Genomic DNA, 57211 nt, shown 5'->3' with positions numbered 1-57211 from the left:
AGCGGCTCCGGACCAGCGCTCGTACCGGGTGGACTTCAGCTTGTTCCGGCAGCTGGCCCCCCGGCATCAGCCCCTGCGCACCCTGCCCGACACCATTGACGAGCTGCGCCACGGGCTGCTGGCCATGAACTTCCGCGACCCGGAGTTCCGCTCCTCCCAGCTCATGCGCCTACGGGTGCTGACGATGCTGCGGGAAAGCGGACAGCTGGACGAAACCCTGGCCTGGCGCGCCGAGGTGCCGGCCGAGCTGATTCCGACCCTGACCTGGGCCGAAACGGCCCTCTGACCTCCCTTTTCTTTCGTCCTGCTACCTGCTTTCTTACCACCAAACGCCTGATGATCATGATTTTCACCGAAACGGAGCTGCCGGGAGCTTTTATCATTGATGTAGACCGCATGGCCGACGAACGAGGCTTTTTTGCCCGGTCGTGGTGCGAGGATGAGTTTGCCGCCCACGGCATCCTGATGCCGCCGCTGCAGGCCAACGTGTCGTCGAACCCCCGCCGCGGGACGCTGCGGGGCATGCACTACCAGCTGCCGCCCCACGAAGAGACCAAGCTGGTGCGCTGCACCCGCGGGGCCATCCACGACGTGATTGTGGACCTGCGCGAAGAGTCGCCGACCTACGGGCAGTGGCTGGGCGTGGAGCTGACGGCCGACAGCTTCCGCATGCTGTTTGTACCCGCCCGCTTTGCCCACGGCTTTCTGACCCTGACCGATAATGCCGACGTGTGCTACCAGGTATCGGCCAAGTACGCGCCCGGCGCCGAGCGGGGCCTGCGTTGGAACGACCCGGCCATCGGGATCCGCTGGCCTTTTGAGCCGACGCTGATTTCCGACAAGGACCGCCGCCACCCCGATTTTCAGCTGCTGGTATCGCAGGAGAACGAGCCCGTCTGATTCAGGCCCGGCCCGGCGCTTTGGCCTGGTTATCCGCCGCCGGAAAAATGGTTTTTGCCCTTACCGCTTAATGAATCCGCCTTATGATACTTGTTGACAAAGCGCTGGCCGAGCGGCAGCGCCTGGGAAAACCAATCCGGGTAGCCATGATTGGCGCCGGCTTCATGGGCCGGGGAGTGGCCCGGCAGATCTGCTGCTACGTGCCCGGCATGGAGCTGGTCGCCATTGCCAACCGTACGCTCGGCAAAGCCCGGCAGGCCTACGCCGAGGCCGGGGTGCCCGATAGCCAGGTGGTGGAAACCGTGGCTCAGCTCGAAGCCTGCATCACGCGGGGGCGGCCAGCCATCTGCGAAGATGCCCTGCTCGTGAGCCAGGCTGCCGGCATCGATGCCATCATCGAGGTGACCGGCGCCGTGGAGCACGGCGCCCGGGTAGTGGTAGAAGCCATCCGCCACGGCAAGCACATTGTGCTGCTCAATGCCGAGCTCGACGGCACGGTGGGGGCCATCCTGAAGGTGTATGCCGACCGCGCCGGCGTGGTGTATACCGTGGCCGACGGCGACCAGCCGGGCGTGACGCTGAACCTGGTGCGCTTCGTGCAGGGAATCGGGGTGCGGCCGGTGCTGTGCGGCAACATCAAAGGCCTGCACGACCCCTACCGCAACCCCACCACCCAGGAAGCTTTTGCCCGGCAGTGGGGGCAGAACCCGAGCATGGTAACCAGCTTTGCCGACGGCAGCAAAATCAGCTTCGAGCAGGCCGTCATTGCCAATGCCCTGGGCCTGGGCGTCAGCCAGCGCGGCATGCTGGGCCCTACCGTGGCGCCCGGGACGCCCGTGAGCAAAGCCGCCGAGTGGTACGACACCGAGCGGCTGCTGGCCGGCGGCCCCGGCGTGGTAGACTACGTGGTGGGGGCTGAGCCCGGCCCCGGCGTGTTCGTGCTCGGCACCATCGACGACGCCGTGCAGCAGCACTACCTGAAGCTGTACAAGCTGGGGCCGGGCCCGTTGTACTGCTTTTACACGCCCTACCATCTGTGCCACTTCGAAACGCCCAGCTCCGTGGCCCGGGCCGTGCTCTTCCACGATGCCACCCTGGCTCCGCAGGGCGCCCCGACGGTAGAGGTAGTGACGGCGGCCAAAACGCCCCTGTTTGCCGGGCAGGTGCTCGATGGCGTCGGCCACTACCTGACCTACGGCCTGGCCGAAAACGCCGACGTGGCCCACCAGCAAAACCTGCTCCCGCTGGGCGTGGCCGAGGGCTGCACCCTGCGCCGCGACGTGGAGCGCGACCAGGTGCTGAGCTACGATGACGTGGTGCTGCCTGCGGGCCGGCTCATCGACCAGCTCCGCCGCGAGCAGGCCGCTTTCTTTCAGCCCCAACCGCCCGTAGTCGGGGCGCCAGCGGCCGTGCTGGCCTCCGGCACGCCGCACTGACCGCCGGCTTACTATTCTGCCCATCCTCTTTTCCGACCGCTCATGGCTCAGCCCGTTGCCCTGGCATCAGCTGCCCCCGCACCACACTTAGCGCCCCTTTTTTTTCAACCAAATACTGCCGTAGCGGAACGGGTGCTGACCCCGACGGAGCCGCCGGGCAGCCCCTGCCGGTTTTGCGGCGTTCCGCTCAACGTCACCTTCGTGAACCTGGGCACGTCGCCGCTGTGCCAGGAGCACGTGCGCCCCCCCCGATTCAACCACGCCGAGGCTTTTTATCCGCTGCACGCCCGCGTGTGCCGCAACTGCTTTCTGGTGCAGCTGGATGAGTTTGCCACGTCAAAGGAGATTTTTCAGAACGACTACGCTTATTTCTCCTCGTACTCGGCCTCGTGGCTGCAGCATGCCCGGCGCTACACCGCCATGGCCGCCGACCGGTTCGGGCTCACCCCGCAGAGCCTGGTGGTGGAAGTAGCTTCCAACGACGGGTATCTGCTGCAGTACTTTGTGGAAAAAGGCATTCCGGTGCTCGGCGTGGAGCCCGCCGCCAACGTTGCCGAATGTGCCGCCGCCAAGAACATTCCCACGCTGGTCCGCTTTTTCGGGCGCGACACGGCCCGGCTGGTAGCCGCCACCTCGGGGCAGGCCGATCTGCTGGTGGGCAACAATGTGCTGGCCCACGTGCCGGACATCAACGACTTTGTGGCGGGCCTGCAGCTGCTGCTCAAGCCCGAGGGAGTCATCACCATGGAGTTTCCGCACCTGCTGCAGCTGGTGGCCGGCAACCAGTTCGATACCATCTACCACGAGCATTTCTCCTACCTGTCCTTCTACACCGTGGAGCGCATCTTCGCTTACCACGGCCTCTCGCTGTTCGACGTGGAGGAGCTGCCCACCCACGGGGGCTCCCTGCGCATCTACGCCTGCCACTCGGCCCGGCCGCTGCCCGTGTCGGCGCGCGTGACGGAGCTGCGGAACCGGGAAATAGCGCTGGGCGTGTGCGACCTGGCGTATTACAGCGGATTTGCCGAAAAAGCCAAGGAGGCCAAGCGCAAGCTGCTCGACTTTCTGATCGGGGCCAAGCGGGCGGGCAAAACGGTGGTCGGCTACGGGGCCCCCGGCAAGGGCAACACGCTGCTGAACTACTGCGGCATCCGCACCGATTTTCTGGATTATACCGTGGATCTGAGCCCGCACAAGCAGGGCAACTTCCTGCCGGGCAGCCGCATTCCCATCTGTCACCCCGACCTGATCTGGCAGACCCGCCCCGACTACCTGCTGGTTCTGCCCTGGAACCTGCGCGAGGAAATAATGGAGCAGATGGGCGACATCCGCGCCTGGGGCGGGCAGTTCGTCGTGCCCATTCCCGAAGTCCGGATCTATGCCTAAGCTCTTCTTTGCCGCCGCCTCTAAATACCCGCCCCCACCGCCCTCCTTCACTTCTAAACCCCGCAGAGCCATGAAAGTCGTTCTGTTTTGTGGTGGCCTGGGTATGCGCCTGCGCGAATACTCCGACAACACCCCCAAGCCCATGGTGCCCCTGGGCTACCGGCCCATACTCTGGCACCTGATGCGCTACTACGCCCATTTTGGCCACAAGGACTTTATCCTGTGCCTGGGCTACCGGGCCGACATGATCAAGCAGTACTTTATGGGCTACAACGAGTGCCTGTCCAACGACTTTGTGTACTCGAAAGGGGGCAAGCAGGTGCAGCTGCTCAACTCCGACATCGACGACTGGAACATCACCTTCGTCGATACCGGGGTCAACGCCAACATTGGGCAGCGGCTGCTGGCGGTAAAGCCGTTTCTGGCGGGCGAAGAAGCCTTTCTGGCCAACTACGCCGATGCCCTCACCGACCTGCCCCTGGACCGGATGCTGGACGACTTCTGGACCCACGGCAAAATTGCTGGCTTTCTGGCCTACCAGCCGCCCCACAGCTTCCACGTGGTGGCCCTGGATGAGGACGAGATGGTGCAGAGCATCAGCCCCATTGCCAACTCCGGCCTGTACATCAACGCGGGCTTCTTCGCCTTCCGGCAGGAAATATTCGACTACCTGCTGCCCGGCGAAGAGCTGGTCACCGAACCTTTTGAGCGCCTGATTCAGCTGCAGCAGCTCAAAGCTTACCGCCACGAAGGATTCTGGGCCGCCATGGATACCTTCAAGGACAAGCAGCTGCTGGATGAGCTTTACGCGGCCGGCAACCCGCCCTGGGAGCTGTGGCGCGACCATACGGCCCCCCCGGTAGCCAAAGCGGCGGTATGCTGAAGCTCGCCTTCGATGCCCGCCCCGCCGCCCTGCGGCTGCTGTGCCTGGGGGCCCACTGCGACGATATCGAGCTCGGGGCGGGCGGCACCATCCTGCGCTGGCTTGCGGAAGGCCGGCTTGGGGCGGTGCAGTGGGTGGTGTTTGCCGCCACGGCCGAGCGGGCCCGGGAAGCCGAGGCCAGCGCCGCCCGGTTTCTGCAGCAGGCCCCGTCCGGCGCTGCGGCCGTCACCGTGCACCGCTTTCGGGATGGGCTGCTCACCCAGCAGACGGAAGCCGTAAAAACGGAGTTTGAGCAGCTGAAAGCCTTTGCCCCGGACCTGATTCTGACCCACTGTCAGCATGATCTGCACCAGGACCACCGTCTCGTGTCGCAGCTCACCTGGAATACGTTTCGCAGCCACCTGATTCTGGAGTACGAGATTCCCAAGTACGACGGCGACCTGGGCAACCCCGCCTGCTTCGTGGAGCTGTCGGCGGCGCAGCTGGAGGCCAAGCTGGCGCTGCTGCGCCAGGCGTTTCCCAGCCAGGCCGGCAAGCACTGGTACGACGACGACGCCTTCCGGGCGCTGCCCCGCCTGCGCGGCATTCAGTGCGCCGCCCGCTACGCCGAAGCCTTTTACATCCGCAAGCTGCTGCTTTAACTACGTTGGTATGACTGCGCAAATCCTGGAACCAGCCCCGCTGCCGCCCATCCTTGCTGCCCCCGCCGCCGCGGCGGCCGGTGCCGCCATGCACGCGCTACTGACCCGCCTGTTTCCGCTGTGCCGCAGCATTACGGGGGAAGGCGTACGGCAGACGCTGCAGATTGTGCGCGAGTACCTGCCCGCCCTGCAGGTGCACGAGGTGCCCACCGGCACCCCGGCCTACGACTGGCAGGTGCCCCGGGAGTGGAACATCCGCGACGCCTACGTGAAAAACCGGCGCGGCGAGCGGGTCATCGACTTTCAGCGCCACAACCTGCACGTGGTCAGCTACAGCGTCCCGGTGCAGGGCTGGCTCACCCGCGCCGAGCTGCTGCCCCACCTGCACTCATTGCCCGCCCAGCCCCACCTGATTCCGTACCGCACCAGCTACTACACCGAAAGCTGGGGCTTCTGCCTGCCCCACCAGGATTTGCTGCGCCTGAACGAGCCGGCCTACGAAGTCTGCATCGACAGCACCCTGGCGGCAGGCAGCCTGACGTATGGGGAGCTGCTGCTGCCGGGTTCCAGCGCCGAAGAAGTGCTGATTTCCTGCCATATCTGCCATCCTTCGCTGGCCAACGACAACCTCTCGGGGCTGACGGTGGCGGTGTTTCTGGCGCAGCACCTGGCCCGGCAGCCGCGCCGCTACACCTACCGCTTCGTGTTCGTGCCCGGCACGATAGGCTCGCTGGTCTGGCTGAGCCGCAATGCCGGGGCCGTGGGCCGCATCCGGCACGGGCTGGTGGTCACGCTGCTGGGCTCAGCGGGCAGTTTCACGTATAAAAAGTCGCGCCGGGGCACCGCGGAAATTGACCGCCTGGTGGCCCTGGTCCTGCGCGAAACCAACCTGCCCCACCACCTGCAGGACTTTGTGCCCTCCGGCTACGACGAGCGGCAGTACTGCTCGCCGGGGTTCGACCTGCCGGTGGGCTGCCTCTCGCGCACTCCGTATGGCGAATTTCCGGAATACCACACCTCCGCGGATAACCCCGATTTTGTGCGGCCCGCCGCGCTTGCCGGCGCCCTGGAGCTGTGTCAGACCATCGTAGACCGGCTGGAAGCCAACCGCCGCTACCGCAACCTGAGTCCTTACGGCGAGCCGCAGCTGGGTCGGCGCGGCCTGTACAAAGCCACCGGTGGCGGCCTGGAGGGCGCCCCCTGGCAGCTGGCTCTGCTCTGGGTGCTCAATCTGGCCGATGGCCAGGCGACGCTGCTCGACATGGCCGAGCGCAGTGGGCTGGGCTTCGCGGTGCTGGGGCAGGCCGCCCGGGCACTACTGGACTGCGGGCTGCTGGCGGAAGAGCCCGAATCATTCTCTAACCCTGCTACTACCTCCGCATATGGGAACTGCTGAACTGGCCGGTGCCGCTAAAACCAGCCTCGACCTGGCCGGCCGCACGGCCCTGATTACCGGGGCCAGCGGCGGAATAGGGCAGGCCCTGGCGCTGGCGCTGGCTCAGGCTGGCGTTGCCGTGTGTCTGTTGGGGCGGGATGCTGCCCGGTTGGCCGCCACGGCGGCCCAGGCCCGGCGCTACGGCGGGCTGGTGGTGGCCGTGCCGCTGGAGCTGACCGATGATGCGGGCCTGCGGGCCCTGCCCGGAATGTTGCCGCCGGCCTTTGCCCGACTGGATTTCCTGGTGCACGCGGCCGGCATCGTACGGCACGGCCTGCTGGGTACTCAGGGGGTTGCCGAGCTGGACGAGCAGTATCAGCTCAACGTGCGGGCCCCTTACCTGCTCACCCAGCTGTTGCTGCCCCGGCTGGCGGCAGAGGGCTCTGTGGTGTTTATTAATTCCATGGCGGCCATCATCAGCCGGGCGCAAAACGGGCAGTATGCGGCTACTAAAGCCGCTTTGAAAGCCCTGGCCGACAGCCTCCGGGAAGAGCTGCGGCCGGCCGGGGTGCGGGTGCTCAGCGTGTACCCCGGTCGGGTGGCCACCCCGCTGACGGCCCAGCTCTGCATCGAAGACAACCAGCCCTACGCCCCGGCCGCCTACATTCAGCCAGCTGACCTGGCCGAGTTGGTTGTGAGCGTGCTGCGCCTGCCCGCCACCGCTATCCTGCACGACCTGCCGGTGCGGTCGGCACCGCGGCCAGCCACTACTCCAGCCCAGCCCCCGGCCACCAGATATTTGACCGAGCCGGCGCCCGCCGTTGCCGCTTTCTTTCACCCTCAACCGGTCTTTACGCCATGAACACCGTCTACTTTGATGCCCCCGCAACTGACGAGCAGCGCCGGCCGCAGCTTTTTGAAGGCCAGATCTTTGTGTATTCGCCGCGGGCCAGCGTGCAGGCGCTGGTCGATTTTGCCCGCGAGTTTATCGAGCCGGCCTTCGGCAACCTCGACCCCGTGACGGCCCAGCACGCCCTCGATCCGGCCGAGTACGAGCGGGTGCTGGCCAGCTTTAAGCCGGCCTTTATCAACCACCCGCACTCCAAGGAGCTGGTCCAGAGTATTCTGCGGGACTTCGGCTGCGACCCCGCCCAGACGTACTTCGACGTACCGCGGATGCGCACGGCCACCAGCCACGCCTACCTGAACCGGGGGCTGGCCTATTCCTTCGAAGCCCACCGCGACACCTGGTTTTCGGGGCCCATGAATCAAATCAACTGGTGGCTGCCGATTTACGGATTTGAGCCAGGCAATGGCATGGCGTTTCACCCGCAGTACTGGGCCGAGCCCGTGCCCAACGGGTCGGAAGGCTTCAACTGCCGGGCCTGGGATGCCGAAGGCGCGCGCCTTGCGGCCAGCCCGGGTACGCCCGACCGGCGGGTGCGGCCGCAGCCTTTCGAAGCGCTGGCCATGGAACCCCAGCTGCGTTTGGTAATGCCCGTGGGCGGGCTGATGGTGTTTTCGGCCGCTCACCTGCACTCCACCGTGCCCAACCACACCGGCCGCTCCCGCTTCAGCATCGACTTTCGGATGGTAAATCTTGCCGATGTGAAAGCCCGCCGCGCCGCGCCCAACCACGACACGCGCTGCACCGGCACCACGCTCGATATGTACTATCGCCTCGCCGATCTGGGCCGGATTCCGGCGGAATGGGTGCAGCAGTATGAGCAAGGCACTCCGCTGCTGACTACCCGGCAGCCAGCGCTGACGCCGGCTGGCTGAGTTGTCCCGGGGCCCGGATGCCAATCTGACGCAGTGGCGCCGCAAGCCGCCCGCCTGTGGTGGCCCGTGTGCTTGGCATTGCTCCGGGTGCAGGGCCCTAAGTTGGTCTGCCGGTGGCTACGGGCAGTCCCAGCCAGGTGAGCAGCTCAAACGCCATGCGCACCGGCAGCCACCGCAGCGGTACCGGCAGGGCACGCAGGGCGGGCACCGCGAACAGACTAAGCACCCGCCGGGCAGCGGGCACGTCGCGGCGGCGCAGGGAACGGTAGGCTCCGGCCAGGATGAACTGGTGGAAAAACAGCGCCTGGGCCCGCCGCAACCGGCTTTGTGACAGCAGGTGCGTCTTGTCGGCCTTCTGGAAAACGCGCAGCAGCAGCCCGATGATCCGCTCATTAAACACGCCCGTGGTCTGCGCCCCGGGGTGCACTGTGTACGCCGCCACGCACTCGGGCACGCGGTAAACGCCATAGCGGGCAAACAGGCGCGCCCACAGCTCGGTGTCATCCGTGTTGAGCTGGGTCGGGTCGGGCAGACCATCTGCCTGGTACGCTGCCCGGCTGACCACAATGGCCGGAATGCGCACGAAGGAGGAGTCGGTAAGAACCTGCTCCAGGGCGACGGCGGGCGGCAGGTAGCCTGCGGCGCGGGCTTGCTTCCGGCTGATGAGGTTGCCTTGAATGTCGACCACGCTCACGCCGAACAGCACGGCCTCGTGCTGGCCGCGCACGACGCGCAGGGTCCGTAGCATGGTGGCCAGCGCCCCGGGCAGCAGGTAGTCGTCGTCGTGGAGCATGTGCACAAAGTGGCCGCGGGCCCGGCGCAGGCAGTGGGTCCAGTTGCTGGTTACAGTGCCGCCGGGCTCATTACGGAAGTAGCGCCACTGACCGGCGGGCTGGCCGTCCAGCACGTGCCTGGTCATGTGCTCCGAAAAGTTGTTATCCGTCGAATTGTCGGATACTATCAGCTCTACGTCGTCGGGCAGGGGCCCCAGGGAGCGAAGCGTGCGAGCCAGCATTTCGGGTCGGTGGTAGGTAGGCACGCAAATGCTGAGCAGGGGCTCCCAGTCGGAGCCGGCAGCAGCAGCAGGCAGGGGCGGGGCCACCCACGGCTGCCGGGCGCGGTGCTGCACCAGCTGCCGGCTGTGCCACACGGCCCGGCGCTGCCGCCACACGCTGGCGTAGCCCTGCAGCGAGTCGCGCTCCAGCAGCACGCTGTAGGCCAGAATGGCCAGCTGCCGGGGCAGGGCCCGCGCCAGCACCGGCACCATCCGGCCCGGCTCCAGATTTTTGAGCAGCAGCAGCAGCTGATTTTTAACCGCTTCCTGCTTCATCGACGCCGACAGGCGCCGCCGTAGCTTCAGGTCGGCGGGGCGGAAGCAGCGGGGATGCACGGCCCGGCAGGCTGGCTCAAACAGGGTCCGCCAGCCGTAGAGCCGCCCCCGCCAGGCCACGTCCCAGTCTTCCTTGTGGGCAAAGAACCGCTCGTCAAAGAACTGCCCTTCCACCCGCAGGTCATCGATAAAGCGGCGCCGGTACAGGGGCAGCGCGCCATCGGCGCCATCCACCTCGTGGGCCGTGAGCGGGCCGGCCTGACTCAGGCGCTGACCGTGCTGCCGCAGCTGGAAGCGCCCGTCGGGCAAAGCATCCATGCCGGCGCTGTCGATGCAGGGGTCGGCCTCGGCCGACTGCACCAGCAGCCCGCACACGGTGCCAATCCGCGCATCAGTCTGCATGGCGGCCACGGCGCGGGCCAGATAGTCGGGCGCCATCTCAATATCGGGGTTCACCAGCAGCACGTAGTCGGATCGGGTCCGGTCGAGGCTGTAGTTGTGGCCGCCGCAGAAGCCGGTGTTGGTGGCCAGCGGGTGCAGCCGAACTCGCGGGTCGGCGGCGGCAAAGGCGGCGACCCGGGCGCAGGTGTCGTCCACTGAGGCATTGTCGACTATCCAGAACTCAAAGTCGCGGTACGTCTGGGCCAGGGCGGAGCGCAGGCAGGCTTCGACCGTAGCGCCGCTGTTCCAGGTGACGAGAGAAAGCACAACCGATGCCATAGCGGAGCAGAAATAGAAGTGAAAAGAAAATCAGGCCGGGGTGGGCTGCCGGTCCAGCGCCTTTTCCACCTGCCGGCGCAGCTCCGCCAGGTCCACCGTCACGTGGTCGAACTGCGCTTTCCCGCGGGAGCTGCTCAGGTGGGGGTCGGAGCAGACCAGGTAGCGGTGGCGCACGCCCAGGCGGGCGGCCAGCTCCAGGTAGTCGGGCACCATGAAGCGCTCCGGCAGCAGCTCAATCAGCTGGGCACCGGCGGGGCAGAACACGATGTTGGCCAGGCCCGCGCCCACCGCCGAAATGACAACCCGGGCGTGGGCAAACAGCGCAACTTTCTCGGCCTGGGAGTAGGGCGTCAGGATGTGGGTTTCGAAGCCGTAGTCTTGCAGCAGCGCTTCCAGGGCAGCCTCGTTGCGTACGTGCCGGCCGGGGGCGTCGCGGCGGCTGATGTATACGTAGGGGCCAAACTGCCGGGCCGGCAGCGGGCTGGGGAGCAGCGCGTCGCGCAGAAAGTCGCAGGCCCAGCCGGGCGTGTGGGTCTGGGTGCCGCGCACGGCCGAGGGCACCACCAGCCGCCGGGCGCGCAGGTGCGCGTGGGTCCGTACGTCCAGCAGCTGCTCGGGGCGGATGCCGAGCGGCGCCAGCGTATCCAGCACGAAGCGCTTGGTCTTGTCGTACACCAGAAAGTAGTCAATCTGGCTTAGCAGGCCGGCCTCACGCACCAGATGCAGCCGCGGCAGGGAGTCGATCAGCCAGTGGTAGTAGTTGCCGGTGGCCGCGCCTCCGCCCGAAAGCAGGCTACACACCGTGCCGGGCACTTCTACCGGCGTCAGAAAGTAGCGCTGGCGGAAAATACTGTTGTCGGCGGCCCGGCACAAATTCCATTGGGCGCTGGTAAACTGAAACGAAACATCGCCCACCAGCTGGTTGTCGGCCGTGATAATGGCTACGCTGTCGAGGTTGTCGGCGTACAGGCGGCCGTCTTCGAGCGTGAGCACGAAGCTGGGCGGCACCTGCTCCTGGCGCTGGGGCTTGCCGTAGAGCCCGCCATAGTCGGAAGCCCGCGCGTAGAAGTCATCCGGCACGGCCAAGTGCGAGGTATAGGCGGGCACTATCGGGTGAAACTGTGCCCGGCTGGCCGGGTGGGCACGCAGACTCTCGCTGTGCTCAGCTACTCCAACGGGTTTGTAGTGCTGCTGGAAAGGGACGATTTCGCGCAGCAGCCGACCGGCCCGGCGGCGGGCCCGGGTAATGACGTTGTACATGGCAACAGGCGCTTGAAGGTGAAGGAAAGACCCACGAATCAGTGCAGGGCCGCGACTGGCTGGGTGGCGTGCAGCCAGTCGGCCGACGTAAGGACCTGCTGCAGCCCCTCGCGCAGCCCGATGCGGTGGTGCCAGCCCAGGCCATGCAGCCGGCTCACGTCCAGTAGCTTGCGGGGCGTGCCATCGGGGCGGGCAAAATCAAAAACCACCTCGCCGGGGTAGCCGGTCAGCTCGGCCACCAGATCAGCCAGCTCCTGAATGGTGATGTCTTTGCCGGTGCCCACGTTCACGGGCTGCGCCCCGTCGTAGTGGCGCAGCAGGTGCAGGCAGGCATCGGCCAGGTCGTCGACATGCAGAAACTCCCGGCGCGGGGTGCCGGTACCCCAGACCGTGACGGCGGGGGCCGCCTGCGCGGCGGCCTCGCTGAACTTGCGCAGCAGCGCGGGCAGCACGTGCGAGGTTTCCAGGTTGTAGTTGTCGCCGGGGCCGTAGAGGTTGGTGGGCATCACCGTAATGAAGTTGCTGCCGTGCTGCGAGCGGTAGGCTTCGCACAGCTTCAGACCGGCAATTTTGGCAATGGCGTAGGGCTCGTTGGTGGGTTCGAGCGGGCCCGTAAGCAGGTGCTCTTCCCGGATGGGCTGGGGCGCCAGCCTGGGGTAAATGCAGGAGGACCCCAGAAACAGCAGCTTCCGCACCCCGTGCACGTGGCTTTGCTGAACGACGTTGCTCTGAATCATCAGGTTGTCATACAGGAAGTCGGCGCGGAAGGTGTTGTTGGCGTGGATGCCGCCGACGCGGGCGGCGGCCAGCAGCACGTACTCGGGCTGCTCGTCGGCGAAGAAATCCGCCACGGCCGCCTGGTTGCGCAGGTCCAGCTCCGCGGAGGTGCGCACCACCAGATTGTTGAAGCCCGCCCGGCGCAGGCGGCGCACCAGGGCCGCCCCCACCATGCCGCGGTGGCCGGCCACGTATATTTTAGCGTTGTAGTCCATACTGGGTAGCAGTGAAATCAGGGGCTGACAGGCTCAGGCGAAGCGACGGTTGAGGGCGAGCAGAACCCGCACAAGCGGTCGGCTCGTTCATAAACCGGTGTTGCTGCCTACTCATCGTGGAACATCACCTGGTGGCCGGCTTCCAGCAGCACGGTGTCGCGGCGGAACAGCAGCACGTCGGCCTGCACCATGTCGCTGACCAGGGCCGGCAGGTCGTGGCGGGGAGCCCAGCCCAGTTCGGCTTTGGCCCGGCTGGGGTCGCCGATGAGCAGCTCTACCTCGGTAGGGCGGAAATAGGCCGGATCCACGGCCACGATAACCTGCCCGACGGGCAGCATATAGTCGGGGTTGAAGCAGGCTGCCACGTAGCCTACCTCGTTCACGCCTTCGCCCACGAAGCGGACTTCGATGCCCAGCTCGGCAAAGGCCAGGAGCACAAACTGCCGCACGGTGGTCGTCACGCCGGTGGCAATAACGTAGTCGCGGGGCTGGTCCTGCTGCAGCATCAGCCACATGGCTTCCACGTAGTCTTTGGCGTGGCCCCAGTCGCGGCGGGCGTCCAGGTTGCCCAAAAAGATCTTCTGCTGCAGCCCCAGCGCAATGCGGGCCACGCCCCGGGTAATCTTGCGCGTGACGAAGGTCTCGCCCCGCAGCGGCGACTCGTGGTTGAACAGAATGCCGTTGCAGGCATACATATTATAAGCCTCGCGGTAGTTGACCGTAATCCAGTAGCCGTAGAGCTTGGCCACGGCGTACGGGGAGCGGGGATAAAAGGGCGTGGTTTCGGACTGGGGCACCTGCTGCACCAGCCCGTAAAGCTCGGACGTGGAAGCCTGGTAGATGCGGGTCTTGTGCGTGAGGCCCAGAATCCGGATGGCTTCCAGCAGCCGCAGCGTACCGAGCCCGTCTACGTCAGCAGTATACTCGGGCGTGTCGAACGATACTTTCACGTGCGACATGGCGCCCAGATTATAAATCTCGTCGGGCTGCACTTCCTGCACGATGCGGATGAGGTTGGTGGCATCGGCCAGGTCACCGTAGTGCAGCTTGAAGCGTACGTTCGACTCGTGCGGATCCTGGTAGAGGTGGTCGATGCGGTCGGTGTTGAAGAGGGAGGAGCGGCGCTTGATGCCGTGGACCTCGTAGCCTTTGCTCAGCAGCAGTTCGGCCAGGTAGGACCCGTCCTGCCCCGTAATACCGGTAATGAGTGCGCGCTTCATGGAACGGAGAGTAAGTAGAAGACAAGTCAACAGCTCCACCTTGGGCTATTAGTAGAACTTTATGAACAAATTATTGTATTTAAAATCAAAAAAGCAACTTAGAGTGCTTAAATATTTACTGATTCCAATAACGTATAGTATTAAGGCCGTACATGGCTTCGGCAATCCGGAGAGTTAGGCTGCTGGCGGAAAAACCAAAAGCCTGTTTCCAGCAAGGAAACAGGCTTTTGCCCAAAGAAGCGACGAGGCGCCGGCGTTGTTAGCCGCGTGGCATGGCCGGTCGGGAAGCCAGCCTCAAATCAAAGCCAGTGCTGATCGGCTGCTGAGTCAGCGTCAGGCTCCGGCGCCAGGCATCCTTTTCAGCGGCGAGCGAAGAGCTGAGCACTGAGGCGCCGGGGCGGCCGGACAAAGCGACCTGTATGACTTCGGCCCGCAACCCGGCGGTGGCCAGAGCTTGCTGCTGAGCTACCGGATAAGAGGACGGCGCCAGGCTGGCCGTCGACTTGAGCGTAGTGGGAGTAGCTGGCGCGGCGGGGCTGAACGTGGTGCTGGTGCTCCGGCGCCATATTTCCACCCCGGAAAAGTTGATGGTACCGCCCGTGCTGGTGATGCTGATGGCACCCCCGGTCACGTTGGCCGCGTACGGCCCCAGCTTTTTCCAGCTGCCGGCCGTGCCGGTGTTCAGGTTGGTCTGCACGGCCTGGCCGTTTACTGCCAGGCTGATGATTTCCGGGTTGTTGTCTTCCCAGATGTACACGTACACATCATACGTCCCGTTCGGCACTGCCGTCATGCGGAAGTTCAGCGCGTTGGTATACACCGAAGAGCGAATCATCTGGGCGCGGGCCGTGGTGGTGGCCGGCGTCAGGTTGATGCCCTGATTGGCAAAGCCGGTACCGTTGACGGTGTAGCCTTGCGCATTGCGGCCCTGCCAGCTGTTGCCGTCGAGCTGCACCGGTGAGCCATCAATGTCAATGGCCCGGTAGAACGTGGCAGTGGTGGCCGGCGGTGTTGCCGGGGTGACGGTTACGCTGGTGGCCGCGGAGCTGGTGGCTGCCCCGGTATTGTCGGTGGCGCGGGCCGTGAGCGAGAGGGTGCCCGTGGCGGCAGCCGTGTAGCTGAGCTGGTAAGGGGCGGAGAGGTCTTCGCCGAGCTTGGTGGTGCCGTTGAAGAATTCCACTTTAGCCACCGTGCCGTCGGCATCTGCCGCCGTGGCCGTCAAGGTCAGCACCGTGCTTACCGGGACGCTGGCGTTGGCCGTCGGAGCCGTCAGGCTCACCGTGGGGGCCGTGTTCGGGTTGGCAACCGTGTTCTGCTTCCAGATCTCCACACCCGACAGGTTGGCGTCGCCGCCGGCAGTGCTCACGTTAATGGTCCCGTCCGACACGTTGGCGGTGAACGGACCCAACCGGTCCCAGCGGCCCGCCGCGCCGCTGTTGTGGCCCGTCTGCACGGTTTGGCCTTCGAGCGTCACGGTGAAGTCCTGGGCATTGTTATCCTCCCACACATACAGGTACACGATATAGGTACCGGCCGAAACCCCGCCGATAGCGGCGCTGGTGGTAGGGCCGTACACCGAAGAGCGGATCATGCTGGCGCGGCTGGCATCGGTAGTCGGGTTGAGCGTGGCGTTCTGATCAGCGAAAGGCGTTCCGGCAATCTGCACGTTGGCCGCGCCGGAAGCTGCTTCCCAGGCTTTGCCGTCAACCGTCACCGCGCCCCCGTTTACGTTCAGGGCCCGGAAGAACGTGGCGTTAGCCGGCGTTGCAGGCGGCGTGCCGACCGTCGTCGTTCCCGTGACGGTTACGCTGGTGGCCGCGGAGCTGGTGGCCGCCCCGGCATTGTCGGTGGCGCGGGCCGTGAGCGAGAGGGTCCCCGTGGCGGCAGCCGTGTAGCTGAGCTGGTAAGGAGCGGAGAGGTCTTCGCCGAGCTTAGTGGTGCCGTTGAAGAATTCCACTTTAGCCACCGTGCCGTCGGCATCTGCCGCCGTGGCCGTCAGCGTCAGGGCCGTATTAGCGGCCACGCTCAGGTTGTTGGCCGGCGCCGTCAGGCTCACGGTAGGGGCCGCATTGGGGGCTGGGCCGCTGCCGCCGTTGCCAATCACGATGTTGTTCTGCTGCAGCTTGTTCAGCCAGTAGGTCCATTCGGCCTGCTCGTTTTGCAGCGTGACCGGGTTGGGCATGTGGGTCGAGTTGGTGCAGGGCGAGCAGTTGCCCGGGCTCGTGTCCTGACGGTTGGGGTAGGGCGTGGTGCCGCCCCAGTGCACAAACCCGATCAGGTTGTTGTCGAAGGAGTTGCCGTAGAAAACGGTGGACGGTTGCTGATACGCGTTCCACAGGCCCATGCCGGCGTAGTTGGCCACCAGCTTGGTGCCGTCGGGCAGGTAGCCGCTGGTTACCGAGCGGTTGTTGTAAAAGTGGTTGTCGTGGCCGGCCGCAATGTTCAGGGCGGCGCAGGTCGACACGAGCTGGTTGTTGTAGCCGTTGATAAAGGCGCTGGTCAGCGTGGGCGAGTTACCGTCGCCATCAATGGTGATGCCGGCTCCGGAATACACCGCGCTGTTGGCCGGGAAGGGGTAGGCGCCCTGAATGTAGTTGTCGTGGAGCTTGGCCGGGCTGGCCTGGGTGCCGCCGGAGTTGTAGAAGTTGATGTTGTCTTCGGCCTTGCTGTTGTTGGGCTCGTTGACGACCTGATTCCAGGCCACTTCCATATTAGCCAGGTTGCGGACCCCAATCAGACCCAGGAAATTAGCGAAGGTGCCGCCGCCGTTGCGGTAGCGCCCATCTACGTTCCTCACCACGTTGCGCGTTACGGTCAGCGTCTGCGAAGGCGTTCCGTTGCCGTTCCACAAGTAGATGGCAATGCCGCTCACGTGCTCCACGTAGTTGTTTTCGATGCGCACGGAAATGCCGCCGTTTACTTCCACAAACCGTCCCCGCCGGGTATTATCGAGGCTGGGAGTGAGGCCGTAGGCTTTGTTGTTGCGGACCACCAGGTTGTAGTTGGCCCCCATTTTTGCCTGAATAAGGTCGCCGGCGCCGGCCAGCACGCAGTTCTCAATGATAACGGGCTGGGTGGTTTCAATCTTGATAACCGGGACGTTCGAGTCGAGGCTGCGGTAGTTGCCGGTGTAGGTACCGCCCTGGGTGATTACCAGAGGGGCCGCATAGGTAATGTTGGGCGCTTGCGCCCGGCCCTGGCGGGGTCCGAAGAAGGAAACCAGGAAAAACAGCATTGCCGATAAAGGCAAAAGGCCAGCACCGGTGCGTGGGCGGAGAGCAGGTGAAAAATGGGTTGCAGAGGCTTTTTGCATTTTGGGTACTTTTGGTGAAGAAGTCCTATATATGGATGTTTGGTCAAACCGAGGATTAAGTCAATTTGTTCCAAAAGCTGAAATCAAATATGTGCTATTGTTCAAAAAAGCCTTTTCTCAGCGCCTGCCAACTGAGGGTAGCAGCGTTGCCAGGGTTGCCACGTACGGTGGGCTGTCAGGATACGCTGCCAGCACCGCACCTTACTACCAGGGTAGTTAGTCGCTCAAGGCTGATTTCAGGTCTTTTATTGGGCTTTTATTCTCTCAGCACATTTCATCCCAGCCCGCTGTCAATCACATTGACCAGCTATTGCGGTTCTTCAATCGGTGCAATCCAAAACTCAACTTGGGAGTGATATGGCTGCATTTTGAAAAACCTGATCATTTAACAACTTGTAAAAGTTATAAAGTGATGCAAGAGGTTCAATGCAAATGTATAAATTAAAATGGCGTCCTAAAAAATATTTATTATTTTTAATATTGTACTTTTATAACAATGGATTATATGCCCGGCAACTAAAAATGAGTGCTCAGGCAGATAGGCCGGTTTTTGGGTAATCAGGCGGCGGGCTGAAAATCTGTTAAACGCCAAAATTTTGCTAGTCAACTGACCAGTAGGTACATCGTGTTACCTCTGTCAGGGTTGAATAGCAAGCGGATAGTAGGATGACCGGGGTTGCGGTAGCGCCGAAGCACGCGTTCCGGCGCCGGCTACCCCCTGCCACGTTGGGCAGCATACTGCACCCGGCCCCAGCAATTGATGAGCAGGGGCGGACAATAGTTGATCGGGCTCTGCTGCCGGGGGCTTATTCGGGCCCTACGTGCCGATTGGCTTGCCGAAGCTTCTGCTGCCAAAGCTGCCACTCGTGCTGCTCCGTTTGCAGGGTAACAGGGTTGGGCAGGTGAGTGGTACCCGTGCAGGCCGGGCAGGCCCCCGGACTCAGATCCTGGCGGTTGGGGTAGGGCGTAGTACCGCCCCAGTGCACAAACCCAATCGTATTGTTGCGAAAATGATTGTTGTAGAACACGGTGGGCGGTTTTTTATACTGATTCCACAGCCCGGCGGCGGCGTAGTTGGCCACCAGCTTGGTGCCGTCGGGCAGGTAGCCGCTGGTTACCATGCGGTTGTTGTAGAAGTGGTTGTCGTGGCCGGCCGCAATGTTCAGGGCTGCGCAGGTCGACACGATTTGGTTACCGTAGCCCTCAACAAAGGCCGTGGTGGTCAGGGCGGAGCCGCCGTCGCCGTCCAGCGTGATACCCGAGCCGGAATATGCCGCGCTGGTAGCCGGGAAGGGGTAAGCGCCCTGAATGTAGTTGTCGTGGAGCTTGGCCGGGCTGACTTTGGTGCCGCCGGAGTTGTAGAAGTTGATGTTGTCTTCAACCAGGCTCTGGTTGGGCTCGTTGATGACTTCATTCCAGGCTACTTCCATATTGGCCAGGCTGCGGACCCCGATCAAACCCAGGAAATTAGCGAAGGTGCCGCCGCCGTTGCGGTAGCGGCCATCCATATTCCGGGCTTGGTTGCCCACTACGCGCAGTGTCTGGGCCGGCGTACCGTCGCCGGCCCACAGGTACACGGCAATACCGCTGACGTGCTCCAGGTAGTTGTGCTCGATGCGTACGGCCGTGGCCTGGTTGATCTGGGCAAACCGGCCGGGGTAGCGCTGGTCGGCGGTGGGCGGCAGGCCGTAGCCCCGGCAGTGGCTGATGGTCAGATTGGCGCCCCCGCGGGTGGCCTCAATCAGATTGCCGGGCCCCCGCAGCACGCACCGGTTCAGGACGACCGGCTCCGTGGTTTCGATCCGGATGCAGGGCGTGTCGGAGTCGTCGCTGGTGAAAGTGCCGGTATAAGTGCCGCCGTGCCGGATAACAAGCGTGGTGCTGGCCACCGGCTGCGAGGTATTCAGCCCCAGGCACAACAGGCTGGCGGCAAATCCGGGACGAAGCAGCGCGGCGAGAGGCATAGCGGTGGGGGATTATTGAGCGCCGGGAAAGCCGGACAGCAGCCGGAAGCATGGGCAGGAACAGGGTCGACGTATTTGCCCGCCCTCAGCCGTCGAGAAACACCCGGAAATCAGCCAGGGTGACGGACTGATCGGGGCGGTGCAGGTGGCACAGCGGGACGGCGCCGTAAAACGAAGCCCACATGGAGTAGGAGCTGGGTGGCCCCAGCACATAGTCGCAGGAAGCCAGGGCGTACAGGTCTTCCACAAAATGGCCCGTGGCGCGGTGCAGCTGCAGGCCGGCAAAGTCCGCTTCGTCGAGCGTTTCGTTGGAGCACAGCAGAAAGGCCACGCGCGTGCCGGCCGCAAACTGCGCCTGCACCTCGCGCATGCGGGCGGCGTAGGCGGCGTTGTTGTAGTAGAAAGCGCCGCCGGCGAAAGTGGCGTAGTCGCCGCGGCGGATGTGGACGCCTATCAGCACGTCGCAGCTGTGCCGGCACTGGGCCAGCAGCTGCGCCACGGCGTGGCGGTGCACGGCCACGGGGGCAAAAAGGCGACGGATCAGGGGCGCGTGCTGCCGCAGGTGGGTCTTGTCGCGGAACATCCAGCCGTGGGCCAGCACGAGGCCCTGCCGGGCCGGCGCCAGGTAGTCGGGGCGGTTGAGGTCGAAATCCGGGCCGTCTTCGTCGGCAATGAGGGCGGAAGCGGCCAGCCGCCGGGGCAGCAGCCGCAGGGCCTGCTGGAGCACCCGGAACAGGCGGGAGTGCTGCACCAGCCGAAACACGTAATCGAGGCGCGCCCGGCGAAATACCTGCAGCCGGATGGGCAGGCCCCCGAAATCCTGGGTGGCGGTAGCTTCGAAGTAGGGCGCGTAAGCCCGGAAGCTGGGGTTGGCCAGCGCATACTTATACTCGGCCGCATTGGCCACGAAGTGGGCGAAGAGAAAAAGCCGGTTGCCCAGCTGCCCGGTACGTTTCGTGACGATGACCATCGGCGGAAGCAGGTGAAGTGGAAATCGGAAAATCAGGCGCAACGGCGGCGGCAGCTCAGCCGGCCGGCCTTCGGGGCTTAGCAGGGGCCTAGTGCAGAAAGTAGCCCACCAGCCGGCGGGCGTAGCCGTTGAGCAGGTAGTAGGGCATGTAGCGGGGCGGACAGTTCTTGAGGGCAAAGTGGGTGAAGTTGCGCAGGTTGCCCCCTCCCCGGATGCCAAACAGATGCTGGTAGTAGCCGCGCAGGCTGCGGTGGCGGCGGGTCTGCTGCTGGCCGCTTTCCTCGGGGTAGGTGCTCAGCACGGCGTCGTAGTTGCAGTACACCGGAAAGCCGTGCTGCCGGGCCCCGCTGGTATAGTCGTAGTCAGCCATGTAGTGGGGCAGGCGCTGCTCATCAAACAGGCCGATGGACTCAATAACGCTGAGCGGGATGAGCAGGCCGCGGCCGGGCAGATAGGTAACCGGGTGCAGGCCGTGGCGGCGGGTCTGGGGCAGCTCTTCGAGCAGGTACTGGCTGGTGTTGGTGCGCCAGTTCACCCGTTCGCCGCCGTAGATGGGCTGGCCGGTGGCGGCATCCAGCTCCAGCGCGCCCAGCACGGCCTCGGGGCGGCGGTTGGCCCAGAGCAGCATCTTCTCCACGAAATCGGGCGGTACCAGCACGTCGTTGTTGAGCGTGAGCAGGCGGGTGGCGCCGTGGACCAGGGCGCGGCGGATGCCGGCATTTACGCCCGCCGTCCAGAACAGGCTGCCGTCGCCGGTTACCACTTCCACCTCCCCAAACTCGTCGGTCAGCATCTGGGCCGTGCCGTCGGTCGAGCCGTCGTCCACGACGATGACGCGGAACTCCGGGCAGGTTTGCTCGCGCAACGACAGCAGGCAGGCGCGGGTGTAGGCGCGGCGGTTGAAGACGGGGATGACGAGGTAGAGCATAAGACGGCAGCGCGTATCGGGAAATCGGAAGCTGGACGGGAAGCGGGGCAGGCAGCGTCGGCGGGCGTCAGTGGGCCAGCGTGGGCGACTTAGGCCAGGAAAGCTCCGCCCGGCGCCGGGAGCTGACGGGCGGCGGCGGGGTCAGCCGCCCGTCAGCCGTCCGGGGCGTGGTTTCGAGGCCGGCTTCGGCCAGCATGGTCAGCACGCGCTCCAGGCGGTTGGGCCAGGTCTGCAGGTGGGCAAACTCGTAGCCGGCGCGGCCCATGGCGAGGCGCTCGGTGGGGTGGTTGTAGAGGTATTCCACGGCGCGGGCCATGGCTGCGGTGGTTTCTTCGGGCTGCGTCACCGGCACCTTGATGGCGGCCGCCGCGGGCAGGAACGTGCGGGCCCCCTGGTGATTGAGGGTAATGATGGGCAGGCCGGTGGCCATAGCTTCCATAAACTGCGAGGCAAAGGAGTCGCGCAGGGAGCCGAAGATGAACACGTCGTGGCTGACCATGCAGTCGTGCACCTCCGTCCACGGCACGCGGCCCCGCCACGTCACGCGCCCCTGCAGGCCGTACTCCTCAATCCAGCCCGGTACCAGATGTTCCATCGGCCCGTCGCCGAGCACGGTGAGGTGAAACGGAATCCACGGGTCAACCTGCGCCAGGGCATCCAGCACCAGGGGCAGCGCCTTGTTGGGGTACAGGCGGCCCACCCACAGCAGCTGCAGCACCGGCTGCGACAGGCGCACGGGGCAGCTCACCGCGTGGAAGGCTTCGGGCAGGCCCGTATCCAGAAACAGCTCCACCCGCTTGGCGCCCAGCCGCCGCGCCAGCGCCGCCGACTCGTCGTTGGACGCCAGCACCAGCGTGGCGTGGCGCAGGTTCTGGTGCAGGTTCAGGTCGAAGGTGGTGAGCACCCAGGTGAAGGCCGTGCGCAGCGTTTCGGTGCGGAACCAGCCGGGCAAGTAGCGGCGGAAGGCCACGGGGGCTTTCTGGGCGCCGCCCACGGGCCCGTAAATCATCGGCTTGCCCAGGCGCCACAGCCAGGAGCCCATCTTGAGGCTGCTGTAGGTAGCGTGGTGCACCAGGTCGAAGTGGATGGTGCGGTCCATTTTCCGCGCCCGGCGCCAGGCCACGAATTGCCACACCATGTAGTGCAGGTACACGCCAAACTGCCAGCGGTAGAGAAACTGGAACAGGGGCGCCACCTGAATAAAGGTGAAGTGCAGGCGCCGGGCGTCGGGGTCATCGGCGTGCCGGGCCTGAAACTCGGCAATGTCGGCGCGGTTGGGGGGGGTGGTCAGGCACCAGACGGAATGGCCGCGGCGGGCCATTTCCCAGGCCCAGTGAAACCCGTTGCCGTCTTCGCCGCCATGGGCGGGGTTGCAGGCGTAAACTGAGAGCAGCACGTTCATGACGAAATGGAAGTAGCAAAGGTGTTGGGAGTGGGCGGCAGGGCAGGAGCAGGCAAGGAAGGGGCCAGGGCGCCGGACCGGACCGGCAGCAGCCGGCGCAGCAGTTGTCGGATTTTGAACCCGGCCCTTTCGGTGAGGTGCTGCCGGAAGTGCCGCTGGTCGCGGATCCAGTCGCGCAGTACCCCGGGCGGGTGCTGCAGCGGCCACTGCAGCTCCGCCGTGCGCAGGTGGGCCAGCCGGTCGAGCGGGTCGAAGGTGTGGGTGGCGTCGTCGCCGAAGCCGATATTAGTCACCAGGTTCACGGCCGGCACAATGGCCAGGCCCGAGTTGGCGGCCACGCTGAAATGCCACTGGTAATCCCAGGTGTGGGGCGGCTGGGGCCCGGTGCGCATGGCCTCAAACTTGCGCAGCCAGTAGTGGCGCTCAAGCAAGGAGGGGTACATGCCCGGCAGGGCCCCGCGGCGGCGCAGCTCGGGCAGCTGGGCGTAGTGAAAGTCGTAGTGCTGCCAGGCGCGGCGCCAGGTGGCCCAGCCCCAGCTGTGCACCTGCCCGGAAAAGTGGTAGGCTTCGCCGGCCGCAGCCGCGGGGTGCTGGGCGTCGGGCGAAAGATTGTTGCCGCCGATGTGCATCACGCGGGTGTCGTGGCGGTAGCGGGCCAGCAGCTCCTGGCAGAACCGGAAAAAGCCGGGCGTGGGCAGGCAGTCGTCTTCCAGGATAATGCCTTCGGGCTCGTGGTCGAAAAACCAGCGGATGGCCCCCGCCACGCCCCGGCTGCAGCCCAGGTTGGCTTCCCGAAACAGAGTCTGCACCTCGCAGGGCCAGTCGACGCCGCTCGTGACGACGGCGCGGGTGGCCGCGCACAGCGCGGCCTCGGCGGGCCGGTCGGCGCGCGGGCCGTCCACGGCCACGTACAGCCGGGCGGGGCGGGCCTGCCGCACGGCCTCGAAGACGCGGCGGGCCGGCGTGGGCCGATTAAACAGCAGGAGCAGGACGGGAGCCGAAAGCTCAGTGTCCGGAGTCGGAGGCGGCGGCAGCGGTAGCATGGTCGGTTGTGGATAGGAGCGCAAGCGGGGAAAGGACGGGGCGTGGGAAGGCGGCGGGCGCGGGCAAGGTGGGCCGGGGCACCCAAACGGGGGCGGCGGCGGCCAGCGCGAGGCCCAGCATGGCGTAGAAGAAGGGTGGCCAGTCGTAGGAAATGCCGTAGACGAGCATGCTCAGCGCAAACACGGCCAGCGTGGCGGCCGCCGGGGCCAGCGGCACGGGCTGCCGCAGCCGCCGCCCCAGCTGCAGCACGGGCACGAGCAGCACGAGCAGCACCCCAAGCCCGCCGAAATAGAACAGGCGGTCCACGTAGAAGCTGTGGAAATGATGGCCCGTCCAGTCGGGCCACACGGGCTGGTCGGAGTCGGGCGCATAAAACTGGATGGGCAGCTCGAAGCCCTTCAGGCGCATGCCGGCCACGGGATACTCGCGCAGAAACGGCTCGTACGATTCGTACTGGCGCAGCCGCCAGCTGCCGGTGCCCTGCTTGTCGGGGTGCAGAATGTCCTGCACGCTGGCGTCGAGCTTCTGCCGCACCTGCGGGTCGCTGAGCACGGCCAGGCCCCCCGAAATCACCAGCAGCAGCGGAATCAGCACTATGGGCAGCAGGCGGCTGGAGGTGAGGCGCGCCCCTTCGACGCGGCCCAGCGCCAGCAGCAGCCCGTTCAGCGGCAGCGCCAGCCCCAGCGCCAGCCACACCGAGCGGTGCTGCAAAAACCCGATCAGGCCCAGGCCCAGAAAAAACACCAGCAGCCGCAGCAGCCCGCCCCGGGTGAGGTACTCGTTCAGATAATAAAGCGTGGGCAGCAGCACCAGCATGGCCGAAGTAGAGCCAAAGCCGCGCTCATTATCCAGAAAAGCCGACAGGCTCAGCGCCTCAGGGTGATACACCAGCAGGTTGGTCAGCAGCCCCAGCAGCAGCAGGCGCATGAGCAGCTCCAGCGGCGGCAGCCCGTGGCGGGCATAATACGCGTACACGGCAAAAATCGGGAGCAGGGCCGTGTACTTGGAAAATACGTGCGGATAAACCAGCCACGAGCCCCAGCCCGCAAACGACTCCAGCGCCAGCGCCAGCAGGCCGGCCAGCAGCACCCACAGCCAGCCCCGCATCAGGCCTTTCAGGTAGCGGTAGTTGCGCCCGATGGTGTAAAGCGACAGGGCCACCAGCACGTAGTTGTACCGGTTGAGCACCCCATCGTCTTCGTTGACAAACACAAACTCCGTGAAGGCCCGGTCCGTGACCAGAAAGGCCAGGATAAGCAGGGTGTAGCGGAAGCGCAGGCTGATGATCATGGCGGGGAGAGCCGGTCAGTGGGAAAAAACGGGGGTGGCCGCGCGGGCTTCCTCATACACCTGGCGGGTGCTGGCGGCGGTGTGCTGCCAGCTGAAGTCGCGCACCCGCAGGTAGCCGAGCCGGGTGAGGTGGGCGCGCAGCTCCGGCTGGCCCAGCAGGCGCTCCAGCTGCTGGCGCAGATCCGCCGGCTGGTTGGGGTCGAAGTAGAGGGCGGCATCCTGGGCTATTTCGGGAAAGCAGGACGCGCGGCTGAGCACCACCGGGCACTGCTGCCCGAACGCCTCCAGAATGGGCAGCCCGAAGCCTTCGTAGTGCGAGGGAAACACGAAGGCCCGCGCCCCGCGGTAGAGCTGCTGCAGCTGGGCATCGGTTAGCAGCCCGAAATGGTGCACGCGGCCGGCCAGCCCCTGCCGGCGCAGCAGTTCCCGTTCCACGGGCGTAAACGGGTGCCCCCCGGCGCAGACCAGGTGCAGGTCGGGAAAGGCGCGCTGACTGAGCTGCGAAAAAGCCTCGGCCAGGCAGCTGAAGTTCTTGTATAGGGCCCGGGTGCCGGTATACAGCACGTAGTTGGCCGGTGCCGCCACCCGGCTTTCGGCGGCGCTGTACTCGCGGTGGGCGTAGCCGTGGTAGATGACCTCCACCCGCTCCGGCGGCACCGGCAGCAGCCGCAGAATATCCGCGCGGGTATGCTCCGATACGGCAATGATGCGGCTGGCCCTACGGCTCAGCAGCTCCTGCGCCGCCCCCGTGCCGGGCCCGGCGTAGAACTGCGGAAACAGTCGCTCAATCATGTCGTGGATGGTCAGCACGAACGGTTTCTCCTCCAATAAGTCGAGAAAGTAGGCGGAGCTGTTCAGCGTGGGGTGAAAGACGTCGAAATCCTGGCGGCGCAGGGCGCGCAGCGTGGCCTGGTGGTTGACGTACTGCATAAGGCGCCACCGGCCCCGCAGCGGCAGCCGGCGAAAAAACTCGTGGTGACGGGTGTGGCGCCGGTCGTGCAGGTACAGGTTGTTGCTGAGCACCACGGGCAGCTCCGCCGTCAGGCCGGGGCCGGCGTGCTCGAGCAGCTCGTGGAAGTAGCGCGACACGCCGCCGAAGTCCTGGATGCTGAAGATCTGGTGGTCGTAGAGAATTTTCATGGTCAGGCCAGCTCAGTTTCGGGGTCGGGAGAAAAAGCGGCGGGGTTGGGGCGGCGGGCCGCAAAGCGCCGGGCAGGTGGTCCGGCCGCCGGAGCTGTCCGCCCGCCCCCCAGGTAAGCCAGGCGCCGGGCAATGGCGGTCAGCATCCGGGCAGACCAGCCTCCGGCCGCGCCGCCCGCGTCCAGGCGGCCGAGCAGGCTGCCCAGCACCTCGCGCAGCTGGGCCGGCGGGGCCAGCCAGGCCAGGGCCAGCAGCACGCCGGCTCCGGTCAGCAGCTGCAGCAGCAACAGCAGCAGGGGCAGCGTGCCGGCCAGCCGCAGCCCGTAGCTGACGGCCGCCGTGGCGCCTGCCACGACCAGCGCCGCCAGTATTCCCGGCTGGTAGGCCCGCAACAGCATGGGCACCGATACTGCCAGCAGCCGGCGCAGCAGCCCCGCGTACAAGATGGTGCGCACCACTTCGCCCAGCACCACCGCGGTGGCCACGCCCAGCAGCCCGTAGCGGCTCAGCCCAAAAAACAGGCCGGTCAGAGTCAGCATCGTGACCAGGCTGAGTACTAGTTTGGGCAGCAGCGTAGCCGTCGCGTCGCACACGATGCCGGCAAACATGGTAACCAGGCTCAGGGCGAAAGCCGCGCTGATGATGCGCAGCACCGGCACGGCGGCCGCCCACTTCGCTCCCAGCAGCACGCCCACGATTTCGGGCGCGGCTACGGCGGCCCCGGCGCAGATGGGCATGACCAGGGCCGCTACCAGGGTGACGCTGCTCAGGTACACGCGCCGGAGCTTGGGGCGGTCGGCCTGCACCTGGCTGAAGGAGGGGAAGGCCACTTTGGCCACGCTGGTGGTGAGCAGGTACACGGGCAGCCCCACCAGCATCCAGCCCCGGCTGTAGATTCCCAGCGCCGTGGCGCCCAGCAGCCGCCCGATGAGCACGGTATCGAGCGAGCCATTGATAAACTCCACGAAGCTGATGGCCGACATGCGGCTGCCGTAGGCTACCAGCGGCCGGTAGGCCGTCCAGCTGAAGAGCAGCCGCACCGAGTGCCGGACCGCGGCGTAGCTCAGAATAGTCAGCAGCAGGCCCTGGCCCAGCGTGGCGCCCACCAGGGCCCACACCCCGAAGCCCTGCCCGGCCAGCCCGATACCGAGCCCGGCGTAGCTCAGCACGTAGGAAACTACTTCTATCAGCGCCAGCGTGCGAAAGCGCATCTGCCGGCGCAGCAGGCTCAGGGCAGTGGCATTCAGCCCGGTCAGGAAAACGCCGGCCGCCAGCACCCGCACCACGGGCACCACCTCGGGCTGCCGTACCAGGTCGGCCGCCAGCGGCGCACTCAGGGCCAGCAGCCCGGCAAACAGCGTCCCCAGCAGCACCGACGACGTGAAGGCCGCCCGCACGTCGGTGGCGCGCAGCTCGGGCTTCTGAATGATGGCCTGCTCCATGCCCATCTGGGCGAAGTACGTGCCGAAGCGCAGCACCACGCCGGCCAGGGCCACCAGCCCGAAGGCCGCCGGACTGAGCAGCCGCGCCATGATGGCCGAGTAGCCAACCTGGATGACTGCGTTGGTGATGGTGGCCGCCGTGGTCCATTTCACCCCGTGCACGGTGGCCGAGGTCAGGTTCTGTTCGTGCGCCATGTCAGGGGAGGTTGAGCCGGAAGGGAAAGCGGTGGGCGCGGGCAGCAGAGCGAAGGGCGGCGCTAGCGCCCGTAGGCGTAGGCCTGTTCTTTGTAGCGGTACTCGTAGGTTCGGGTGAAGTGCATGTCGTTGATGATGATGTAGAGCTGTTTGACCTTCTGCTCCTGGTGCAGCTCGTTGATCTGGCTGACCAGCCCTTTGTCGGTGTAGTTCTGGCGCACCACGTAGATATTGGCCTCCAGGTGGCGCAGCAGCACAAAGAACTCGGCCACGTAGCCCACCGGCGGCGTGTCCACCAGCACGTAGTCGTACTGCTGACGCAGCTGGGTGAGCAGGGCTTCCATGCGGGCCGTTTCGAGCAGCTCGGTCGGATTGGCCGGGATGGGCCCGCAGCACAGCACGTCCAGGTTGCGGATGCCGCTGGCCGCCACGCCTTCTTCCAGCGTGCTCAGGCCCATCAGGTAAGAGCTCAGCCCGTGCTCGGCCCGCGGGTCGAGGCCGAAATAGCTGGCAATGGTGGGCCGGCGCAGGTCGCACTCCAGCAGCAGCACCCGCCGCCCGCTCTGGGCAATTTCGGCCGCCAGATTCACCGCGCAGAAGGTCTTGCCCTCCCCCGGCACCGAGGAGGTGACGCCGATAACCTTCTTATCGAGCCCCGCCGACAGGTACTGCAGGTTGACCCGGATGGAGCGGAACGACTCGGCAATGGGCCCCTTGGGCTCGCGCAGCATGGTTTTCTTGTCGGCGCGGGAGCCATGGGCCACCACGCCCAGCATCGGGATAGCCGTGATGCGCGATAAATCCTCCTTGCTCTGGATGCAGCGGTTGGTTTTGCTCAGCAGCAGCGTGAGCCCAAACGGCAGGGCGAAGCCCATGACCACGGCCAGCAGCAGGACCATGGGCAGCTTGGGCGCCGAAGGCCCCGTGCCGCTCAGCTCCGCGTTGTCGACTACTTTTTTGTCGGTGGCATTGGTCGCCAGGGCAATGGCGGCCTCGGCGCGCTTCTCCACCAGGAAGTTGTAGTTCTTCTCGTTGAAGTCGCTCTTGTTTTTGAGCGACGCCAGCTGCCGCTCGTTCTCGGGCATGGCGCTGATGGTGCCGTTTACCCGGTTGAGCTGCTGATCCAGGTCGCGCAGGGCGATGTCGGTGGCCCGGGTCATGTTGGCCAGCGTCTGCATCAACGACTGCTTGGCCGTGCGGATCCGCTCGTCGAGCACCGTCACCAGCGGGTTGGTGGTGCTGGCGTTTACGCCCAGCGCGGCCCGCTGGCTGTTCAGGTCGGCGAGCTGCATGATCAGGTTGTTGACCACCGGGTCCTCAATGCCCACGCTGCTGGGCGAGGCAACCTGGGCCGCGCCCTGGTTGGCGCGCAGATAGCTCAGCATGTTCTGATAGTATTTGCGGCTGGTCGAGGCCTTGGCGCGCATCATCTGCAGCTCCCCCTGCTGGCGGATGCCTTCGTTCGACTGCACGCCCACGTCCACCACGCCCCGGGCGGCGCGGAAGCTGCTCAGCGCCGCCGCCGACTGCTGCTGCTGGGTCGCCAGCTTACCGATTTCCTGGTCCAGGAAGCCCACGGTTTTATGGCCGATCAGGTTTTTCTCGCGCAGGTCGTCTTCAATGAAAACGGCCATCAGCGTATCCAGAAACTGCGCTTCCTTCACCGGCACCACACCTTTCAGGCCCAGCTCCACGATGCGCGAGTCGTGGTCGATGGGGCGCACGGCCAGATACTTCTGATAGTCGGTCACGAGCGTAGTCAGGTCGTTGAGCTCGAAGTAGTAGTGCTCGTGGGCCAGGTCGGGCCTGTAGCCGGGCTCGGCCAGCAGCACCGCCGTGAGCAGCGGGTGGCGCAGCGTGTCGCCGGCCGCCACGGTCTGGTCAAGGTTCACGCCCAGCACGTCGCGGATAACTTCGCCCGAGGGCAGACTGTAAAGCTGACCCCGCCCGGCCTGGGCCCGCACCCGAAACCGGCCGTCGGGCAGCGGCAGCACATCGATGCGGGTATCGGCCAGCTGGGGCGCCTGCAGATCGGGAACGACGCGGAAGGGCATGGCCCCGGCCGGCCGCTCCCGCACCTGCAGGTCTGCGAACTTGTTCAGCCAGGTGTGCGGCACGGCGTAGTAGGAAACCGTAAACGGCAGGCGGGCCAGGGTGCGCTGCACCATGTCGGCGGAGCGCAGCAGCCCGATTTCATCCTCAATCTTGACGCCGCGCTCCTTGACCTCCAGAATCTGCAGCAGCTCCTGGGCGCGCTTCGAGCCCGAGCCCTGGTTGCCCAGCATGATGGAGGCCCGGTAATCGTACACCGGGGCCTTCAGCTGCAGGTACAGAAACGCCAGCGCGCCGCAGACCAGCAGCGAAACCACAAACAGCGGCCAGCGCTGGCGTAGCTTAAAGAGGAGCTCGTGCAGGTCAAGCTCGTCGGCAGAAGTAGCGGGGCGTTCCATACGAATAGGGTAGGAGAGTGGGCAGGGGAGCCGGATCAGAGCAGCTTGACGTAGTTGAGCACCAGCACCACGGCCGAGATGCCGGCGAAGACGATGCCCAGGTTGTTGGCGTTGGCGCGGTTGGCCCGGGCCGCAATGGGCTCCACGTACAGCGCGTCGTTGGGCAGCAGGTAGTAGTAGCGGGAGCGGAGCAGGTTCGGGTCGGTCAGGTTGAGCAGCATCACTTCCGAGCCCGTCGGGGTCTGCCGGATCAGCTTCACGTTCTGGCGGTTGCCAAACTCGGTCAGGTCGCCGGCCAGGCCCAGCCCTTCGAGCAGCGTGGCCTGGGTGTTGTAGATGTAGTAGCGGCCCGGGTTGCGCACCTCGCCCAGCACCGTAATCTTGAAGCTGAGCAGCTTGACCAGCACGTTGGCATCGCGCACAAACTTGCCCACCTGCTGCTGAATCTGCTCCTGGGCGTCTTCCACCGTCAGACCTTCCACCTTCACCCGACCCACGGTCGGCAGATTGATATGGCCGGTGGCATCCACCGAATAGCCCGACAAAAACAGGTTGCTCGGGTCGCCGCCGGCTGCTATGGTGCGGGTGTCGGTGATGTTGAACATGTCGTTGAGCACGGGCTGCACGCTCTGCACCCGGATGCTGAGCACGTCGCCGGGCTGCATGCGGTAGAGCAGCCGCTCGTTGGGTACCGCCACCGGCGTAGTGACCGAATAGTCGGCGCCCTGCAGGTAAGGCAACGTGCGCTGGGCCACGCAGCCGCTCAGCCAGCCGGTGGCCAGCAGCAGCGCAGATAGGTAAAAACGGTGGAATAGGCGCATGATGGACGGACGTAGGCAGCGGAAAGAAGCTTGCTTGCGGCCCGGCTGGAACGGGGCTGAAGCAGACTATTGAACCAGAAGAACAGAAAACACCCTGTAATAGAATATTTTCATAAACGTATTGTATTCGAATTATAATGTCAAGATAAACTTAAATTATTCTGTTAAAATATTGTACTGCATAATGATGTGGTTGATAAGTAGAAGTGTTCTGTGAAGCTGGGAAGGTGGATTCCGGCGTCGCATGCGGGCGGAACTGCCTAACTTCGGCGGCCTTTCCCACCCTGAACCACGTGTCAATGAAAATTCTGCTGGTTGAAGATGAGCCCAAAGTGGCCTCGTTTCTGCAAAAAGGCCTCACCGAGCAGGCACACAGCGTCGATACGGCCGCCGATGGCCTCACCGGCATGCGCCTGGCGCTGGGCAACAGCTACGACCTGATCATCCTCGACAACCTGCTGCCCGGGCTCAGCGGCCTGGAAGTGTGCCGGCAGGTGCGCGCCCAGAACAGCAAGGTGCCCATTCTGATGCTCACGGCCCTGGGGGAAACCGACGACAAAATCCGCGGCCTCGATGCCGGCGCCGACGATTATCTGGTCAAGCCCTTTGCCTTTCAGGAGCTGCTGGCCCGAATCCGCGCCCTCTCGCGCCGCCGCAACGATACGCCGGCCGCCGCCGTGCTGCAGCTGGCCGACCTGAGTCTGGACCCCTCGCGCAAGCTGGTGCAGCGGGCCGGGCAGGCCATTCAGCTCACGGCCCGCGAGTTTGCCCTGCTGGAGTACCTGCTGCGCAGCCAGGGGCGGGTGGTTTCCCGGGTCGATATTCTGGAGCACGTCTGGGAAACCAGCTTCGACACGGGCTCCAACGTCATCGACGTGTACATCAACTTCCTGCGCAAAAAAGTAGACAAGGACTTCACGCCCAAGCTGATTCACACCCTGGTCGGCATGGGCTACGTGATGCGCGAGGAGGCCTAGGGCAGCAGCCCTGGTGCTCTCCAAGCCCAGGCAGGAGGGGGCCGACGCCGCCCGCCGTGGTCTGAGCCCGTCACGCTTTTCACCATTCCTCAGCTCCCAGTTCGTATGACCATCCGTACCCGTCTGGCGTGGCAGTTTGCGGCTATTCTGGCCGTTACGCTGCTGCTGTTTTCTCTGGTTATCTACTTTTTTACCTACCAGTCGCGGCGCAACGCTTTCACCGAGAGCCTGTTTGCCCGGGCGCGGGTAGTAGCCCACGTGTACCTCGACGGGGCCAACCGGGGCAATGCGGAAAGTCAGGAATCGTACCGGCGCTACCTGCGGCAGTTCTACCGGACGCTGCCCGAAGAGGAAGTTCGCGTGTTCGACAGCGCCAATAAGGAAGTGTTCTACGAGGGGCAGGGCCCCAACCATCCCGTGCCGCTGGCCTTGCTGGACGACGTGCGGCGCCGGGGCCGACATATTGAGGAGCAGAACCACTACCACCAAACCGTGGGCTTGCTTTACCGCGACGTGCATCGCGGCGACTTCGTAGTGGTGGCTGCTTCCCTGGACTCCGACAGTCGTACCAACCTGCGCACGCTGCGGCAGGTGCTGGCCGGCGGCTTGCTCATTTCGCTGATTATTGTGGGTATCGGGGGCTGGTTTTTTGCCCGGCAGGCGCTGCGGCCCATGCAGCGCATTGTGCAGGAAGTGGATACCATTTCGGCCTCCGATCTGCACCGCCGGCTCAGCAAAGCGGAGGGGCAGGATGAAGTGTCGCACCTGGCCCAGCGCTTCAACAGTCTGCTCAACCGGCTCGAAACAGCCTTTGCAGGCCAGCGTACCTTCGTGCGCGATGCCTCGCACGAGCTGCGCACCCCCCTGACGGTGCTCATCGGGGAGCTCGAGGTAGCGCTGCTGCAGCAGCGCAGCCCGGTAGAGTACCGGCGCGTGCTGCAGAGTACGCTCGATGCGGCCCGTCTGCTCAACGGCCTTACCAACGGCCTGCTGCAGATTGCCCGCGCCTCCGACGACCCTTCCCAGGTACCGCTCAAGCTGCTGCGCCTCGATGAGCTGCTGCTGCAGGCCCACGAGGAAGTGCAGCGCCGCCAGCCCACCAGCCGCATCGACCTGGAGTTTGCTGAGCCCCCCGTAGAGCGCGAGAACGAGCCTTTTCTGGTGCGGGGCAACGAGCCGCTGCTGCTGGCAGCCCTGCTCAACGTAATTGAAAACGCCTGCAAATTCTCCCGCGGGGCCGAGCAGCCGGTACTGGCGCTGCTGTCGGTGGCCAAAGGGCGGGTGCGGCTGGAAGTGCGCGACCAGGGCGTGGGCATGAGTGAAGCCGACCGGCAGCAGGTGTTTGTGCCCTTCTTTCGGGCCGAGACGGTGCGCAACGTGCCCGGTCACGGCATTGGCCTGCCGCTCACCGCCAAAATAATGGAGCTGCACGGTGGCGCGGTGCGGGTAGCCAGCAAACTAGGCGTAGGCACTCAGGTGACGCTGGAGATGCCTGCTGCCTGAAGCCAGTTCCCCGCTGCTGGTAGCGCGCCGTCGGCCCGTCGGGCAGCGTAAGCTGGGTGAGAAACGTATAGAACCAGCTGTGCCGGCGGGGGAGGGTGACTTGTCCATTTTAACGTCCTTTTAACGTATTTTTAACCTGGTCTTAACTCTCTCGCCGTACACTTGTAGAACACTCTAAGGCTGAGTTCCCGTCGGTGACGATATTTGGCTGCTCACCCGACCCACACTTATGGTGAAGACCTCCCCGGCCAGCGCCCCTGAAACCACATTGGCTTCGGCGCCCGCCTCCAATTATTTAAAGAACCTGGCTAAAGACGGTCCCGCAGGCCTGGTTGTGTTCCTGGTAGCACTGCCGCTGTGCCTGGGCATTTCGCTGGCCTCGGGGGCCCCGCTGCTTTCGGGGGTTATTACCGGCATCGTGGGGGGCGTGCTGGTGTCGTGGCTGAGCGGCTCGCAGCTGAGCGTAAGTGGCCCTGCGGCCGGCCTCACTGCCATCATGGTATCGGCCATCGGTACGCTGGGCTCGTTTCAGGCCGTGCTGGCCGCCACCGTACTGGCGGGAGTGCTGCAACTGATTCTGGGCTTCCTGAAAGCGGGTATCATTGGCATGTACTTTCCCTCCTCGGTTATCCGGGGAATGCTGGCCGCTATCGGCCTGATTTTGATCCTGAAGCAGATACCCCATTTCTTCGGGGCCGATACGGACTACTTTGAGGACATGGACTTCCTGCAGTTCAACGGGCAGAACACGTTTTCGGCCATTATAGCGGCAACCAACGCCGTCAGCTGGGGCTCGGCCCTGATCGGGCTCGTGTCATTGGTGCTCCTGATGATATGGGACAGCAAGCCGGTGAAGAGCATTCCGGCGCTGAAGCTCATTCCCGGCGCCCTGCTGGTGGTGGTCACTTCCATTCTGCTGAACCTGCTGCTGATGCGGGTCGCTCCCGACATCCAGGTGCGCCCGGAGCATTTGGTGAAGCTGCCGGCCATTACTTCCTTTTCCGATCTGACCCGCGAGCTGAACTTCCCCGACTGGTCGGCCCTGACCCGGGGCTCCACGTACGTGGTGGCCTTTACCATTGCCATTGTGGCCTCGCTCGAAACGCTGCTCAGCGTGGAAGCCGTCGATAAGCTGGACCCGCACAAGCGCCATACGCCCCAGAACCGGGAGCTGAAGGCCCAGGGCGTCGGCAATATTGTCAGCGGTCTGCTGGGCGGCTTGCCGCTGACGGCCGTTATCGTGCGCAGCTCGGCCAACATCGACGCCGGCGCCCAAAGCAAAGTATCCGCTTTCTTTCATGGCTTGCTGCTGGCCATAAGCCTGCTGCTGCTGTCGTCGGTGCTGAACCTGATTCCGCTGTCGGCGCTGGCGGCGGTGCTGCTGCTGATAGGCTTTAAGCTGACCAAGCCGGCGCTGTACCGCACGCAGTGGCGCCTGGGCTGGGAGCAGTTTCTGCCCTTCTTCGTTACGGTAGTGGCCATCATGTTTACCGACCTGCTCAAGGGAGTGTGCGTGGGTCTGGCCGTGGGTATCTTCTACATTCTGAAAGCCAACCTGAATTCGGCCTACTACTTTCACAACGAACCCAGCCACGAGCCCGGCGTAGTACATATTAAGCTGTCGGAGCACGTTTCGTTCCTCAACAAGGCCAGCATCGTCACCACGTTTGACCAGCTGACTCCGGGCTCGTCCGTCATCCTCGACGGCACCGATTCCGCCGTGATTGATTACGACGTGCTGGAGGCCATCGAGAACCTGCGTATTACGGCCGCCGAGCGGGGCATCAAGCTCGAGCTGCGCGGCATCCGGCAGGTAGAAGCCCTGGGCCACTAGGCCACTGAGCTACTCCCAACCGCCCTTATCTACTGACCACCCTCTCTTAAATTTCCCCGATGGAAGAAATAATTGCCAATAACCGCAAGTGGGTTGAAACCAAGCTTTCCGAAGACAGCGAGTTTTTCAACAAGATGGCCAAGGGCCAGAAACCCCGCTACCTGTTTATTGGCTGCTCCGATTCGCGGGTGCCGGCCTCCGCAATCACCGGTACCGGTCCTGGTGAGATGTTCGTGCACCGCAATATTGCCAACCTGGTCGTTCACTCCGACATGAACCTGCTGGCCGTGCTGCAGTACGCCGTCGAGGTGCTTGAGGTGAAAGATATTATGGTAGTGGGGCACTATGGCTGCGGGGGCGTAGCCGCCGCGGCTTCCAACAAGCAGTATGGTCTGATTGACAACTGGCTGGCCAACATCCGGGACGTGGTGCGCCTGCACGAAACCGAGTTTATGGGCATCAGCGACAAGGACCAGCAACTGCGGCGTCTTGTGGAGCTCAATGTCATCGAGCAGGTCCGCAACCTGGCCAGCACCAACATCATCCAGAATGCCCGCAAGGGGGCCAACCCGCCCCAGCTGCACGGTCTCGTCTACGACCTCCACGACGGCCTGCTGCACGATTTGAAAGTGGAAACCGATACGCTTGATGAGTTCATGCACATCTACGGCATCAACGCGGCCGAGCATGCCGAGAAAGTGGCCGAGCAAGCCGAGGACGGCAAGCTCCATAAGCTGACGAAGGATACTGAAACCAAGCCGGCCGGCAAAACCCAAAAGGCGAAGAGTCTGCGGTAATGCACAAGGCTAGCTAACCCCACAAGTCAGGCTGCCTGACTTGTATTTGTCTCTAAGTGTGGTTGAAAACGCCGCAGCCCCTGGCTGCGGCGTTTTTTTGTGACTGCCAGGTCGCTCTATCGGCTACGTGGCTGTCAGGTGGCGTGACGTAGGTTGAAGGCAGGATGGAGAGGATTGTTTGTTTAAGTAAATCACGAATTTTGTTAAACAAAAGGGTGCACGGCCTCGTTCAGGTACCCACACATAGCAATTCTACCCTGACCACCTGTCCTATGCGCTTCTCTTACTTTCTCTTGCTTTTCAGTGCCCTGTCCGGTTCCGTAATCACCACCTCCGCCCAGGCCCAGCAGCAGCGGACCCTGGCCAGCAATGCTCCCTATTCCGCCGAAGGCGACGGGTCCGGGGCCACCGACGTCATGATGCTCTCCGGCAAAATTACCAACCCGGCAGGACCGCTGCCCGGTGCCGTCGTGATTCTGAAAGGTACCCGTCAAATGGCCGTTACCAACGCCGAAGGCCAGTTCCAGTTCCGGGTGCCCGCCGATGCCGGCGCCTTGCCGGCCGTGGTTACCTACGCTGGCTACGCCGACGAGGAGCTGGTGCTGAATGCGGCCGTCGATAAGTCGACGGTGAAGCTGAGCAACGCCCGGGTTATTGAAGTTTCGCGCGGCCAGCGGCTGAACGTATACCTGAAACATGCCCGCAAGGAAGCAAAGCGCAGCCTCCGGGAAGTGCGGGAGTAAAGCCTCGGACCCCACTGTTCTGCCCAAGCAGCCCCGGCCCATCCGCCGGGGCTGTTTTTTTGCCCCGCTGACGGGCCTGCACCTGTCAGGCTGCCGGCTTGGAAAAGGCAATCAGGACCGCGCCGCCAGCCATCAGGGCGGCGCCCAGCACCAGCTGCCAGGTAAGCTTTTCCTTCAGGAAGACCACGGCCAGCACGATGGAAAACACCAGCGAGATTTTATCAAATGACGAGGTCTGTGACGCCTGCCCCAGCTTCAGGGCCTGAAACGAGAGCAGCGACGATACGCCGGTAAGCACGCCCGCCGCCACCAGAAAAACCCAGGTCCGGCCCTCCAGGTGGGCTACCGTGGGCAGGTGCCCCTGCCAGGCGACCACGCCCCAGGCCACCACAATGATCAGCACCGACTCCACGGCAAAGGCCACGCTGGGCTCCACGTCCCGGATGCCGAGCTTCGACAGGGTAATCACCGAAGCCGCTGCCAGAGCGGCCAGCAACGAAAATACAATCCACATAAGCAGCGCCGCAAAGAGAAGAAAACAGGAGGTACTGCACCGCTGTACGCAGGCGGGGGTGCTGACGGCTAGTAGTTTATAATGCCAATCTTTCTATATTTCCTCTGTCGGCCGCGAGGGTCGCGGCTATCTTATTCCCATTCTTACCCCTTCATCAGCATGGCTAAGTACGAATCCCGTTTCGCCAACTTCTTCCTGAACCTGCGCCTGAACCGCGCCGAGTTCGGCGACATGGCGGCCCACACCCTGCAGGCCCTGCGCCAGAGTCCCGAGGCCGCCACGCTGCACAAAGACCTCATCAGGGACCTGGCCGCGGCCCACGCGGCGTACACTGCCGCGCACAGCGGGCAGCTTTCCGGCGAAAGCCGGGGTGCCACGCTCACCGTGGCCCAGGCCCTGGTCGACTTCAAAAGCTACGTCAAGAAGGTGGAGCGCAAGTTCGTGGTGCCCACCTTCGAGGAGGGTTCCGCCGACGTGAAGGCCATCTTTCCCCGGGGCCGCTCGGGCCTCACCGGCAGCAGCCAGGATAAGGTGCTCGACGAGTTCAGCGCCTTCCTCTCGGCCCTGGCCGCCCGCCCCGTCGCCTTCCCCGAGGCCATCCGGACCGAGGGGGCCACGATCCATAAAAACCTGAAAGCGGCCCTGGCGCTGGCCGACGGCACCCAGGCCGCCACCGCCACCGGCCGCACCGACCTGCACGACGGCCGCGAAGCCACCTGCCACCAGCTCTACCGCGTCTACGCCCAGCTGCTGCTCACGCACTACGAGCAGCCCCAGCGCGCCGCCGCGTTTTTTGATCTGAGCCGGGCCTTCGTGGGGGGCACCAAGTCAAAGAAAGCGCAGTTGCCCCCTCCGGCCTAAACCTGCCGGTTACGCCAAAAACCAAAATGGCCGTTGAGGATTCCCTCAACGGCCATTTTGGTGCTGGGAAGGTCTAGCAGGATTCCCTAAGCGGCCTTACGGGTGCTGTGACGCCCACTTAGGGAATCCTCCAAGGGTATTCTGGTGCTCCGAAGCCCGGATAGGATTCCCTAAGCGGGCTTTCTGAGCTGTGCGGGCCTCTTAGGGAGTCCAATGCGGGTTCCACAGGAGGTGATAGGTCATTGAGGATTCCCTGGGCGGCTCTAGGCCGTTCGGGCACGAATCATCTCGGCGGGGCAGAGGAATTCCAGTTGCACGCCGTTGCGTTCCAGGGCTTCACAGTCTTTGTGCCAGTCAGTATCCGTGGCGTTCACGATGGCGGGGTGCTCCGGATGCGCAAGACACAAGGCTACGAACTTACGGTCGGATGGGTCGAAGGCGGCTAGGGCGGAGTCGGAGGGGAAGGTGGCGAAGCTGCCGTCGGGGTTGGTTTCCAGGGCTACCTCTTCGCAGAACGCGGGGTTGGCCTTGTTGGACAAGAGCCACTTCAGGAAGGCATTGCCGGGGGTATTGGGGCCTATGGGGCTCAGCTTATTACCATATTCTTTCAGAATCAGGTAGTGCGAATCCAGCACGAGGCAGCCATTTTCTTGCACCACATCCAGCCGGGATTTAGCTGCGCGTATGCACGCAATAGCCGCGTCTGACTTACCGTCGGCGGTCAGCAACACGTTGGTATCGAGAATATACTTGGGCATAGCTTATTTTTCCCCCGCGGCTTCACGGCGCTTTAGCTCGGCATCCATCATGGCCGAGGCATCGGCGAAAGAATCCCCGAAGAAGTTCTTGGGCCAGTTGCGGATGTTGCCGAATGGGTCCAGGTCAAGCGGCGTAAGTGTAGAGGCCGCCCCCACGAAGTCGGTGAAATAGAGCTTGACCTGGTCGGTAGGCAGGGCTTCCTCCGCCAGCCGCCGTTGCAGCCGCTGCAACAGATGCTCGCTGTGGCTTTCCAGGATAATCTGAACGTTGCGCCGCTTGATGGCGTCGATAAATACATCCGCCAGCCCCGCCTGCACGGCCGGGTGCAAATGAATTTCGGGCTGCTCCAGAATAATGGTGGAGCCTTCAGGAACATAAAATAGTAGCACCAGCACCGGCAGTAGCTGCGACACGCCGAAACCTACGTCGGTCAGGAATACTTCTGCCGATTCGGCCGTGCGCTTGATGCGTACTTCGTATTCTTTGCGGTTGGGGGCTATGGGGCGGACGGCAAAGGAGTGGATGAGGCCGAGTTCTTTGAGCCAGTATGCTACGTGTTGTTCTACAGTTCTTTTAGATTGATTTCTTCCTATATTTATTGTTGGTTCGGAATTGCGAGAGGCTAAAAGCGCAGCAATTGCTCGTTCTCCTCGATTGCCAACACTGGATGTTTGGTCACCGGACCAGGAGTATAGCCGCTTCGGATAATCTCGCAAGGGCCCCAAGTAGAAGCTATTAGCGAGTTCTTGTTCAAATGAACCTGAAAGTTGCAACATTAGACTCGCTACGTGCCAATCTATATTTCCAAGTGGAAAATCGTAACTATAAAATTTCTTAGGAGTAACAATTTTTGTTTTATTTTTTAAATCTTTAAATTGTTTTTCATCAATGATTGCATTGTGCATAGGTTTGTTGTCTTTATTAATTGTGCGTTTTATTCCTATTATATTGCTTTTATTATTTATTGAATAATGAAAATTGTTTAAGTAAAATAAATTTTTATCTGATACAACACTGGCGCTCATTGATATTTTTTCTACCAAAGCACTATCAATGTTAATTCCAGGAAAAAATACATCGCCTAGCGGTACCGGCGGTAACCATTCAATGGAGAAGTCTAAAATACCTGGGTCAGAGTGTTTATGTATAATGTCATAAATTGTTCCTAGTTCGACGTATGAATGATCGTCTCCCAAATTCAAAATCTGCCCTCTATCCGACGATTCCACCGTCTGCTTGAGCATCAGCAGGAACTGCAGGATGCTGGTTTTGCCCGAGGAGTTGGTGCCGAAGAAGCCGGTGAGGGACCCGAACTGAATCGTGCCCGTGTCCTGCCAGGACTTGAAGTTTTGGATGCGCAGCGAGTTCAGCATAAGAGCAGCAGTGAGGGAAGCGAAGGTACGGGAACTGGCCGAACGGTGTAGAGACGCGACACTTCGCGTCTCGTCGTTGAACGATACCGTCGGGCATCGGCGCACGCCATCGGCCAAACGGCGTGGGCGCCGAGACGCGAATACGCGTCTCTACAGTCGTTCTGACTTGCTTAAAACGACCTTTTCCCGCCGTATCTTTGTTGATTCCTGAGCCGGCTCTACCCGGCAAAATCACCCACCCGCGAGAATCTGCCTAGTGAAAGTCTGCATTGCCGAAAAGCCCAGCGTGGCCCGCGAAATTGCCCACGTGCTGGGCGCCAGCCGCAAGATGGACGGCTACTTCGAGGGCAACGGCTACCAGGTTACCTGGACGTTCGGGCACTTCTGCCAGCTGCGTGAGCCCGAAGACTACCGCCCCGAGTGGAAGCGCTGGAGCATCCACGATTTGCCCATGATGCCCGAGCAGTTCGGCATCAAGCTCATGCGCCGCGACGACGGCGTGGTGCGGCAGTTTACGGTCATCAAAAACCTGCTGGCCAACGCCGAGGAAGTGATAAACTGCGGCGACGCCGGGCAGGAAGGGGAAGTCATTCAGCGCTGGGTGCTGATGGAGGCCAAGTACCGCAAGCCCTTCAAGCGCCTCTGGATTTCGTCGCTCACCGAGGAAGCCATCCGCCAGGGCTTCGCCAACCTGCGCGAGGGCTCCGAGTTTGACAACCTCTACCAGGCCGGCAAGAGCCGCGCCGCCGGCGACTGGCTGCTGGGCCTGAACGCCACCCGCCTGTTTACGCTCAAGTATGCCGCCGGCCAGAAGCAGGTGCTCAGCATCGGGCGGGTGCAGACGCCCACGCTGGCCCTGCTGGTCGACCGCTACCACGAAATCCAGAACTTCCGGCCCGAGCCCTACTGGGTGCTGCGCACCGAGTACCGGGGTACGATGTTCAGCCACGTGGCCCCGCTGAAAAAGGGCAAGGACGACGACGAGCCCGACGAAAAAGCGCGTCTGAAAGCTCGCGGCTACTTCGTGAGCCAGGAAGAGGCCGACGCCGTGATGGCCGCCGTGACGGGCGCGCCGCTGACCGTGACGGGCGTCGAAATAAAGAAGGCGTTGGAGTCGCCGCCGTCGCTCTTCGACCTGACCTCGCTGCAGGTGCAGTGCAACAACCAGCTGGGCCTCTCGGCCGAGGACACGCTCAAAACCGTGCAGGCCCTCTACGAGAAGAAGGTCGTGAGCTACCCGCGCGTCGACACCACCTTTTTGCCCGACGACCAGTACCCCAAGATTGCCGGCATCATGAAGGGCCTGGGTGCCTACAGCGGCCTGACCCAGCCGCTGCTGGCGGCCAAGATCAAGAAGAGCCCCAAGGTTTTCAACAATAACAAGGTCACTGACCACCACGCCATCATCCCCACCGGGGCCAGCGCCGGCGGGCTGGGCGGCACCGAAAGCAGCGTGTACGACATCATCGTGCGCCGCTTCCTGGCCGCGTTTTATCCCGACTGCGAAGTCTCGAACACCACCGTCACGGCCGAGGCTGCCGGCCACCCGTTCCGGGTCCGGGGCCGGCAGATCCTGAGCCCCGGCTGGCGCATCGTGTACGGCGACCCGGCGGCCCAGCAGGCCCCGAGCACCGCCAAGCCCGGCGAGGGCGACGACGACGTGGTAAGCACCGTGCTGCCTTCGTTCGAGAAGGGCGAAAGCGGCCCCCACAAGCCCCGCCTCGACCAGAAAGTAACCCAGCCCCCGCGCGACTACACCGAGGCCATGCTGCTGCGCGGCATGGAAACCGCCGGCCGCAACATCGACGATGAGGAAATGCGGCAGGCCATGAAGGAAAACGGCATCGGCCGCCCCTCCACCCGCGCCGCCATCATCGAGACGCTGTTTAAGCGCGGCTACATCCGCCGCGAGAAAAAGCGGATTCTGCCCACGCCCACCGGTGTCGAGCTCATCGGCCTGATTCGGAACCCCACGCTGAAGTCGGCCGAGCTGACGGGGCAGTGGGAGCGGAAGCTGCGCCAGATCGAAGCCGGCCACCTCGACTCGGGCCTGTTTCTCGACGAGCTCAAGCTGCTGGTGCGCGAGATGGTGGACGAGGTGAAGCAGGACGGCTCCCGCCGCTACATCACCATGGCCGGTCAGGCCTCGGAGGTAACCGCCGCCAAGCCGGCGGTGGCGGCGAAGCCCGTGGTAGCTACGCCGGCTATTCCCGGCAGCCTGGGCGCCTGCCCGGCCTGCGGGGCGGGGCACATCCTGAAGGGCAAAACGGCCTTTGGCTGCTCCCGCTTCCGCGAAAACTGCCAGTTCCGGCTGCCCGCGCAGTTCGAGGGCAAGAACCTCACCGACAAGCAGGTTGCGGCCCTGCTCACCAAGGGCCGTACGCCGGTTATCAAGGGCTACTTCGACGACGCCGGCGCCAAGTTCGACGCCGCCGTGCGTCTCACGCCCCAGCACGGCCTGGAGCTGGTGCGCGCCGCCGAAAGCAAGCCTACCACGGCCCAGGACCCCGGCCAGATTCCGTGCCCGATGTGCAAGCTGGGCACCATGCTAAAGGGCAAAAGCGCCTGGGGCTGCTCCCGCTTCCGCGAGGACTGCCAGTTCCGGGCCCCCTTCGAGTGGGGCGGCAAAACCCTGACCGAAACCCAGATGAACCAGCTGCTGCGCAAGGGCAAAACCGGCGTTATCCGGGGCTTCCTGTCGGCGAAAACCGGCAACCGCTACGAGGCGGCTCTGCAGGTAGGGGCGGAGGGGCGGATTGAGCCGGTGTTTGAGAAGGGGTAAGATAGCCAAATAGTAAAATTGAACGTCATTCCGAGCGAAGCCGAGGAATCTCGCGTGCTGATGTATGATTACTACTCCAACGACGCCACGCGAGATTCCTCGGTCCCTGGCTTGATGCGCCACATGCTCGGAATGACGTTCTTCTACTTTCTTCCTCTCCCTTTCCAACCAAACATGCTCGACCTTGCCCTTTTCCGCGCCCGCCTGCTCGGCTGCCTCGTGGGCCTGCTGCCGATGGTGGGCCTGCTGCTGCTGTTGCGGCAGGCGGTGCCGCAGGGCGTGGCGCTGGGGCTCACGGCCGGCGGCCTGAACTTTTCCGTGCTGCAGCAGCAGAAAGCCCGGAAGCAGTTTCCCTACAACTCCCGGGGCGAGTGGCTGGCCCTGGGCATGTACGCGGCGCTGGTGGTAGCGGTGCAGTACTGGTGATACGCAGTCAGGCAAACCCCAACTCCTTTGCGCAGATGAATCCTCAATTCGGTAAAATTCTGGTCGTGGCGGGCCTGCTCATCGTGGCCCTCGGGGCTTTCGTCTGGCTGGGTGGCGGCAGCCTGCTGGGCTGGTTCGGCCGCCTGCCCGGCGACCTGCGCATCGAGCGGCCGGGCTTTCGGCTCTACGCCCCGCTGGCGTCGATGCTGCTGGTGAGCGTGGTGCTGAGCCTGGTGCTGTGGGTGGTGCGGCGGCTGGGCTGAGGCGCTACTTCCGGCCCAGCGGAATGCGGTAGCCCACGCGCAGGTTCAGCTGGTGGTGGCGGCCGAAATCGGTGGCCGCGTAGGGATAGAGGCTCAGGCCGGTATGGCCCACCTGGATGTCGGCCCCCAGGAAGCCCATACCGTACGACGGAAAGTGCCGGGCAAAGGCCGCCCCGACCAGTACCGAGCTGCCATACAGCTGCCCCAGCCCGGAGCCCAGGGCGGTACGCACGGTGTAGTTGCCCACGCCCAGCATGCCCGGATTGGCATCCACCTGCAAAAACAGCTTCTCCCGGATACCGAGCCACATGCCGATGTCCGCGTTGATCTGCGAGGAGTAAAATCCATCACGCTTGCCGTAGGCGACGAGCGTACCTAGCTGCAGGCCCAGGCGAAATCCCGCCCCGAGGCGGTTGGGCCGCAGGTGGGAAGTGAACCTGACGTAGGGGTTGACGCCCAGCAGCTGCCTGGTGCTGTCGGCCTGGAAGCGTATGTTGCCGGTGGTGGGGTCGAGGCTCCGGTAGGTGGTGCGTTGCTCACCCTGCCACACCCCGACCCCCACGGCCGCGACGGTGCCTTCGGCCCGTGCAGCTCCAGGTTGCCACCGCGCAGGGAGTAGCGGTGGTCGTAGGTATCGCGGGTGGGGTTGCCGGAGCAGCCGCCGCCGCCGCCGCTGCGTACGTCCTCGTAGAACGCTCCTTTACCCGCACCCAGGCTCACCTCCAGCGTAGTGCTGCGGGCCGAGTCGGCGGGCGCCTGGCTGGTGAGCAGCAGCACGGTGCCGGCCAGGCCCAGGGGCAGCGCCAGCCGCCGGGGCCGCGCTGCCGACGTTGGCGCCGGGCGGCTCAGCAGCAGGGCCGCGGCCTCCAGCACCAGCACCGTCAGCAGCAGGGTTTTGATGACCAGCACCTCGGGCAGGGTGAGAGCCAGTGGGCCGAGCCAGGCCGTGAGGGCCAGCAGGGCCGCCACGGCCAGCAGGTTGAGGCGGCTGTCGAGCACCGGTATGCGCTCCGGGGCCAGGGGCTGCCGCCGGGCCCGGCGCACCAGCAGCCCCCACGTGCCCAGCGCCACCGGAATCAGCAGCAGCAGGGCCCACTGCACCTGCTTCAGCACGATGCCGCCGTGGGAGTGCAGGGTGGCCCCTACCTGCTCGCCGGCCGGGGCGCGCCAGAATTCGATAATGAAGCGGCCGGTCAGCAGCAGGCCCAGGTGCAGCAGCCGACGGCTGCCGCCGGGCCAGGCATGGTGGCGGGTGAGCACCAGCACCGCGCCCACGCCGGCGCACAGCAGCAGCGAATACAGCTGCGTGGGATGAACCGGCAGCGAGTGGGCGGCCCCGTACGGAATCAGCCCCTGCGACCATTGCACCAGGTAGGGCAGGGTGCCGGGCGCGTAGGTAAGCCCCCAGCCCCCGGCCGTCACCTCGCCGAAGCAGCAGCCCGTGAGCACGCAGCCCACGCACTGCACCACCAGCGCTGCGCACATGGGCAGGGTGAAGGCGTCGAACACGTGCCAGCTGAAGCCGAAGCGCCGCCGCAGGGCCAGCAGCGTGAGCGTGCCGGCCAGGGCTCCGCCCAGCACGGTGCGGGCTTCGGAGTCGGGCCAGTGGCCGGAGCGCAGCAGCTGCTGCCACTCAGTAGCAGTGAAGGCCAGCAGCTTGGTGCCCAGGATGAAGGTGAGCGTGGTGCAGGCCAGCAGCACCAGCCAGGTGCGCAGCGGGTAGCCGCGCCGGTGCCCCTCCCAGACCAGCAGCAGCAGGTTCAGGGCGAAGGCCAGCACGTAGCAGAGCGTGTAGAAGTCGTAGCCGGGGTGGGCGGGCACGGCCCAGGTAACGGCAGTCAGGAGTAGGGGATGCGTCATAGCAGGTAGTGAAGGATAGCGAGTAGCCCGGCAGTCGGGAAAGCTAAACCTAACCAGCCGCCGGCCCAAAATAAAGACCACAATCCCGGTCGGTCAGACGCTGGAAGGCACTGGCCGGGTAAGGTATAGATTTAATATCAAGCATCTTAAGGCGAAGTGCTTAGACCTTGAAAGCACCTGCGCCCAGGCCGGCCGCCGTGTCGGGGTCGGAGCGGCCGGGGCTAGCCGGGCAGCGCGGCCACGGCCGGGTAGTGCACGATATTCTCGACCATGCCCTTGAAGATCACGAAGTGGAAGGGTACCAGCGAATACCAGTACAGGCGGCCGGCCAGGCCGCGGGGGCGGAAGGCGGCCAGCTGCTCCAGGGTGTGGGTGCCGTCGGGGTTCGGGATAAGACGGAACTGCAGCCAGGCCTCGCCGGGGAGCTTCATTTCGGCATAGAGCAGCAGGCGGCGCCCGGCGCGGTCGGCCACGAGCACCCGCCAGAAGTCGAGCGGGTCGCCGGCGCGCAGGTCGGTGGGGGAGCGGCGGCCCCGGCGCAGGCCCACGCCGCCCACAGCCTTGTCCATGAGGCCGCGCAGGCGCCAGAGCCAGTCGACCTTGTACCAGCCGCGCTGCCCGCCGATGCTCCAGATATTCTGCAGCACCTCCTCGGGGGGGCGGGTGAAGGTCAGCGTCTGCCGGTCGGTGAGCATGCCGTTTTGCGGAATCTGCACGAAGTCCATGTAGTTCTGCTCCATCACGCCGCTGCTCACCGCGTCGCTCCAGCTGCTGATGACCTCGTTCTGCTCGATGCGGGTGAAGGCCAGGGCCAGGGCGTCGGCATAGCTCATGCACTGGTGGCGCAGCACCTGGTCGATGCTGCGCTTGGTGGCCACCACGGTGTCGTTGCGCAGGCTTTCCACCAGGCTCTGGGCCAGCGAGAAGGTGGTGCGCGTGACCAGAAACAGCCACCACGACGACAGTCGCGGGGTGAGCACCGGCACCGTGACGATGTAGCGCCGGTAGCCCCGTTCCTTGGCCAGCCCCTCCAGCATCTGCTTGTAGGTCAGCACGTCGGGCCCCCCGATGTCGAAGGTCTGCCCCACGCACACCGGGTTGTCGAGCACGGCGGTGAGGTAGTGCATCACGTCGCGGATGCCGATGGGCTGGCAGCGGGAGTTCAGCCAGCGCGGCGTTATCATCACCGGCAGCTTCTCGACCAGGTCGCGGATAATCTCAAACGAGGCCGAGCCCGACCCGATGATGATGCTGGCCCGCAGCACCGTGAGCTGGGCGTGCCGGGCTTTTTTGAGCACCTTCTCCACCGACTTGCGGGAGCGAAGGTGGGCCGACAGCGCCTTGTCGTTGGCAATGCCGCTGAGGTAGATGACCTGCCGGGCGGTGGTGCGGTTGAGGTAAGCCGTGAAATTATGGGCCGACTGCTGCTCGGCCCGGAAGAAGTCCAGATCGTGGCCGCTCATGGAGTGCACCAGGTAGTAGGCGGCGTCGATATCGATGGGCAGGCCGAGCAGGCTGGCGGGCTGGAGCAGGTCGCCCTGCAGTACCTGCACCCGGTCGCGCAGGCGCTCGGGCAGCTCGAAGCGGCGCGGGTCGCGCACGAGGCATACCACGGCGTGGCCGGCCTCGACCAGCAGCGGCAGCAGGCGGCGGCCGATATAGCCGTTGGCGCCGGTGAGCAGGATTTTCATGGGCGAACGGAAAAGCAGCGGCGGGAGGTCAGTAGTAGAACCCGGGCCGCCGTATTTGGTTATCGGTAGCCCCGGCGGGCCTTTCTGGCTAACTTTGGCCCGGCTTCTTCCCTTTTCTGCTCTTATGCCTGCTTCTGTTGCGTTCCGTCCCTGGCTGTGGTTGTTTGTGCTGGTGCTGGGGGGGAGCTTTTTCGTGGGCCTGGGCAGCTGGGGCGTGCTGGAAAGCAGCGAGGCCCGCTACGCCGAAATAGGCCGCGAGATGCTGGCCGGCGCCGACTGGCTGCACCCGCGTCTGCTCGGCATTCAGCACTTCCACAAGCCCCCGCTCACGTACTGGCTGACGGCCGCCGGGCTGATGCTGGCGGGCCCCACGGCCTTCGGAGTGCGGCTGCTGCCGGTGCTGGCCGTGCTGGGGCAGGTGGGGCTGGTCTACGGGCTGGGGCTGCTGCTCTTCGCCCAGGACCGGGCCCGCGCCCTGGCCGCCGCCGTGGTCTACGGCACGCTGCCTCTAGTGCTCATTTCGGCCCTGAACGTGACGACCGACGCCTACCTGCAAACCCTGGAGCTGGCCGCCACCTACGGTATTCTGCGCTACTACCACGACGGCGGCCGGCGCTGGCTCTACCTGTTCTGGGTGGGGCTGGGGCTGGCCTTTCTGACCAAAGGGCCCGTGGGCTTCGTGCTGCCGCTGATGGCCGTCAGTGGGTTTTACTTCCGCCGGCAGCAGGCCCGCCGGCCCTTTACGGTCCACCACGCGCTGGGCCTCGCCCTGTTTGGGCTGGTGGGGCTGAGCTGGTACCTGTACCTGATGGCCGAAAACCCGGCCTTCGTGCGCTACTTTCTGTTTCAGCACACCGTGGAGCGCTTCGCCAATCCCGAGACGTTTGGGCGCTCCAAGCCCTGGTGGTTTTACCTGCTGCTGGCGCCGGCTACCAGCCTGCCGTGGTCGGCAGCGCTGCTCACCCAGGCGGGGCGCACGCGCTGGCAGCAGGTGCCGCAGCAGTGGCGCAACGTGCTTTTCTTCTGGGTGCTGATTCCGCTGGCTTTCTTCTCCCTGTCCAGCTCCAAGCTGCTGCTCTACGTGCTGCCGGTGTTTCCGGGCGTAGCCCTGCTCACGGTGTACTACCTGGGCCGGCTCAGTGATGCTGCGCTGCACGGCTGGTACCTGGGCATCAGCTTTTTCTTCGCCCTGCTGCTGGCCGCCCTCTGCCTGCTGCCCCTGTTCGTGCCGATGCTGCCCGTAGCGCTGGAGCTTAGTCCGGCCACGGCGCTGTGGCCGGCAGTCGGCATCGTGCTGCTGGTGCTGCAGCAGGCCCTGTGGGACCAGGTGCGCGTGGCCCCGCGGCTGCTGGTCGTGGCCACCATCTTCACCGCCGCGCTGCTGCTGACGGCCAAGCCCATCCTGCGTCAGAATCAGCTGGCCTTCAACGGCAGCCGCCCGCTGGCCGACCTTCTGCGCCGCCACCACCTCGAAAACCAGCCGATTCTGGTCTACGACGAGCTGCTGCCGTCCCTGGCCTTCGAGCTGGGCCGCCTGCCCGTGTCTTTGCACGACGGCAGCCATAACCTGACCCGCGAAACCCAGTTTGAGCCCGCCCGGAGCTGGCAGCAGAACCTGGTGTACCTCACCGACTCCACCCAGGATTCCTACGTCCGCCGCCTGCTGACGCAGCATCCGGTGCTGCTGGTGAAAGGCGACGTGCGGCCCGAGCGGCAGTGGCTGGTGCAGGCCTTCCCAATCCAGGAAAAAGTGGGCGACTGGACCGTGTACTCCAGCGGCTGGTGAGGCGCGTCCGCGGTTTGCTGACCCCGGGACCAGCCTGATAAGCGGGATGCCGTAAGGAGGTGCCGGCGCGCAGTCGGGGTCGGCCGCGTGATTTAATTCTGGCCGCCGCGAAGCAGCCGGCAGGCCGCCGCCCAGATAGGCTGAAAAAAAGGCCTTCCGGATTCGGGCGAGCCGATGCCCACGCTGCTGGCGCTGTGCCTGGGCGGGGCGGAAAATGCGCGGTTGAACCCATTGAGCTCAGCGTTGCTGAACGGGGCTCCACAGTGGTTGCAGTGGGTCGCATACCTGAGCGTCGGGCGGCCACAACTCGTGCAGGTAGTGGTTTCCATAAAATGGATGGGGGATGACGGTAGTGGAGCTTGCCGCCCTAAGGTCCACAAATTCCCCCGACTGCCCCTGGCCCCGGCAAGTCCAAAAAGTCCTTTTACTTTAGACGCACTCGTTTGGCTATTCCGTATCGATGCGTTTCATTCCTGAACCCGAACTACTCGCGGTCCTGCGCACGGCAGTGGCCGACAAGCTTGGCAGGCCGCTGACTGATTTTGGCAACTGCGACCTGCTGGTAAAAACGCTGGCCCAGGCGCTGCCGCACCGGGGCGGCCGGGGGCGGGCCACCATACTGCGGTTTTTTGGGCTGGTTTCGTCGATGGCCACCCCTACCCGGCATACCCTGGACACGCTGGCGGCGTACGCGGGCTTCCTCGACTTTGCCACGTTCAGCCGGGTGCAGCTCCCGCCGTCGGCCGCTGCTCCAGCGGCGGCTGACGCCCTGGTGCTGCTTACCGGGGCCACCTATGCCGAGAGCCTGTTGCGGGGCTACGCGCTGGGGCAGTCGACTCGCCCGGCCACTCCCGACGGCCGGGCGTCCGCCCTGGCGCTGGCCCTGGCAGCCGACCCGGCCGGCCAGGAGTATTTTGTGGAAAGCTTCGTGGATCTGGCCTACCTGAATGGGGCCTATGGGGAAGTGGTGCTGGAATACCTGCGGCACGCTACGGCGTCCCAGGCCCTGATTTTTGGCTACAGCACGTTGTTTTTAGGCGCTTTCCTGGCCCAGGATGAGCCGGCCTGGCGGGCGCGGCTAACCCAGCTGGAAGCCGTGCGGGTGCCACCCAGCCTGCATCCTTTTCCGCGGGGCCGGCGGGCTTTTGCCCTGCTGCTGGCGGCCTGGTACGACGCTCCCGCCGCCGGCCTACCGGCGGAGCTGCTGGCCCGGATTCATCAACAGGCTCCTACCGGCTCCTGGGCCGTCGGCACTACGGAGCTGCCCGCCTTTTACAACTACTTCCCGGCCGGCTACCACTTCCTGGTGGCCGAGGCGTTGTTCCTGACGGGTCAGTACGCGCCGCTCCATGCGTGGCTGACGCTGACCTATCGGCAGTTTCCGGAGCTGGAGCAGCCGGGGCGGACTGTTTACCACGATCTGCTGCAAGCCTTCCGCGCCGTGGCGGCCCGGCACGGCGCGGGCCCGTCCGCCGCCCCACTTTCGTTGCCAGCGCGGCAGTCTGCCGAGGCGAGCACCCACGCCTGGCTATGGGACTATTATCAGGTGCACTGGAGCCTGGCCGAGCTGTACTTCGCGGTAGCCGACCTGCCCTCGGGACCGGATGTAGCTGCCCGGTGCGAGCAGATCCGGGAGTTTGCGGTGGCCCGCCGGATGCCTTTTTTCAATCGGGTAGCGCAGCAGATTCTCACGGCCGGCTGATGCGGAACGGCCGCCGGCAACGCCGGTTCGTGGCCGGCAATTTACCCGGGCTGGCCCCCGATATACACCGCCGCGGCCTTCTCGCGCAGGTTGTAGTTGGAAGCCATGACCTCACCGTAGGCCCCCGTCGAGCGAATCACGACCAAGTCCCCGCGCCGGGTTTCGGGCAGCGCCACCTCGCGCCCAAACGTATCCGACGACTCGCAGATGGGCCCCACTACGTCGTAGAGCTGCCGGGAGCCCTGGCTGCTCACGTTCTGAATCAGGTGGAAGCTGTCGTAGAGGGCGGGCCGGATCAGCTCGGTCATGCCCGCGTCCAGGATGGCGAAGTTGGTTTGCTGGCTGCGCTTCACGTACAGCACCCGGCTTACCAGCGCCCCGCTCTGGGCCACAATGGCCCGGCCCAGCTCGACGTGCACCTGCTGACCCGGCCGGCGCACGAGGTGCTGCTCAAAAACCTTGAAATAAGCCTCGAAGTCCGGAATCGGGTTGGCATCGGGCGTGTGGTAGTCGATGCCCAGGCCGCCGCCCACGTTGAGGTGGGGCAGGTGGTGGCCGCGGCTTTCGAGCCAGGTCTGCAGCTCGTTGAGCTTGCGGCTCAGCTCGGCAAATACGCCCAGATCGGTAATCTGGGAGCCGATGTGGGCGTGCAGGCCTACCAGCTCCAGGTTGGGCAGCGCCCCGAGCTGGTCGATGACGGCGCCCAGGTCCGCCAGGCTGATGCCGAACTTATTGGCGTCCAGGCCCGTGGTGATGTAGTGGTGAGTGTGGGCGTCCACGTTGGGGTTGATGCGCAGCGCCACCCGGGCCGTGCGCCCCTGCGCCCCGGCCAGCTCATTCAGCACCACCAGCTCCTGGGCCGACTCGGCATTGAAGCACCAGATGTCGGCGGCCAGGGCCAGGCGGATTTCGGCGTCTGACTTGCCCACGCCCGCAAACACGATGTGGCCGGGGGCAAAGCCGGTATCCAGGGCGCGCTGCACTTCGGCCCCGCTCACGCAGTCGGCGCCCAGGCCGTGCTCCCGGATCAGGTTCAGGATCGGCGCGTTGGCGTTGGCCTTCAGGGCGTAGTGCACCTGCATGTTGCGGGGCTGGGCCGCCTGCTGCACCGCCGTCAGGGTGCGCGCCAGCAGGCCCAGGTTGTAGAGGTAGAAGGGCGTGTCGCGGGTGGCCGCGTCGGCTGGAAGAGGGAAGGACATGGTCACTTAGTAATTGATAAGTAGTAACTAAGAATGAGCTGCTTCGGCCTGCGGCTGGGCAGCAGGCTGCCGGAACAGGCCGTCGTTGAGCACTTTCAGGGCCCGGGCTTTGTCGGCGGTGCTGATCAGGATGCTGATGTTGTTGGGCGAGCCGCCGTAGCTGATCATGCGCAGCGGAATGTCCTGCAGGGCGTTGAAGACGAGGCGGGCCGAGCCGTGGTCGGCCTGAATCAGGTTGCCAACCAGGCACACGATGGTCTGGTTCTCGTCCACTTCCACCGTGCCGAAGCCGCGCAGCTCCTCCAGGATTTCCGGCAGGTGCGTCGCGTCGTCGATGGTCAGCGACACGGCTACTTCCGAGGTCGTAATCATGTCGATGGAGGTGCGGTGCCGCTCGAACACCTCGAACAGGCTGCGCAGGAAGCCGTGGGCCAGCAGCATCCGGCTCGACTTCACCTTGATGGCCACCAGCCCGTCCTTGGCGGCCACGGCCTTGATGGCCTCGGTGCCGGTCTTGTCGGAAATCAGCGTGCCGGGCGCCTCGGGCTGCATCGTGTTGAGCAGGCGCACGGGAATGCCGTGCTTGGCGGCGGGCAGAATGGAGCTCGGGTGCAGGATCTTGGCCCCGAAATACGCCAGCTCGGCGGCCTCGTCGAACGACAGCTCCCGGACCGGGTAGGTGCCTTCCACCACCCGCGGGTCGTTGTTGTGCAGCCCGTCGATGTCGGTCCAGATCTGGATTTCCGCGGCGTGGGCGGCGGCCCCGATCAGGGAAGCCGAATAGTCGGAGCCCCCGCGCTTGAGGTTGTCGACGTCGCCCTGGGCGTTGCGGCAGATATAGCCCTGGGTGATGAACAGCTGCTCGGCGGCGCAGGGGGCCAGCGTGGCGGCCAGATGCTGCTCGATGTAGTCAGCGTCGGGCTCGTCGTTGGCATCGAGGCGCATGAAGTCCAGGGCGGGCAGCAGCGTGGCTGGCTGGCCCAGAATGCCGGTGTAGTAGCGGTGAAACAGCAGCGTGCTCAGCAGCTCGCCCTGGGCCAGGATCAGCCGCTCGCCGGAAGCCGACAGCGGGTTGCGGGTCAGGCCGAAGATGCTTTTAAACGAGCTGTCGAGGTGCTGAATGGCTTCGGTGGCCACGGCGGTATCGGGGAGCAGCTCCCGGGCCACGATGAGGTAGTGCTGGCGCAGAATCTCAATCTGGTAAGTGGCGGCCGTCGTGTCGCCCTCGTAGAGCAGGCGGGCAATGCTGACCAGCGCGTTGGTAGTGCCCGACATGGCCGACAGCACCACGATGCGCCGCTCCGGGCCTTGAATCAGGGCGGGCAGGGCGCGCATCCGCTCGGCGCTGCCGACGGACGTACCGCCGAACTTGAGGACTTTCATAGGGCAGAAAACAGGAGTTGCAAAACAGGGAAAACGCCGCGCAAACGGCCCGAAAAAAAATAAAAAAGCGCCGGTCTGGTCAGGACCGGCGCTCAATGCTCAAGGGAAGGCACGAAGAGTTGCGACGGTCAGGCCGAGGGTCGTTTCCAGCATTTCTTCCGCATCGGCACAGCGGCGCGGCCGGCCGATGCCACCGAAAATACCGAAGCGGAAAGAAGGAAAGTCGGGGTCATGCCGGGAATCTGCTGCGGCGCCAGTGGGCGGCCGCGAAGGGTTTGCGGGTGCAAGTAAGGGCATAATCGGCAAACCATTGATACGACCCCGGATTTTCCTGGCGCCCGCCAGGCCGAAGCGCGCTGTTCGGAGCCGCGCCCTCCCGGGGTGGCAGAACTGCCGGCCCCGGCCGCCGGCTGCGCCGCTTTGCTTTTCCGCCGGGCGCGCAACGCCGGCACCGGTATTTCGCCTTTGGCTTATGAAGCAACCCTGACTCTTGGCCCTGCTGAGGCCTCGCTGATCCTGTCCACCCCGGCGGCCCAGGCCCAGCAGCGCCTGAACGTGCCCCAGCCGAGCCCGGCCATGCACATCCTCCAGGATTTTTCCACCTCCTACATCGACCTGAAGTACTTGCGGCCCTCGCTGCGGGGGCGCAAGATTTTTGGGAAGGTAAGGCCCTACGTCACCGTGTGGCGCACCGGGGCCAGCATCATTACCAAAGTGCGCTTCGGCGAGGAAGTGAAAAGCGGCGGCCCAGCAGGCGTTGGCGCTGGTGAAGGACGAGAAGAACGAAGTAACCACGGCCGAGTACACCCGGCTCAACCAGGCTGTGCTGGTCGCAGCCGGCGGGAAATAGCCCGGAATGAGTGCGACGCCAAGCGGCCGCTGAATAGCATCCGGCGGCCGTTCTGTTGAAGGGACTGGCGCCCGGGAAGAGCTTGCGGAAATTCTCCGACTACTGCTTACGTGTGTTGCACTAGCGCCAGGTACAGGGGCATGCCCAGCGTAATGTTGATGGGAAATGTGACGCCCAGGGCCATCGGAATGTAGAGGCCGGGGTCGGCTTTGGGCGCCGCCAGGCGCATAGCTGCGGGCACGGCAATGTAGGAGGCGCTGGCCGCCAGGATGGCGAAGATGAAGCGGTTGCCTACCGAGTCGGTGACGAAGTGGCTGAACACCGCCACGGCGCTGCCGTTGAGCAGCGGCACGAGCACGGCAAACAGCGTCACGAAGCGGCCGTAGCGGCTGAAGGCCCCGAAGCGCCGGGCCGTGACCATGCCCATTTCGAGCAGGAAAATGGCCAGAAAGCCCTTGAAGATGTCGGTGGTGAAGGGCTTGATGCCTTCGGCCTGCTTCGAGTCGGCGATGAGGCCGATGACGAGCGAGCCGAGCACCATCAGTACGCTGCCGTTGGTGAAAGAGTGATGCACGACGCTGCCCAGGCCCGGGTTGGCCGGCTCCCCGGCAGCGGGCGTGTCGTAGCGCATCAGCAAGATAACGCCCACGATGATGGCCGGCGCCTCCATCAGCGCCATTACGGCCACCATGTGCCCGCCGAAAGTGATACGCTGGGACTCCAGGAACGAAGCTGCCGCCACGAACGTAACCGCGCTGACCGAGCCGTAGGCCGCCGCGATGGCGCCGGCGTCGCTGACGGTAAGGCGCCGTTTCAGAATGAAAAAGGAGTAGAGCGGAATCAGGGACGCCAGCAGCAGCCCAAAGCCCAGCGAATACAGGATTTCGGCACTAAACGGGCTGTGCGCCAGCTCCTGCCCGCCCTTGAAGCCGATGGAGAACAGCAGGTAGAGCGAAATAAACTTGACCGTGGAGGGCGGAATCTCTAAGTCACTCTTGACGATGGTAGCCAGAATGCCCAGCACGAAGAAAAGCAGGGTGGGATTGGTAAGGTTGGCAATAAGTAGCTGTGCGTCCATGCGGGCCAGGGTGGATGAATGAGGCCGCAAGTTTAGGAAGGAATATTGGCTTGTCTATCATTTGTGATAGTAAAACTATCCAATTGGATGGCGGAGCCTGCCTGAGCCTACGGCGCCAGCCACTGGCCGGGGTTATAGGGACGTTGGGTGACCTTAGACAAGAAAAAGCCCTCCGGATGTTCACGGAGGGCTTTTTCTTGCCGGTTGAGTTTACTTTGAAGCTGCTCAGGAAATTATTAAAAACACCTCAGAACGTCATGCTTGATCTGGCGTCCGCTTGTCGAAGCATCGCTACTGCTTCGGTGCAATGCCGTTCAACGAAGCGGTAGCGATGCTTCAGCTCCGCTGCGTCCCTGGCTTGATACGCCACATGCTCAGCATGACGTTTTTTTCTGACGGCTTCATTCCCTAACTGACCGACTGCTGCACCATCTGGGAGAAGCTGCGGGCGGCGTTGGTAAACTCGGAGGGCACCAGCACCACGGTGGTGGTATTGTTGTCGATACCGATTTCGGAGAGCATCTGCATCCGGCGCAGCTCCAGGGCAATGGGACTTTGCTCCATCTGCTTGGCGCCCTGGGTGAGCTTGATGCTGGCTTCCAGCTCGGCCTCGGCTTTGATGATGCGGGCCCGCTTCTCGCGGACGGCCTCCGCCTCCCGGGCCATGGCCCGCTGCATGGATCCGGGGATTTCCACGTCCTTGATTTCGACCATCTCAATCTGCACGCCCCAGGGCTCGGTGGCCGTATCGACGAGCTGCTGCAGGGTGGCGTTTATTTCCTGGCGGGACCGGAGCACCTCATCGAGCTGGTGCTGGCCGATGACGTTGCGCAGGGCCGTGACGGAGAGCTGGTACACGGCCTGGTTGAAGTTGGCGACCTTGATGATGGCCTTGGCCGGGTCCGTGACGCGGAACCAGAGCACGGCATTCACCTTGATGGTCACCGAGTCCTTGGTGATGGTTTCCTGCTGCTCCAGCTCCACGGTCTTGGTGCGCACGTCCACCGTGACGCGGCGCTCGATGAAGGGAATAATCCAGTACAGCCCGGGGCCCCGCTGGCCTACGTAGCGCCCCAGCCGAAACACAATGGCCCGCTCGTATTCCTGGGCGATGCGCAGGCCGGAGAGCAGCAAAACGACGATAATGGCAAGGATGAGAAGCAGGTTCATGGCAAGGCAGATAAGGAGGTAAGGATTGGTTCTACCGCTTCGAAGCACCTGCCATGCCAGTAAAGTATCGTACTGCTCCAGGTAATAATAAAAGAACTTCTATAGCGGTTTCGTGAACGGTGTACCCGGTCTGACGGCTTTTCGCCGTCGGACCGGTCGTCGCTGGCTGCCGATAAATACATCGGGCCTACAACGACCGGTCGGACGGCGGAAAAAGCCGTCCGACCGGAGCGAATGCAACCGCTACACTGTTCGCGAAACTGCTATATAAGTTTTAATCGGCTATTTGTCTTTCAATTTCACACCCGTGTCCTGAGGCAACAGGTCTGGATTTTTCGTTTTGGTAAGCTGGCTTTTCATTGTGAAAAGATTGCCAAGACATTAAGCCAGCGGGTGCTATTGGAAGGTTATGACCGTCGTGTCAGTACAGGATACCAGGCGGTCCTGGTATTCGTTGGTGATATCCCGACTTTCGTAGTTGTTTCCCGTCAGACGGACCAGATTAAAAGTGGATTTCACAAAGCGGTAGGATTGATTTGGCAGTAGCTTGACAGTGCGGGTAAATGTAATGGCCTGATTCACGCGTGTTGTATCAGAGTAAATAGACGCACTGTTATAGCAGTTTCATAACTGGCGTACACCTTTCCGGGGCGGGTTCGTAAGCTAGTACATGTACTACTCCCCAAAAACTGGACAGTTTAGACGGGGTTTGTTAAGCAAATTGATGGCGGGTTGAAGGTAGGGATTTGAGCGAAAACTTGTGCGGGTGTTTGGCC

At 64.1% G+C, this 57211-nt stretch carries 47 protein-coding genes (1 of these 47 cut by a window edge); 21 read left to right on the top strand and 26 right to left on the bottom strand.

Going from position 1 to position 57211, the window contains the following annotated elements:
* The 9 genes from ABD842_RS05305 to ABD842_RS05265 all read left to right on the top strand — a co-directional run.
* Window positions 1-286, top strand: the 3' portion of a protein-coding gene (locus ABD842_RS05305) for an NAD-dependent epimerase/dehydratase family protein (protein ID WP_345111069.1). The gene continues 815 nt to the left of window position 1, outside the view; 286 of the gene's 1101 nt are visible here — the last part of the coding sequence; its start codon lies beyond the left edge, outside the window; it ends in the stop codon at window positions 284-286.
* Between the two features lie 56 nt (window positions 287-342).
* Entirely contained in the window at window positions 343-900 is a 558-nt protein-coding gene (gene rfbC, locus ABD842_RS05300; RefSeq protein ID WP_345111066.1) for a dTDP-4-dehydrorhamnose 3,5-epimerase, read from the top strand.
* An 83-nt stretch (window positions 901-983) separates the two neighbouring features.
* Entirely contained in the window at window positions 984-2336 is a 1353-nt protein-coding gene (locus ABD842_RS05295; RefSeq protein ID WP_345111064.1) for an NAD(P)H-dependent oxidoreductase, read from the top strand.
* A 132-nt stretch (window positions 2337-2468) separates the two neighbouring features.
* Entirely contained in the window at window positions 2469-3722 is a 1254-nt protein-coding gene (locus ABD842_RS05290; protein WP_345111061.1) for a methyltransferase domain-containing protein, read from the top strand.
* A gap of 70 nt (window positions 3723-3792) precedes the next feature.
* Window positions 3793-4605: a sugar phosphate nucleotidyltransferase gene (locus tag ABD842_RS05285; RefSeq protein WP_345111058.1), complete on the top strand. Its 813-nt coding sequence runs from the start codon at window positions 3793-3795 to the stop codon at window positions 4603-4605.
* Window positions 4599-5246 (top strand): PIG-L deacetylase family protein, encoded by a 648-nt coding sequence (locus tag ABD842_RS05280; RefSeq protein WP_345111055.1) that lies wholly within the window; start codon window positions 4599-4601, stop codon window positions 5244-5246. Before ABD842_RS05285 ends, ABD842_RS05280 begins: the two co-directional genes overlap by 7 nt.
* Before the next feature lie 10 nt (window positions 5247-5256).
* A complete protein-coding gene (locus tag ABD842_RS05275; protein WP_345111052.1) occupies window positions 5257-6642 on the top strand; it encodes a DUF4910 domain-containing protein in 1386 nt (461 codons plus the stop codon).
* Window positions 6629-7483: an SDR family NAD(P)-dependent oxidoreductase gene (locus ABD842_RS05270; protein ID WP_345111049.1), complete on the top strand. Its 855-nt coding sequence runs from the start codon at window positions 6629-6631 to the stop codon at window positions 7481-7483. The genes ABD842_RS05275 and ABD842_RS05270 overlap by 14 nt, the downstream gene beginning before the upstream one ends.
* Window positions 7480-8403, top strand: coding sequence for a hypothetical protein (locus ABD842_RS05265; protein WP_345111047.1), 924 nt, complete (start codon window positions 7480-7482; stop codon window positions 8401-8403). The genes ABD842_RS05270 and ABD842_RS05265 overlap by 4 nt, the downstream gene beginning before the upstream one ends.
* A gap of 97 nt (window positions 8404-8500) precedes the next feature.
* Here ABD842_RS05265 and ABD842_RS05260 read toward each other — a convergent pair whose 3' ends face one another.
* The 15 genes from ABD842_RS05260 to ABD842_RS05190 form a co-directional block, all read right to left on the bottom strand.
* Window positions 8501-10441 (bottom strand): glycosyltransferase family 2 protein, encoded by a 1941-nt coding sequence (locus ABD842_RS05260; RefSeq protein WP_345111044.1) that lies wholly within the window; start codon window positions 10439-10441, stop codon window positions 8501-8503.
* Between the two features lie 42 nt (window positions 10442-10483).
* Window positions 10484-11713 carry a glycosyltransferase family 61 protein gene (locus ABD842_RS05255; protein WP_345111041.1) on the bottom strand — a complete coding sequence of 410 codons (1230 nt, stop codon included), beginning with the start codon at window positions 11711-11713 and terminating at the stop codon, window positions 10484-10486.
* Between the two features lie 38 nt (window positions 11714-11751).
* The gene (locus ABD842_RS05250) at window positions 11752-12705 is read right to left on the bottom strand and encodes a GDP-L-fucose synthase family protein (protein WP_345111038.1); all 954 of its coding nucleotides are present in this window, start codon (window positions 12703-12705) and stop codon (window positions 11752-11754) included.
* A gap of 107 nt (window positions 12706-12812) precedes the next feature.
* Entirely contained in the window at window positions 12813-13925 is a 1113-nt protein-coding gene (gene gmd / locus ABD842_RS05245; protein WP_345111036.1) for a GDP-mannose 4,6-dehydratase, read from the bottom strand.
* Window positions 13926-14184: 259 nt separating this feature from the next.
* Window positions 14185-17160 carry an Ig-like domain-containing protein gene (locus tag ABD842_RS05240; protein WP_345111033.1) on the bottom strand — a complete coding sequence of 992 codons (2976 nt, stop codon included), beginning with the start codon at window positions 17158-17160 and terminating at the stop codon, window positions 14185-14187.
* An 884-nt stretch (window positions 17161-18044) separates the two neighbouring features.
* Entirely contained in the window at window positions 18045-19202 is a 1158-nt protein-coding gene (locus ABD842_RS05235; RefSeq protein ID WP_345111030.1) for a hypothetical protein, read from the bottom strand.
* A gap of 85 nt (window positions 19203-19287) precedes the next feature.
* Window positions 19288-20172 (bottom strand): O-fucosyltransferase family protein, encoded by an 885-nt coding sequence (locus ABD842_RS05230; protein ID WP_345111028.1) that lies wholly within the window; start codon window positions 20170-20172, stop codon window positions 19288-19290.
* Window positions 20173-20260: 88 nt separating this feature from the next.
* Entirely contained in the window at window positions 20261-21100 is an 840-nt protein-coding gene (locus ABD842_RS05225) for a glycosyltransferase family 2 protein (protein WP_345111026.1), read from the bottom strand.
* A gap of 67 nt (window positions 21101-21167) precedes the next feature.
* Window positions 21168-22502, bottom strand: coding sequence for a glycosyltransferase family 4 protein (locus ABD842_RS05220; RefSeq protein WP_345111025.1), 1335 nt, complete (start codon window positions 22500-22502; stop codon window positions 21168-21170).
* Window positions 22499-23545 (bottom strand): nucleotide-diphospho-sugar transferase, encoded by a 1047-nt coding sequence (locus ABD842_RS05215; protein WP_345111022.1) that lies wholly within the window; start codon window positions 23543-23545, stop codon window positions 22499-22501. Before ABD842_RS05215 ends, ABD842_RS05220 begins: the two co-directional genes overlap by 4 nt.
* Window positions 23508-24836 (bottom strand): O-antigen ligase family protein, encoded by a 1329-nt coding sequence (locus ABD842_RS05210; RefSeq protein ID WP_345111019.1) that lies wholly within the window; start codon window positions 24834-24836, stop codon window positions 23508-23510. Before ABD842_RS05210 ends, ABD842_RS05215 begins: the two co-directional genes overlap by 38 nt.
* Window positions 24837-24851: 15 nt before the next feature.
* A complete protein-coding gene (locus tag ABD842_RS05205; RefSeq protein WP_345111016.1) occupies window positions 24852-25976 on the bottom strand; it encodes a glycosyltransferase family 4 protein in 1125 nt (374 codons plus the stop codon).
* 2 nt (window positions 25977-25978) lie between these two features.
* Entirely contained in the window at window positions 25979-27613 is a 1635-nt protein-coding gene (locus tag ABD842_RS05200; RefSeq protein WP_345111014.1) for a lipopolysaccharide biosynthesis protein, read from the bottom strand.
* A 62-nt stretch (window positions 27614-27675) separates the two neighbouring features.
* Window positions 27676-30063: a polysaccharide biosynthesis tyrosine autokinase gene (locus ABD842_RS05195; RefSeq protein ID WP_345111012.1), complete on the bottom strand. Its 2388-nt coding sequence runs from the start codon at window positions 30061-30063 to the stop codon at window positions 27676-27678.
* 35 nt (window positions 30064-30098) lie between these two features.
* Window positions 30099-30884, bottom strand: a complete 786-nt coding sequence (locus tag ABD842_RS05190) for a polysaccharide biosynthesis/export family protein (protein WP_345111010.1) — start codon at window positions 30882-30884, stop codon at window positions 30099-30101.
* 299 nt (window positions 30885-31183) lie between these two features.
* Here ABD842_RS05190 and ABD842_RS05185 point away from each other — a divergent pair, with 299 nt between their 5' ends.
* The 5 genes from ABD842_RS05185 (at window position 31184) to ABD842_RS05165 (ending at window position 36738) form a co-directional block, all read left to right on the top strand.
* Window positions 31184-31861 (top strand): response regulator transcription factor, encoded by a 678-nt coding sequence (locus ABD842_RS05185; RefSeq protein WP_345111008.1) that lies wholly within the window; start codon window positions 31184-31186, stop codon window positions 31859-31861.
* A 105-nt stretch (window positions 31862-31966) separates the two neighbouring features.
* On the top strand, window positions 31967-33364 hold the full coding sequence (locus ABD842_RS05180) for a sensor histidine kinase (protein WP_345111005.1): 1398 nt from the start codon (window positions 31967-31969) through the stop codon (window positions 33362-33364).
* Between the two features lie 229 nt (window positions 33365-33593).
* Window positions 33594-35198 carry a SulP family inorganic anion transporter gene (locus ABD842_RS05175; RefSeq protein ID WP_345111002.1) on the top strand — a complete coding sequence of 535 codons (1605 nt, stop codon included), beginning with the start codon at window positions 33594-33596 and terminating at the stop codon, window positions 35196-35198.
* A gap of 59 nt (window positions 35199-35257) precedes the next feature.
* Window positions 35258-35995 (top strand): carbonic anhydrase, encoded by a 738-nt coding sequence (locus tag ABD842_RS05170; RefSeq protein WP_345111000.1) that lies wholly within the window; start codon window positions 35258-35260, stop codon window positions 35993-35995.
* 272 nt (window positions 35996-36267) lie between these two features.
* On the top strand, window positions 36268-36738 hold the full coding sequence (locus ABD842_RS05165; RefSeq protein WP_345110998.1) for a carboxypeptidase-like regulatory domain-containing protein: 471 nt from the start codon (window positions 36268-36270) through the stop codon (window positions 36736-36738).
* Window positions 36739-36823: 85 nt separating this feature from the next.
* On the opposite strand, the gene ABD842_RS05160 is transcribed toward ABD842_RS05165, so the two are convergent.
* Complete coding sequence (locus tag ABD842_RS05160; protein WP_345110995.1) at window positions 36824-37252, bottom strand: EamA family transporter; 429 nt, start codon at window positions 37250-37252, stop codon at window positions 36824-36826.
* Between the two features lie 159 nt (window positions 37253-37411).
* Here ABD842_RS05160 and ABD842_RS05155 point away from each other — a divergent pair, with 159 nt between their 5' ends.
* Entirely contained in the window at window positions 37412-38113 is a 702-nt protein-coding gene (locus ABD842_RS05155; RefSeq protein WP_345110992.1) for a hypothetical protein, read from the top strand.
* A gap of 263 nt (window positions 38114-38376) precedes the next feature.
* Here ABD842_RS05155 and ABD842_RS05150 read toward each other — a convergent pair whose 3' ends face one another.
* Together ABD842_RS05150 and ABD842_RS05145 are read right to left on the bottom strand one after the other, a co-directional pair.
* Complete coding sequence (locus tag ABD842_RS05150; RefSeq protein WP_345110990.1) at window positions 38377-38871, bottom strand: hypothetical protein; 495 nt, start codon at window positions 38869-38871, stop codon at window positions 38377-38379.
* Window positions 38872-38874: 3 nt separating this feature from the next.
* Window positions 38875-40245 carry a DUF3696 domain-containing protein gene (locus tag ABD842_RS05145; protein WP_345110988.1) on the bottom strand — a complete coding sequence of 457 codons (1371 nt, stop codon included), beginning with the start codon at window positions 40243-40245 and terminating at the stop codon, window positions 38875-38877.
* Window positions 40246-40501: 256 nt separating this feature from the next.
* On the opposite strand from ABD842_RS05145, the gene ABD842_RS05140 reads away from it, so the two are divergent.
* From ABD842_RS05140 to ABD842_RS05130, 3 genes are all read left to right on the top strand, one after another.
* Window positions 40502-43027 carry a type IA DNA topoisomerase gene (locus ABD842_RS05140; protein WP_345110985.1) on the top strand — a complete coding sequence of 842 codons (2526 nt, stop codon included), beginning with the start codon at window positions 40502-40504 and terminating at the stop codon, window positions 43025-43027.
* Window positions 43028-43201: 174 nt separating this feature from the next.
* On the top strand, window positions 43202-43453 hold the full coding sequence (locus ABD842_RS05135) for a hypothetical protein (RefSeq protein WP_345110983.1): 252 nt from the start codon (window positions 43202-43204) through the stop codon (window positions 43451-43453).
* Between the two features lie 35 nt (window positions 43454-43488).
* A complete protein-coding gene (locus ABD842_RS05130; protein ID WP_345110980.1) occupies window positions 43489-43716 on the top strand; it encodes a DUF2905 domain-containing protein in 228 nt (75 codons plus the stop codon).
* Window positions 43717-43720: 4 nt separating this feature from the next.
* Here ABD842_RS05130 and ABD842_RS05125 read toward each other — a convergent pair whose 3' ends face one another.
* The 3 genes from ABD842_RS05125 to ABD842_RS05115 all read right to left on the bottom strand — a co-directional run bounded on the left by ABD842_RS05125 (window position 43721) and on the right by ABD842_RS05115 (window position 47267).
* A complete protein-coding gene (locus ABD842_RS05125) occupies window positions 43721-44026 on the bottom strand; it encodes a hypothetical protein (RefSeq protein ID WP_345110977.1) in 306 nt (101 codons plus the stop codon).
* Between the two features lie 65 nt (window positions 44027-44091).
* Complete coding sequence (locus tag ABD842_RS05120) at window positions 44092-45576, bottom strand: prolipoprotein diacylglyceryl transferase family protein (RefSeq protein ID WP_345110974.1); 1485 nt, start codon at window positions 45574-45576, stop codon at window positions 44092-44094.
* Window positions 45577-45797: 221 nt separating this feature from the next.
* Window positions 45798-47267 carry an SDR family oxidoreductase gene (locus ABD842_RS05115; protein WP_345110971.1) on the bottom strand — a complete coding sequence of 490 codons (1470 nt, stop codon included), beginning with the start codon at window positions 47265-47267 and terminating at the stop codon, window positions 45798-45800.
* Between the two features lie 124 nt (window positions 47268-47391).
* On the opposite strand from ABD842_RS05115, the gene ABD842_RS05110 reads away from it, so the two are divergent.
* Both ABD842_RS05110 and ABD842_RS05105 read left to right on the top strand, forming a co-directional pair.
* Entirely contained in the window at window positions 47392-49053 is a 1662-nt protein-coding gene (locus tag ABD842_RS05110; RefSeq protein WP_345110969.1) for an ArnT family glycosyltransferase, read from the top strand.
* 460 nt (window positions 49054-49513) lie between these two features.
* Window positions 49514-50755 (top strand): hypothetical protein, encoded by a 1242-nt coding sequence (locus ABD842_RS05105; protein WP_345110966.1) that lies wholly within the window; start codon window positions 49514-49516, stop codon window positions 50753-50755.
* A gap of 41 nt (window positions 50756-50796) precedes the next feature.
* On the opposite strand, the gene lysA is transcribed toward ABD842_RS05105, so the two are convergent.
* Complete coding sequence (gene lysA / locus ABD842_RS05100) at window positions 50797-51954, bottom strand: diaminopimelate decarboxylase (protein ID WP_345110965.1); 1158 nt, start codon at window positions 51952-51954, stop codon at window positions 50797-50799.
* A 27-nt stretch (window positions 51955-51981) separates the two neighbouring features.
* Window positions 51982-53337 carry an aspartate kinase gene (locus ABD842_RS05095; RefSeq protein ID WP_345110963.1) on the bottom strand — a complete coding sequence of 452 codons (1356 nt, stop codon included), beginning with the start codon at window positions 53335-53337 and terminating at the stop codon, window positions 51982-51984.
* 381 nt (window positions 53338-53718) lie between these two features.
* Between ABD842_RS05095 and ABD842_RS05090 the strand changes: the two genes are divergently transcribed.
* The gene (locus ABD842_RS05090) at window positions 53719-54246 is read left to right on the top strand and encodes a DUF2911 domain-containing protein (protein WP_345110961.1); all 528 of its coding nucleotides are present in this window, start codon (window positions 53719-53721) and stop codon (window positions 54244-54246) included.
* A 47-nt stretch (window positions 54247-54293) separates the two neighbouring features.
* Here ABD842_RS05090 and ABD842_RS05085 read toward each other — a convergent pair whose 3' ends face one another.
* The 3 genes from ABD842_RS05085 to ABD842_RS05075 all read right to left on the bottom strand — a co-directional run bounded on the left by ABD842_RS05085 (window position 54294) and on the right by ABD842_RS05075 (window position 56954).
* Complete coding sequence (locus tag ABD842_RS05085; protein ID WP_345110958.1) at window positions 54294-55265, bottom strand: sodium-dependent bicarbonate transport family permease; 972 nt, start codon at window positions 55263-55265, stop codon at window positions 54294-54296.
* 408 nt (window positions 55266-55673) lie between these two features.
* Window positions 55674-56435, bottom strand: coding sequence for a slipin family protein (locus tag ABD842_RS05080; RefSeq protein WP_345110955.1), 762 nt, complete (start codon window positions 56433-56435; stop codon window positions 55674-55676).
* A 396-nt stretch (window positions 56436-56831) separates the two neighbouring features.
* A complete protein-coding gene (locus ABD842_RS05075; RefSeq protein ID WP_345110952.1) occupies window positions 56832-56954 on the bottom strand; it encodes a hypothetical protein in 123 nt (40 codons plus the stop codon).
* Window positions 56955-57211 lie beyond the last annotated feature (257 nt).

Source organism: Hymenobacter algoricola (genome assembly GCF_039539525.1).
Taxonomy (GTDB): Bacteria; Bacteroidota; Bacteroidia; order Cytophagales; family Hymenobacteraceae; genus Hymenobacter; species Hymenobacter algoricola.
The sequence above is the reverse complement of the archived record's forward strand: the minus strand, read 5'-3'. Positions and strand labels throughout refer to the sequence as shown.

Excerpts from the sequence above, each read along its gene's own strand:
- ABD842_RS05120 (WP_345110974.1), bottom strand. The coding sequence starts at position 45,576 with ATGACGCATCCCCTACTCCTGACTGCCGTTACCTGGGCCGTGCCCGCC.
- ABD842_RS05220 (WP_345111025.1), bottom strand. The coding sequence starts at position 22,502 with ATGAACGTGCTGCTCTCAGTTTACGCCTGCAACCCCGCCCATGGCGGC.
- ABD842_RS05255 (WP_345111041.1), bottom strand. The coding sequence starts at position 11,713 with ATGTACAACGTCATTACCCGGGCCCGCCGCCGGGCCGGTCGGCTGCTG.
- ABD842_RS05210 (WP_345111019.1), bottom strand. The coding sequence starts at position 24,836 with ATGATCATCAGCCTGCGCTTCCGCTACACCCTGCTTATCCTGGCCTTT.
- ABD842_RS05115 (WP_345110971.1), bottom strand. The coding sequence starts at position 47,267 with ATGAAAATCCTGCTCACCGGCGCCAACGGCTATATCGGCCGCCGCCTG.
- ABD842_RS05150 (WP_345110990.1), bottom strand. The coding sequence starts at position 38,871 with ATGCCCAAGTATATTCTCGATACCAACGTGTTGCTGACCGCCGACGGT.
- ABD842_RS05085 (WP_345110958.1), bottom strand. The coding sequence starts at position 55,265 with ATGGACGCACAGCTACTTATTGCCAACCTTACCAATCCCACCCTGCTT.
- ABD842_RS05235 (WP_345111030.1), bottom strand. The coding sequence starts at position 19,202 with ATGCCTCTCGCCGCGCTGCTTCGTCCCGGATTTGCCGCCAGCCTGTTG.
- ABD842_RS05175 (WP_345111002.1), top strand. The coding sequence starts at position 33,594 with ATGGTGAAGACCTCCCCGGCCAGCGCCCCTGAAACCACATTGGCTTCG.
- ABD842_RS05170 (WP_345111000.1), top strand. The coding sequence starts at position 35,258 with ATGGAAGAAATAATTGCCAATAACCGCAAGTGGGTTGAAACCAAGCTT.
- ABD842_RS05240 (WP_345111033.1), bottom strand. The coding sequence starts at position 17,160 with ATGCTGTTTTTCCTGGTTTCCTTCTTCGGACCCCGCCAGGGCCGGGCG.
- gmd (WP_345111036.1), bottom strand. The coding sequence starts at position 13,925 with ATGAAGCGCGCACTCATTACCGGTATTACGGGGCAGGACGGGTCCTAC.
- ABD842_RS05250 (WP_345111038.1), bottom strand. The coding sequence starts at position 12,705 with ATGGACTACAACGCTAAAATATACGTGGCCGGCCACCGCGGCATGGTG.
- lysA (WP_345110965.1), bottom strand. The coding sequence starts at position 51,954 with ATGTCCTTCCCTCTTCCAGCCGACGCGGCCACCCGCGACACGCCCTTC.
- ABD842_RS05280 (WP_345111055.1), top strand. The coding sequence starts at position 4,599 with ATGCTGAAGCTCGCCTTCGATGCCCGCCCCGCCGCCCTGCGGCTGCTG.
- ABD842_RS05215 (WP_345111022.1), bottom strand. The coding sequence starts at position 23,545 with ATGCTACCGCTGCCGCCGCCTCCGACTCCGGACACTGAGCTTTCGGCT.
- ABD842_RS05285 (WP_345111058.1), top strand. The coding sequence starts at position 3,793 with ATGAAAGTCGTTCTGTTTTGTGGTGGCCTGGGTATGCGCCTGCGCGAA.
- ABD842_RS05230 (WP_345111028.1), bottom strand. The coding sequence starts at position 20,172 with ATGGTCATCGTCACGAAACGTACCGGGCAGCTGGGCAACCGGCTTTTT.
- ABD842_RS05080 (WP_345110955.1), bottom strand. The coding sequence starts at position 56,435 with ATGAACCTGCTTCTCATCCTTGCCATTATCGTCGTTTTGCTGCTCTCC.
- rfbC (WP_345111066.1), top strand. The coding sequence starts at position 343 with ATGATTTTCACCGAAACGGAGCTGCCGGGAGCTTTTATCATTGATGTA.
- ABD842_RS05105 (WP_345110966.1), top strand. The coding sequence starts at position 49,514 with ATGCGTTTCATTCCTGAACCCGAACTACTCGCGGTCCTGCGCACGGCA.
- ABD842_RS05265 (WP_345111047.1), top strand. The coding sequence starts at position 7,480 with ATGAACACCGTCTACTTTGATGCCCCCGCAACTGACGAGCAGCGCCGG.
- ABD842_RS05190 (WP_345111010.1), bottom strand. The coding sequence starts at position 30,884 with ATGCGCCTATTCCACCGTTTTTACCTATCTGCGCTGCTGCTGGCCACC.
- ABD842_RS05200 (WP_345111014.1), bottom strand. The coding sequence starts at position 27,613 with ATGGCGCACGAACAGAACCTGACCTCGGCCACCGTGCACGGGGTGAAA.
- ABD842_RS05095 (WP_345110963.1), bottom strand. The coding sequence starts at position 53,337 with ATGAAAGTCCTCAAGTTCGGCGGTACGTCCGTCGGCAGCGCCGAGCGG.
- ABD842_RS05155 (WP_345110992.1), top strand. The coding sequence starts at position 37,412 with ATGGCTAAGTACGAATCCCGTTTCGCCAACTTCTTCCTGAACCTGCGC.
- ABD842_RS05185 (WP_345111008.1), top strand. The coding sequence starts at position 31,184 with ATGAAAATTCTGCTGGTTGAAGATGAGCCCAAAGTGGCCTCGTTTCTG.
- ABD842_RS05295 (WP_345111064.1), top strand. The coding sequence starts at position 984 with ATGATACTTGTTGACAAAGCGCTGGCCGAGCGGCAGCGCCTGGGAAAA.
- ABD842_RS05270 (WP_345111049.1), top strand. The coding sequence starts at position 6,629 with ATGGGAACTGCTGAACTGGCCGGTGCCGCTAAAACCAGCCTCGACCTG.
- ABD842_RS05110 (WP_345110969.1), top strand. The coding sequence starts at position 47,392 with ATGCCTGCTTCTGTTGCGTTCCGTCCCTGGCTGTGGTTGTTTGTGCTG.
- ABD842_RS05125 (WP_345110977.1), bottom strand. The coding sequence starts at position 44,026 with ATGTGGCTCGGTATCCGGGAGAAGCTGTTTTTGCAGGTGGATGCCAAT.
- ABD842_RS05160 (WP_345110995.1), bottom strand. The coding sequence starts at position 37,252 with ATGTGGATTGTATTTTCGTTGCTGGCCGCTCTGGCAGCGGCTTCGGTG.
- ABD842_RS05275 (WP_345111052.1), top strand. The coding sequence starts at position 5,257 with ATGACTGCGCAAATCCTGGAACCAGCCCCGCTGCCGCCCATCCTTGCT.
- ABD842_RS05195 (WP_345111012.1), bottom strand. The coding sequence starts at position 30,063 with ATGGAACGCCCCGCTACTTCTGCCGACGAGCTTGACCTGCACGAGCTC.
- ABD842_RS05205 (WP_345111016.1), bottom strand. The coding sequence starts at position 25,976 with ATGAAAATTCTCTACGACCACCAGATCTTCAGCATCCAGGACTTCGGC.
- ABD842_RS05180 (WP_345111005.1), top strand. The coding sequence starts at position 31,967 with ATGACCATCCGTACCCGTCTGGCGTGGCAGTTTGCGGCTATTCTGGCC.
- ABD842_RS05225 (WP_345111026.1), bottom strand. The coding sequence starts at position 21,100 with ATGCTCTACCTCGTCATCCCCGTCTTCAACCGCCGCGCCTACACCCGC.
- ABD842_RS05145 (WP_345110988.1), bottom strand. The coding sequence starts at position 40,245 with ATGCTGAACTCGCTGCGCATCCAAAACTTCAAGTCCTGGCAGGACACG.
- ABD842_RS05165 (WP_345110998.1), top strand. The coding sequence starts at position 36,268 with ATGCGCTTCTCTTACTTTCTCTTGCTTTTCAGTGCCCTGTCCGGTTCC.
- ABD842_RS05130 (WP_345110980.1), top strand. The coding sequence starts at position 43,489 with ATGAATCCTCAATTCGGTAAAATTCTGGTCGTGGCGGGCCTGCTCATC.
- ABD842_RS05135 (WP_345110983.1), top strand. The coding sequence starts at position 43,202 with ATGCTCGACCTTGCCCTTTTCCGCGCCCGCCTGCTCGGCTGCCTCGTG.